At 62.6% G+C, this 56,634-nt stretch carries 56 protein-coding genes (1 of these 56 only partly in view); 32 read left to right on the top strand and 24 right to left on the bottom strand.

Annotated elements, in window-relative coordinates:
• Positions 1-317 precede the first annotated feature (317 nt).
• From NKG95_RS25955 to NKG95_RS25995, 9 genes are all read right to left on the bottom strand, one after another.
• Positions 318-1,409 (bottom strand): 3-deoxy-7-phosphoheptulonate synthase, encoded by a 1,092-nt coding sequence (locus NKG95_RS25955; RefSeq protein WP_353042894.1) that lies wholly within the window; start codon positions 1,407-1,409, stop codon positions 318-320.
• A 267-nt stretch (positions 1,410-1,676) separates the two neighbouring features.
• Positions 1,677-2,099, bottom strand: coding sequence for a type II toxin-antitoxin system VapC family toxin (locus tag NKG95_RS25960; protein WP_353042895.1), 423 nt, complete (start codon positions 2,097-2,099; stop codon positions 1,677-1,679).
• Entirely contained in the window at positions 2,096-2,362 is a 267-nt protein-coding gene (locus NKG95_RS25965) for a type II toxin-antitoxin system Phd/YefM family antitoxin (protein WP_023718242.1), read from the bottom strand. Before NKG95_RS25965 ends, NKG95_RS25960 begins: the two co-directional genes overlap by 4 nt.
• Positions 2,363-2,557: 195 nt before the next feature.
• Positions 2,558-3,352 (bottom strand): SDR family oxidoreductase, encoded by a 795-nt coding sequence (locus NKG95_RS25970; protein WP_353042896.1) that lies wholly within the window; start codon positions 3,350-3,352, stop codon positions 2,558-2,560.
• A 23-nt stretch (positions 3,353-3,375) separates the two neighbouring features.
• Positions 3,376-4,377, bottom strand: a complete 1,002-nt coding sequence (gene iolG, locus NKG95_RS25975) for an inositol 2-dehydrogenase (RefSeq protein ID WP_353042897.1) — start codon at positions 4,375-4,377, stop codon at positions 3,376-3,378.
• Positions 4,378-4,445: 68 nt separating this feature from the next.
• Positions 4,446-5,213: an ATP-binding cassette domain-containing protein gene (locus NKG95_RS25980; protein ID WP_353042898.1), complete on the bottom strand. Its 768-nt coding sequence runs from the start codon at positions 5,211-5,213 to the stop codon at positions 4,446-4,448.
• A 2-nt stretch (positions 5,214-5,215) separates the two neighbouring features.
• Positions 5,216-6,292, bottom strand: coding sequence for an ABC transporter permease (locus NKG95_RS25985; protein ID WP_352495260.1), 1,077 nt, complete (start codon positions 6,290-6,292; stop codon positions 5,216-5,218).
• A 114-nt stretch (positions 6,293-6,406) separates the two neighbouring features.
• Positions 6,407-7,348, bottom strand: a complete 942-nt coding sequence (locus NKG95_RS25990) for a sugar ABC transporter substrate-binding protein (RefSeq protein WP_353042899.1) — start codon at positions 7,346-7,348, stop codon at positions 6,407-6,409.
• Positions 7,349-7,657: 309 nt separating this feature from the next.
• Positions 7,658-8,689, bottom strand: a complete 1,032-nt coding sequence (locus NKG95_RS25995) for a LacI family DNA-binding transcriptional regulator (RefSeq protein WP_353042900.1) — start codon at positions 8,687-8,689, stop codon at positions 7,658-7,660.
• Positions 8,690-8,824: 135 nt separating this feature from the next.
• Between NKG95_RS25995 and NKG95_RS26000 the strand changes: the two genes are divergently transcribed.
• The 4 genes from NKG95_RS26000 (at position 8,825) to NKG95_RS26015 (ending at position 12,153) form a co-directional block, all read left to right on the top strand.
• On the top strand, positions 8,825-9,955 hold the full coding sequence (locus NKG95_RS26000) for a fatty acid desaturase family protein (RefSeq protein ID WP_353042938.1): 1,131 nt from the start codon (positions 8,825-8,827) through the stop codon (positions 9,953-9,955).
• A gap of 40 nt (positions 9,956-9,995) precedes the next feature.
• A complete protein-coding gene (locus tag NKG95_RS26005; RefSeq protein WP_023718250.1) occupies positions 9,996-10,310 on the top strand; it encodes a MocE family 2Fe-2S type ferredoxin in 315 nt (104 codons plus the stop codon).
• A 2-nt stretch (positions 10,311-10,312) separates the two neighbouring features.
• On the top strand, positions 10,313-11,542 hold the full coding sequence (locus NKG95_RS26010) for an NAD(P)/FAD-dependent oxidoreductase (RefSeq protein WP_023718251.1): 1,230 nt from the start codon (positions 10,313-10,315) through the stop codon (positions 11,540-11,542).
• 434 nt (positions 11,543-11,976) lie between these two features.
• Entirely contained in the window at positions 11,977-12,153 is a 177-nt protein-coding gene (locus tag NKG95_RS26015) for a YjiS-like domain-containing protein (protein ID WP_353042939.1), read from the top strand.
• Positions 12,154-12,465: 312 nt separating this feature from the next.
• Here the strand turns inward: NKG95_RS26015 and NKG95_RS26020 are convergent, their stop codons facing one another.
• From NKG95_RS26020 to hslV, 9 genes are all read right to left on the bottom strand, one after another.
• The gene (locus tag NKG95_RS26020) at positions 12,466-13,113 is read right to left on the bottom strand and encodes a DUF1579 family protein (protein ID WP_353042901.1); all 648 of its coding nucleotides are present in this window, start codon (positions 13,111-13,113) and stop codon (positions 12,466-12,468) included.
• A 110-nt stretch (positions 13,114-13,223) separates the two neighbouring features.
• Positions 13,224-13,967, bottom strand: coding sequence for an SDR family oxidoreductase (locus NKG95_RS26025; RefSeq protein WP_352484494.1), 744 nt, complete (start codon positions 13,965-13,967; stop codon positions 13,224-13,226).
• Positions 13,964-14,329: a putative quinol monooxygenase gene (locus tag NKG95_RS26030; protein ID WP_353042902.1), complete on the bottom strand. Its 366-nt coding sequence runs from the start codon at positions 14,327-14,329 to the stop codon at positions 13,964-13,966. Before NKG95_RS26030 ends, NKG95_RS26025 begins: the two co-directional genes overlap by 4 nt.
• A 187-nt stretch (positions 14,330-14,516) precedes the next feature.
• On the bottom strand, positions 14,517-15,476 hold the full coding sequence (locus tag NKG95_RS26035) for an AraC family transcriptional regulator (RefSeq protein WP_352547999.1): 960 nt from the start codon (positions 15,474-15,476) through the stop codon (positions 14,517-14,519).
• A 375-nt stretch (positions 15,477-15,851) separates the two neighbouring features.
• A complete protein-coding gene (locus tag NKG95_RS26040; protein WP_353042903.1) occupies positions 15,852-16,811 on the bottom strand; it encodes a DUF1402 family protein in 960 nt (319 codons plus the stop codon).
• Between the two features lie 184 nt (positions 16,812-16,995).
• Complete coding sequence (gene hslU, locus NKG95_RS26045) at positions 16,996-18,309, bottom strand: ATP-dependent protease ATPase subunit HslU (RefSeq protein ID WP_023718257.1); 1,314 nt, start codon at positions 18,307-18,309, stop codon at positions 16,996-16,998.
• A 4-nt stretch (positions 18,310-18,313) separates the two neighbouring features.
• Positions 18,314-18,910 carry a DUF2585 domain-containing protein gene (locus NKG95_RS26050; RefSeq protein ID WP_254815925.1) on the bottom strand — a complete coding sequence of 199 codons (597 nt, stop codon included), beginning with the start codon at positions 18,908-18,910 and terminating at the stop codon, positions 18,314-18,316.
• Between the two features lie 4 nt (positions 18,911-18,914).
• Positions 18,915-19,457, bottom strand: a complete 543-nt coding sequence (locus NKG95_RS26055; protein ID WP_353042904.1) for a GNAT family N-acetyltransferase — start codon at positions 19,455-19,457, stop codon at positions 18,915-18,917.
• Entirely contained in the window at positions 19,447-19,998 is a 552-nt protein-coding gene (hslV, locus tag NKG95_RS26060) for an ATP-dependent protease subunit HslV (protein ID WP_353042905.1), read from the bottom strand. The genes NKG95_RS26055 and hslV overlap by 11 nt, the downstream gene beginning before the upstream one ends.
• A gap of 225 nt (positions 19,999-20,223) precedes the next feature.
• Between hslV and hisB the strand changes: the two genes are divergently transcribed.
• The 15 genes from hisB to NKG95_RS26135 all read left to right on the top strand — a co-directional run bounded on the left by hisB (position 20,224) and on the right by NKG95_RS26135 (position 33,167).
• A complete protein-coding gene (gene hisB / locus NKG95_RS26065) occupies positions 20,224-20,823 on the top strand; it encodes an imidazoleglycerol-phosphate dehydratase HisB (protein ID WP_352717183.1) in 600 nt (199 codons plus the stop codon).
• Positions 20,824-20,827: 4 nt separating this feature from the next.
• Complete coding sequence (locus tag NKG95_RS26070; RefSeq protein ID WP_353042906.1) at positions 20,828-21,301, top strand: DUF2628 domain-containing protein; 474 nt, start codon at positions 20,828-20,830, stop codon at positions 21,299-21,301.
• A gap of 1 nt (position 21,302) precedes the next feature.
• Complete coding sequence (hisH, locus tag NKG95_RS26075) at positions 21,303-21,953, top strand: imidazole glycerol phosphate synthase subunit HisH (protein WP_352484488.1); 651 nt, start codon at positions 21,303-21,305, stop codon at positions 21,951-21,953.
• 3 nt (positions 21,954-21,956) lie between these two features.
• A complete protein-coding gene (locus NKG95_RS26080) occupies positions 21,957-22,247 on the top strand; it encodes a DUF1330 domain-containing protein (RefSeq protein ID WP_352484487.1) in 291 nt (96 codons plus the stop codon).
• Between the two features lie 2 nt (positions 22,248-22,249).
• Positions 22,250-22,999, top strand: coding sequence for a 1-(5-phosphoribosyl)-5-[(5-phosphoribosylamino)methylideneamino]imidazole-4-carboxamide isomerase (gene hisA / locus NKG95_RS26085; protein ID WP_353042907.1), 750 nt, complete (start codon positions 22,250-22,252; stop codon positions 22,997-22,999).
• On the top strand, positions 22,996-23,832 hold the full coding sequence (locus NKG95_RS26090) for an arginase family protein (protein WP_353042908.1): 837 nt from the start codon (positions 22,996-22,998) through the stop codon (positions 23,830-23,832). The genes hisA and NKG95_RS26090 overlap by 4 nt, the downstream gene beginning before the upstream one ends.
• On the top strand, positions 23,829-24,623 hold the full coding sequence (gene hisF, locus NKG95_RS26095) for an imidazole glycerol phosphate synthase subunit HisF (protein ID WP_353042940.1): 795 nt from the start codon (positions 23,829-23,831) through the stop codon (positions 24,621-24,623). Before NKG95_RS26090 ends, hisF begins: the two co-directional genes overlap by 4 nt.
• Positions 24,624-24,659: 36 nt before the next feature.
• Entirely contained in the window at positions 24,660-24,986 is a 327-nt protein-coding gene (locus NKG95_RS26100) for a phosphoribosyl-ATP diphosphatase (RefSeq protein ID WP_254815934.1), read from the top strand.
• An 18-nt stretch (positions 24,987-25,004) separates the two neighbouring features.
• A complete protein-coding gene (gene coaA / locus NKG95_RS26105) occupies positions 25,005-25,964 on the top strand; it encodes a type I pantothenate kinase (protein WP_023718269.1) in 960 nt (319 codons plus the stop codon).
• Positions 25,965-26,040: 76 nt separating this feature from the next.
• Entirely contained in the window at positions 26,041-27,048 is a 1,008-nt protein-coding gene (locus NKG95_RS26110; protein ID WP_031193759.1) for a glycosyltransferase family 2 protein, read from the top strand.
• Entirely contained in the window at positions 27,048-27,818 is a 771-nt protein-coding gene (locus NKG95_RS26115; protein ID WP_353042909.1) for a class I SAM-dependent methyltransferase, read from the top strand. The genes NKG95_RS26110 and NKG95_RS26115 overlap by 1 nt, the downstream gene beginning before the upstream one ends.
• A gap of 7 nt (positions 27,819-27,825) precedes the next feature.
• Positions 27,826-28,221: a GtrA family protein gene (locus NKG95_RS26120; protein WP_023718272.1), complete on the top strand. Its 396-nt coding sequence runs from the start codon at positions 27,826-27,828 to the stop codon at positions 28,219-28,221.
• Entirely contained in the window at positions 28,211-29,785 is a 1,575-nt protein-coding gene (locus NKG95_RS26125; RefSeq protein ID WP_353042910.1) for a hypothetical protein, read from the top strand. Before NKG95_RS26120 ends, NKG95_RS26125 begins: the two co-directional genes overlap by 11 nt.
• 91 nt (positions 29,786-29,876) lie before the next feature.
• Positions 29,877-31,451 (top strand): hypothetical protein, encoded by a 1,575-nt coding sequence (locus NKG95_RS26130; protein ID WP_353042911.1) that lies wholly within the window; start codon positions 29,877-29,879, stop codon positions 31,449-31,451.
• A gap of 90 nt (positions 31,452-31,541) precedes the next feature.
• On the top strand, positions 31,542-33,167 hold the full coding sequence (locus NKG95_RS26135; RefSeq protein WP_353042912.1) for a hypothetical protein: 1,626 nt from the start codon (positions 31,542-31,544) through the stop codon (positions 33,165-33,167).
• On the opposite strand, the gene NKG95_RS26140 is transcribed toward NKG95_RS26135, so the two are convergent.
• The 3 genes from NKG95_RS26140 to NKG95_RS26150 form a co-directional block, all read right to left on the bottom strand.
• The gene (locus NKG95_RS26140) at positions 33,130-33,747 is read right to left on the bottom strand and encodes an alpha-ketoglutarate-dependent dioxygenase AlkB family protein (RefSeq protein WP_353042913.1); all 618 of its coding nucleotides are present in this window, start codon (positions 33,745-33,747) and stop codon (positions 33,130-33,132) included. The genes NKG95_RS26135 and NKG95_RS26140 overlap by 38 nt on opposite strands.
• Positions 33,748-33,891: 144 nt before the next feature.
• Positions 33,892-34,329, bottom strand: a complete 438-nt coding sequence (gene arfB, locus NKG95_RS26145) for an alternative ribosome rescue aminoacyl-tRNA hydrolase ArfB (RefSeq protein ID WP_353042914.1) — start codon at positions 34,327-34,329, stop codon at positions 33,892-33,894.
• Positions 34,330-34,409: 80 nt separating this feature from the next.
• Positions 34,410-36,020: a phosphoenolpyruvate carboxykinase gene (locus NKG95_RS26150; protein ID WP_353042915.1), complete on the bottom strand. Its 1,611-nt coding sequence runs from the start codon at positions 36,018-36,020 to the stop codon at positions 34,410-34,412.
• Positions 36,021-36,363: 343 nt separating this feature from the next.
• Between NKG95_RS26150 and NKG95_RS26155 the strand changes: the two genes are divergently transcribed.
• From NKG95_RS26155 to NKG95_RS26215, 13 genes are all read left to right on the top strand, one after another.
• Positions 36,364-37,065, top strand: a complete 702-nt coding sequence (locus NKG95_RS26155) for a response regulator transcription factor (RefSeq protein WP_023677547.1) — start codon at positions 36,364-36,366, stop codon at positions 37,063-37,065.
• A 22-nt stretch (positions 37,066-37,087) separates the two neighbouring features.
• A complete protein-coding gene (locus NKG95_RS26160; RefSeq protein ID WP_352484482.1) occupies positions 37,088-38,872 on the top strand; it encodes a sensor histidine kinase in 1,785 nt (594 codons plus the stop codon).
• A gap of 31 nt (positions 38,873-38,903) precedes the next feature.
• A complete protein-coding gene (locus NKG95_RS26165) occupies positions 38,904-39,350 on the top strand; it encodes an HPr kinase/phosphorylase (RefSeq protein WP_023718279.1) in 447 nt (148 codons plus the stop codon).
• A gap of 164 nt (positions 39,351-39,514) precedes the next feature.
• Positions 39,515-39,916, top strand: a complete 402-nt coding sequence (locus tag NKG95_RS26170) for a PTS sugar transporter subunit IIA (RefSeq protein ID WP_023718280.1) — start codon at positions 39,515-39,517, stop codon at positions 39,914-39,916.
• Positions 39,913-40,209, top strand: coding sequence for an HPr family phosphocarrier protein (locus tag NKG95_RS26175; RefSeq protein ID WP_023718281.1), 297 nt, complete (start codon positions 39,913-39,915; stop codon positions 40,207-40,209). The genes NKG95_RS26170 and NKG95_RS26175 overlap by 4 nt, the downstream gene beginning before the upstream one ends.
• Positions 40,210-40,377: 168 nt before the next feature.
• Positions 40,378-41,778 (top strand): adenosylhomocysteinase, encoded by a 1,401-nt coding sequence (gene ahcY, locus NKG95_RS26180; RefSeq protein ID WP_352495247.1) that lies wholly within the window; start codon positions 40,378-40,380, stop codon positions 41,776-41,778.
• 188 nt (positions 41,779-41,966) lie between these two features.
• Positions 41,967-44,528 carry a sensor histidine kinase gene (locus tag NKG95_RS26185; RefSeq protein ID WP_353042916.1) on the top strand — a complete coding sequence of 854 codons (2,562 nt, stop codon included), beginning with the start codon at positions 41,967-41,969 and terminating at the stop codon, positions 44,526-44,528.
• Between the two features lie 8 nt (positions 44,529-44,536).
• Positions 44,537-46,048, top strand: coding sequence for a tRNA (adenosine(37)-N6)-threonylcarbamoyltransferase complex ATPase subunit type 1 TsaE (tsaE, locus tag NKG95_RS26190; protein WP_353042917.1), 1,512 nt, complete (start codon positions 44,537-44,539; stop codon positions 46,046-46,048).
• Between the two features lie 35 nt (positions 46,049-46,083).
• Positions 46,084-46,842 carry a nucleotidyltransferase family protein gene (locus NKG95_RS26195; protein WP_353042918.1) on the top strand — a complete coding sequence of 253 codons (759 nt, stop codon included), beginning with the start codon at positions 46,084-46,086 and terminating at the stop codon, positions 46,840-46,842.
• Positions 46,839-49,976: a double-strand break repair protein AddB gene (addB, locus tag NKG95_RS26200; RefSeq protein ID WP_353042919.1), complete on the top strand. Its 3,138-nt coding sequence runs from the start codon at positions 46,839-46,841 to the stop codon at positions 49,974-49,976. Before NKG95_RS26195 ends, addB begins: the two co-directional genes overlap by 4 nt.
• The gene (gene addA / locus NKG95_RS26205) at positions 49,973-53,485 is read left to right on the top strand and encodes a double-strand break repair helicase AddA (protein WP_353042920.1); all 3,513 of its coding nucleotides are present in this window, start codon (positions 49,973-49,975) and stop codon (positions 53,483-53,485) included. Before addB ends, addA begins: the two co-directional genes overlap by 4 nt.
• Before the next feature lie 73 nt (positions 53,486-53,558).
• Positions 53,559-53,882, top strand: a complete 324-nt coding sequence (gene trxA / locus NKG95_RS26210) for a thioredoxin (protein WP_023677558.1) — start codon at positions 53,559-53,561, stop codon at positions 53,880-53,882.
• Positions 53,883-54,014: 132 nt separating this feature from the next.
• On the top strand, positions 54,015-54,296 hold the full coding sequence (locus tag NKG95_RS26215; protein WP_023718287.1) for a cupin domain-containing protein: 282 nt from the start codon (positions 54,015-54,017) through the stop codon (positions 54,294-54,296).
• A 46-nt stretch (positions 54,297-54,342) separates the two neighbouring features.
• Here the strand turns inward: NKG95_RS26215 and NKG95_RS26220 are convergent, their stop codons facing one another.
• The 3 genes from NKG95_RS26220 to accD form a co-directional block, all read right to left on the bottom strand.
• Entirely contained in the window at positions 54,343-54,762 is a 420-nt protein-coding gene (locus tag NKG95_RS26220) for a VOC family protein (RefSeq protein WP_353005974.1), read from the bottom strand.
• A gap of 62 nt (positions 54,763-54,824) precedes the next feature.
• Positions 54,825-56,150 carry a bifunctional folylpolyglutamate synthase/dihydrofolate synthase gene (locus NKG95_RS26225; protein WP_352847680.1) on the bottom strand — a complete coding sequence of 442 codons (1,326 nt, stop codon included), beginning with the start codon at positions 56,148-56,150 and terminating at the stop codon, positions 54,825-54,827.
• Between the two features lie 62 nt (positions 56,151-56,212).
• Positions 56,213-56,634, bottom strand: partial view of an acetyl-CoA carboxylase, carboxyltransferase subunit beta gene (gene accD, locus NKG95_RS26230; protein ID WP_023718290.1) — the 3' end only. Its footprint extends 505 nt past the window's final position; 422 of the gene's 927 nt are visible here — the last part of the coding sequence; the start codon falls outside the window, past its right edge; the stop codon is at positions 56,213-56,215.

The following is a 56,634-nucleotide window of genomic DNA, read 5'->3' on the forward strand; positions in this document are numbered from 1 at the left end:
TCGAAGATCGTCTCATCCGACACCGCAAGGCCGTCCGCCAAGCTCAATTGACCAAGCACACGATCAACCATCCGCGAATCTCCCGTAGCGACCACGCCACAGAATCACCAATCCGATTCTGTGCAAAGGCCTCCTTGAGGGAGAAGGTGGCCGAGCGAAGCTCGGTCGGATGAGGGTGTTGGACGGATCGCTACAGCGAAGAAATAAACGCTTGAAATGCCTAAATATTTTTACGCCGAGTTTCTTCCAGCGCCCCTCATCCGGCTCGGCGCTGCGCGCCGATCCACCTTCTCCCACAAGGGGAGAAGGAGAAGTGCTCAGGCGGCGCCTGAACGGCTTGATATCATGCTTCGGCGCGCCGACCGGCGCCGCTCGACCGCGTCGGCAAGGCCGTAAAGCACCGTCTCGGTGGCTGCCCAGTCGATGCAGCCATCGGTGATGCTCTGGCCATAGACGAGCGGCTTGCCCGGCATGACGTCCTGCCGGCCGGCGACAAGGTTGCTCTCGATCATGACGCCGATGATGCGCTCGTCGCCTGCCGCGACCTGGCCAGCCACGTCGGCCGCCACCCCTGGCTGGTTTTCCGGCTTCTTGCTGCTGTTGGCGTGGCTGACATCGATCATCAGCCGCGGCGCCACGCCGATCCGGCCGAGTTCCGCGCAGGCAGCCGCGACGCTTGTTGCGTCATAATTGGGCTGAATGCCGCCGCGCAGGATGACGTGGCAGTCCTCGTTGCCGGTGGTCGTCGCGATGGCGCTGCGTCCGCCCTTCGTCACCGCCATGAAATGATGCGGTTGGGCGGCCGATTTCACCGCCTCGGCGGCGATCCGCAGATTGCCGTCAGTGCCGTTCTTGAAGCCGACCGGGCAGGACAGGCCCGATGCCAGTTCGCGATGGATCTGGCTCTCGGTCGTGCGCGCGCCGATCGCGCCCCAGGCGACGAGGTCGGCGATATATTGCGGGGTGGCCATGTCGAGGAATTCGGTCGCCGCCGGCAGGCCGAGATTGTTGACGGCGGCGAGCACGTTGCGGGCCATCCGCAGCCCCTTGTCGATGTTGAAGCTGCCGTCCAGGTCGGGATCGTTGATCAGGCCCTTCCAGCCGACCGTCGTGCGCGGCTTCTCGAAATACACCCGCATCACGATCTCCAGCCGGTCCGACAGGCTCTCTCGCAGCGATGCCAAGCGGCTGGCATAGTCTACGGCAGCGGCCGGGTCGTGGATCGAACAGGGGCCGACGACGACCACCAGCCGGTCGTCGGTGCCGGTCAGCACGGCATGGATAGCATTGCGTGACGCGGCAACGGTCCGCGTCGCCGTCAGTGTGCGCGGTATCTCCCGCATCACCTCGTCCGGCGTACTCAATTCCCTTATTTCCTTGACCCGAAGATCGTCTGTGGTGGTCAACACGGCTTTCTGCTCCTGATTGGGAGACCTGCCGGCTGAAACAAAAAAGCCGCCAGGTCTGGCGGCTGTTCGGATCTTGCTGCTGCAATCTTCAGATCGAGCGCAATCCTCCCGCCGCCAGCGAGCTGCTAAAATACCAAAACGAGGCGGTCGGGTTGATCATGCACGCCCTATAGCCGAAGCCGAGGCGCTTGTCACGTGTCTGATGATGCTACTGACGTAGTGTAGGGGCAGCTGCGTGTAGTGGCCCACCATGCAGCGCCGAGCGGTTCATGCAGTCCAGGGATCGACGAGTTCAATTCCGAAGTCTTCGAAATCCTTCGCGTTACGCGTTGCCAAGGTGAGTTCCTGCGCAATCGCCGTGGCTGCAATCAGGCCGTCCATCGATGACAGACCGCGACCGCGGCGCTTCGCAAGGCCCATCAGGTCGCCCCACGCCAAGGCAACCGGTTCGTCCACCGGAAGAACTCTCTGCTCGAAGCGCTGCGGCAGGTCCCGCGCGAGCCATTCGGCCAGTGCCTCGCGCTTCCGGCCCTCGTCCATGAGGGCGACGCCGCGCCGGATCTCCGCGATCGACACGACGCTAATGAATGAGCGGTCCTCATCAAGCCTGTCCAGCCAGTCCAGAACGCGCGCATCCGGCGCCGGCCTTGTCACCTCGGACAGGACATTCGTATCGAGCAGAAGCCTCACAGCGGCAGATCACGCGGTTCGTCGCGCTGGCGCTCAAGGTTGAGATCGGCGCCGCGCAGCGGCGACTCCAGCAGGAACTCCGCAAGCGTACCCTTGCGCGCGGTCTTCCGCTGCCATTCCTCGGCCGAGACGACAACCACGCTTGGTTTGCCGTTTCTGGTGATCGTCTGCGGCGAAGACTGCGCGCGCTCGATAACCTCCGAGAGCCGGGCCTTTGCCCCGGCGACCGTCCAGTTAGTATCCTCTCTGGGCGCAGACGGCATTTCGGCCTCCCATGACCATTCTGACTATCTTGACTATATGGGAATGGCGACACGGCGGCAACAGGGAAGGAGAGGGTTTCAGAGCCCGGGTGCCTGGGCGAGTTCGATCGGAACCGATCATGCCGGCTTTGATATTTTGGGGCATCTCGGCCACTCATGGCAAACTGCTTCTGACGCAAGGCTACACGGCTGATCCTACTCCGGTGACGCCCCCGCGATGCTCTGGTCGTAGTCGACAAGCGACCCGGTCATGACGCCGGACTGCGGGCTGATCATATAGCTGATCAATCGGGCAAGTTGCGCCGGCTTCACCAATTGGCCCATCGGCTGCGCGGCCTCGGCCTTCTCCAGCCAGTCGTCCGGCGCGTCATGCCATTTCTTCTGCACGATCGCCTCGCCCTCGGTGTCCATCCAGCCGGGCAGCACCGCGTTGCAGCGGATGCGATTGCCGCGATAGGCATTGGCGACATTCTTGGTCAGTGTCGCCAGCGCGCCCTTGCTCGATGAATAGGGCGCCAGGAACGACTGGCCGCAATGCGCCGACATCGACAGCACGTTGACGATCGAGCCCGGTGCCTGGCGCGCCAGCAAATGCGCCACCACTCCCTGCATCAAGAAAAACGGACCGCGCACATTGGTCTGGAATATCTGGTCGAATAGATCCTCTGAGGTCTCGACCAGTGAGCCGCGAGCCGAGGTGGCGGCGGCGTTGACCAGCGCGTTGACGGTGCCGAAATGGCCAATCGCCGTTTCGACCGCACGCTTGCAGTCGGCCACTTTTGAGACGTCGGCGCTGATGAAGATGGCATCGACGCCTGCCCGCTTGAGAGCGGCGACAGCCTTGTCGCCTTTCTCCTGCGAGCGGCCGATCAGCGCAAGCGCCCGGCAGCCCTCATCGGCCAGCGCCTCGGCGACGGCGAAGCCGATGCCTTGCGCGCCGCCGGTGACGATGGCGCGTGTTTCGGAATTGCGACCGGCTGAACCGTTCATCGCCTTGCTCCTGTGCTTGATAGTCAGATTGTTTTATCGAGGCGGACGGTCTTGCCTTCCTTGGCCGATTTCAGCGCCGCATCTGCCAGCCTGAGCGCCACCAGCCCGTCCTTGCCGCTCGGCGCCGCCTTCTTGCCTGACGTCGCTGCCGCGATGAAGGCAGCGATCTCGTTGGCATAGGCGTCGAGATAACGGGTCATGAAGAAATCGTGCAGCGGCGGCCGCGTATATCCTTTCTCATTTGCCAGTTCGATCGACACCGGCCGCTGGTTCTCGGCCGCAATCATGCCTTTCGAGCCATGCACCTCGATGCGCTGGTCGTAGCCATAGGTGGCGCGGCGCGAGTTGGAGATGACGCATTGCTTGCCGGAGGCGGTTTCGAGGATGACGCTGACGCTGTCGAAGTCGCCGGCCTCGCCGATCTTTTTGTCGACCAGGACCGAAGCGTGCGCGCTGACCGCCACCGGCTCCTCGCCGAGCAGGAAGCGCGCCATGTCGAAATCATGGATGGTCATGTCGCGGAAGATGCCGCCCGAGCGGCCGATATAGTCGAGCGGCGGCGGACCGGGATCGCGCGAGGTGATGGTCACCATTTCGACCGTGCCAATCGCACCGTCGTCGATCGCCTTGCGCACGGCGGCAAAATGCGGATCGAAGCGGCGGTTGAAGCCGACCATCAGGGTCGCGCCGGCCTTGTCGACGACGGCCAGGCATTGTTCCACCCTGCCGGCGTCGAGGTCGATCGGCTTCTCGCAGAAGATCGCCTTGCCCGCTTTGGCGAAGCGTTCGATCAGATCGGCATGGGTGTCGGTCGGCGTGCAGATGACGACCGCATCGATATCCCTGGCAGTTTCAATGGCATCGATGCTGCGCACTTCGGCGCCATAGGCAGAGGCCAGATCGGTCGCCGCCTTTTCGAAGGCGTCGGCTACCGCGACCAGCCTGGCCTGCGGATTGGAGCCGACCGCGCGGGCGTGGACCTTGCCGATACGGCCGGCACCGAGAAGAGCAAAGCGAAGAGGCATGAAGAATTTTCCTTTGAGGATGGTTCGGAAGGGAAGGCGTGTCAGCGCCTGTGACGCGGCGTTGGCCCTTAGGCCGCAAGTTCCGCCTGCCCGGTCTTGGCGCCGGTGATATAGGAGACGATATCGTTGCCGTCGGTGTCCTGCTTGCGCAGATTGGCGACGATGCGGCCGCGCCGGAAAACGACGATACGGTCGACCAGGTCGAACACCTGGCGCATATTGTGAGAGATCAGGATCAGCGGTTCTCCGTTTTCCTTCAGCGTGCGGATGATGTTTTCGACCTGCATCGTCTCCTGCACGCCGAGTGCTGCCGTCGGCTCGTCCATGATGATGAGCTTGGAAGCAAAGGTCGCGGTTCTGGCGATCGCCACGCACTGGCGCTGGCCGCCCGACATGTGCCGGATGGTGTTGGAAAGGTTGGGGATCTTGACGGCGGTGCGGACCAACGCCGCCTCGGTCGCCTTGCGCATGAACTTGCGATCGAGGATCGAGAAGGGCCCGAGATTGAAAAGCACCCTCTCGCGGCCGAGGAACAGGTTCGACGGCACGTCGAGATCGTCGGCGAGCGCCAGATTCTGGAACACCGTCTCGATGCCCGCCTCGCGCGCTTCGATAGGGCCGGCAAAATTCACTTCCTTGCCGTCGAACCACATCTTGCCGTTGGTTCGCTGCTCGACCCCGGTGATCTGTCGTACGAAAGTCGATTTGCCGGCGCCATTGTCGCCCATGATGGCGACATGCTCGCCCTTGCGCAGTTCGAAGTTGGCGCTCTCCAGCGCATGGACGCCGCCATAATACTTGGTCAGGTTTTCGGTTTTCAGGACGATGTCCGACATGATCAAGCCCTCATTGCCCGCAGGCGTTGGCGCCATTGGTCGAGAACGACTGCGCCGACGATGATCACGCCCTTGACCATCTCTTGATAATAGGCGTCGAGGCGCAGAAAGGTGAAGCCGGAGATGATGACGCCAAAAATCAGCGAGCCGATCACCGTCCCGATGATCGAGCCGCGGCCTCCCGACAGCGACACGCCACCGATGACCGCCATGGCGATCGCATCGAGCTCATACATCACACCCATGCCGGCCTGGGCGGTGAGATTCTTGGAACTCAACACCACGGCGGCGAGCGCGGCAAGGATGCCGGCAATGACGTAGACGAGGATCTTGTGGTTGGCGATATTGATGCCGGACATGCGCGCGGCATCCTCATTGGAGCCGATTGCATAACAGTGCTTGCCATATTTGGTGTAGCTCAGGATCAGCTGGAACAGCACCGCCAGCGAAATGAAAATGATGACCGGCATCAGCCCCTTGCCGATGGCGGCGAAACTCTCGGTTGGAAACGAGATCGGCTGCCCCTTCGACCACCATTTGGCGATGCCGCGCGCGGTGACCATCATGCCGAGCGTGGCGATGAACGGCGGGATGCGCGTGTAGGCGATCAAGGCACCGTTGACCAGGCCGGCCAGCAGGCCGCAGCCGATTGCGACGAGCACCGGCACGATCACCGGCAGGTCGGTCCAGCCTTGGGCAATGAACATCGCCTTGGGGTTCGGGTTGCCGTTGACCGTCGCCACCTGGGCGAAGCTCATGGCTATCATCGCCGTGGCGCCGACGATCGAACCCGAGGACAGGTCGATGCCGCCGGTAATGATCACCTGCGTGACGCCGATGGCAATGATGCCGACGATCGACACCTGCAGGATAATGATCTGCAGGCGCGCCTCGTTGAAGATCGCGTCGATATTGTCGCGGGTATTGAACAGGAAGCTGTCGCCAAGGAAAACCCGGCCGATCAGTTCGAAAGCGCCGACCAGGATGACGAGCGCCAGGAAGACGTTGAATTCGGCCGGCCATGCGCGCCGCTTCGCATCATAGCTGAGCCCGCCGACGCCGTGAGATGTCTGTGCCAATCGTGCTTCCTCCGTCAGCCACGGTCTCCACTCGGCGCTGTTCAGGCCGAGAGGGAAAAAGCGGAGCGGCGCTGTTTTACTTTGGCGCGCCGCTCCGTATCGGACAGGTCCGCCTCAGTTCTTCTTCAGGAACTTGTCGATATTTGCCGGCGTGACCAGCTGGAACGGGATGTAGACCTTGTGCTCGACCTTCTCGCCCTTCGCCAGCTTGAGCGCAGCATCAAGCGCGCCAGCGCCCTGGCCGGCTGCGTCCTGGAACACCGTCGCATCGAGGTCGCCCGCCTGCATCGCCGCTAGCGCGTCCTGGGTAGCGTCGACGCCGCCGACGACAACCGACTTCATGTCGATATTGGCGGCCTTCATCGCCTGGATAGCGCCGATGGCGCTCTCGTCATTGTTGGCGATGACGCCGTCGAACGACTTGCCGGTCGACAGCCAGTTGGTCATCAGGTTCTGCGCTTCTTCGCGCTTCCAGTTCGACGTCTGCTTGTCGATGATCTTGATGAAGCTGCAATCCGGCGTGGCAATCACATCATCGATGTCCTTGGTGCGCTGCACCGCGGCCTGGTTCGACAGCTCGCCCATGATCACATAGACATTGGCCTCTTTCTTGCCGGCTTCCTTGAACAGGCGGCAGACCTCCTTGGTCTCGAGCGTGCCAGAATCGGCTTCGTTCGAGGCGACGAAAGCCTGGTTTTCCGGCAGCGTGTCGACGTTGACCGGCTCGCGATTGACATAGACCAGCGGAATTTTGGCAGCGGCGGCTGCGTCCGACATCGCCTGGGTGGCCGAGGTGTCGACCGGGTTGACGATGATTGCGTCGACGCCCGAGGCGGCGAAGTTCTTGATCTGGTCGAGCTGCTTGGCAACGTCGTTCTGCGCGTCCTCCACCTGCAGCTCGACGCCGTCCATGCCCTTGGCCTGCTCGATCATGCCGTTGCGCAGCACGGTGAGAAAATTGTCGTCGAACAACGCCATCGACACGCCGATCTTGGCAGCAAAGGCGGACGAACTCATTAGCGCCGCGAACGCGACGCCCAAAAGCAGTTTTTTCATTTTATTTCTCCTCCACATTGGTGTCCGGCTGCACCGATCTACCCGGAATCCCCGATCTCGCAGGGAATTCTCTCCCGATTGCCATTTTAGTTCCGGAAGGCATTTGCCTGAAACAGATCTTCCGGAACGAAAGAACCAAAATGCTCAGTTGGTGAAATATTTATTCCATTTCGCGTGGGCGTCAAGCGAGATTTCGCCATGAGGAATGGATTTTCGGCATTTCGAGCTCTTTTAGACGAACGCTCAGGCAAGCCAGGCCTGAAAGCGTTCTGATAGATTACATCATGTCTGCCGCCAATGACCGCGACGTCAGATGTTTTCCGGCAGATAAACGTCGAAGGGCAGAAAGGTCTGACCCGGCGCATTCGCGGCGCCGGTCTCGATGGCATGCGCCATCAGCCCGACAAGCTCGCGGCAAAGCGCTGCCAGAGGCGTCGAGATCACCATCGTCAGGAAATTATCCGCCAGCGCCGCGCGGGAGTCAGGCGTGATCTCGTTGCAGACGACCGCTGGCATCTCTGCCGGCTTTGCCTCCCTCAGCGCCGAGATCGCGCCTTCCATGCCGCCACCGGCGACATAGCAGCCGGCAAGATCGGGGTGGCGGGCCAGAAGCTCGATCATTGCATCATGCGTGATCTGGTTCGCTTCCAGATTGACCAACGTCTCAAGGAGAGTGAATTCCGGCGCTTGCTCGCGAAAAAAGGAGCGAAAACCGATCTCGCGAAGCTCGTGGCCGTGGAAGCGATGGCTGCCGACGAAGAGGGCGACCTTGCCAGGTCTCTTCGCGGCCTTCGAGATCATCCAGGCAGCGGTGCGGCCAACCTTGCGATTGTCGAGGCCGACATAGCCCTCGCGAATGCCGGACGCAAAGTCGGAAAGCAGGGAGAACACCGGTACGCCGTTGGCTTTGAGCGCCTCGACGGCCACCGTCAGCGTCGGGTGATCAGGCCCGACCAAGGCGACGGCCCTGGATTTGGCGGCCAGCTTGCGCATCCGCTCGACGATCTCATCCGGCGCCAGCGAATCGGCGAAGTCGATGGTCGCCACGCCTCGAAAGCGCGGCGACTGCGATACTGCCAGTTCAAGTTCGCGGGCAAATTCGCTGTAGAAGACGTCTTCCCGCCGCAACAGCAGAAATCCGAGGCGATACTCCGGCAATTCATGGCGCATCCGCTGCTTGATCAATCCGGCCGCGTGATAGCCGATGCTGGTCGCGGCGTCATAGACGCGGCGCGCGGTTTCCTCGCGCACCGGCAAGCGGTTGTTCAGCACCCGGTCGACGGTGGCAACGCTGACCCCCGAAATGCGTGCCAGGTCGGTGATCGTCGGCCGTTTCGCCATCGCTGCCTCGCTCCAACTATCCGACTCTTTTAAACCATTCTGATGGAAAATGATAGAAACTATCTTTGTGATATTGAGTCTATCAGCGCTCGGCGTTATTTTGAACACTGACCGAATATGATCGAGGCCTCCGCCATGGTGGATATTGGACTCCAAACCGGGAACACAACCTCAGCAGCAGCGTCCCAACGCGACTACAGCCTGGTCGGCCGCGACGCGAAGCTTGCCGTCGAGAGCGGGCTGGCGGCGGCCGAGTGGTATCACACCGACGTGCCGCGCAAGCAGATGAAGGAGCTGATGCAGCGCTCCGACGGCCCGGCGATCCGCGATACCATCATCTGGCTCGGCGCCATGATCCTCAGCGGCGCGGGCGCCGCCTTGTTCTGGGGCAGCTGGTGGTGCGTGCCGTTCTTCTTCGTCTACGGCGTCCTCTACGGTTCCTCCACCGATTCACGCTGGCACGAATGTGGCCACGGCACCGCCTTCCGGACGCAGTGGATGAACGACGTGGTCTATCAGATCGCCTGCTTCATGATCATGCGCAACCCGGTGACCTGGCGCTGGAGCCATACGCGCCACCATACCGATACCATCATCGTCGGCCGCGATCCGGAGATCTCGGTCATGCGCCCGCCCGATCTGCTGCGCGTCGTGCTCAATTTCGTCGGCATTCTCGATGCCTGGCATGCGATGAGCGACATGCTGCGCAATGCGGCCGGCATCATCAGTCCGGCCGAAAGAACCTTCATTCCCGACCAGGAGCAGCCGAAGGCAATCCGCATTGCTCGCATCTGGACGGCGATCTATGCCGCGACGGTCGCGCTGGCGCTTCTTACCGGCTCGTTCCTGCCGCTGATGATGGTCGGGCTGCCCAGGCTTTACGGTGCCTGGCATCATGTCATGGTCGGCCTGCTGCAGCATGGCGGCCTGGCTGAAAACGTCACCGATCACCGGCTGAACAGCCGCACCGTCTACATGAACCCGATAAGCCGCTTCATCTACTGGAACATGAACTACCACGTCGAGCATCACATGTTCCCCATGGTGCCCTACCATGCGCTGCCCAGGCTGCATGAGCTGATCAAGCACGATCTGCCGGCGCCGACGCCGTCCATCCTGGCCGGCTATCGCGAGATGATACCGGCTTTCCTGCGCCAGCTGCGCAATGAGGATTATTTCATCAAGCGCGAACTGCCGCCGACGGCGAGGCCCTATCGCGAGGATTTCCACAACGATAACGCTGCTGTTGCGGTGGCTGCTGAATGACAAGCCTACGCCGGGGCACCAAGAATCGGGGAAGGCGCAAATGAGCGACTGGGTCGAGGCTTGTGACGCCGAGGACATCGACGAGGAGGATGTGATGCGGTTCGACCATGGCGGTCGCACCTTCGCCATCTACCGCAGCCCCGAGGACGGGTATTTCGCCACCGACGGGCTTTGCACGCATGAGAAGGTGCATCTGGCCGACGGGCTGGTGATGGACGATATCATCGAATGCCCGAAGCATAATGGCCGCTTCAATTACAAGACTGGGGCTGCCAGGGGCGCGCCGGTCTGCGTCGATCTCAGGACCTATCCGGTCAAAGTCGACGCCGGCAAAGTCCTTGTCCGGATCGGTTGATGATGACGAAGGGAATGGTCATCATTGGCGCCGGCGAATGCGGCGGGCGCGCCGCCCTTGCGCTGCGCGAGCTCGGCTATGATGGCCCGGTGACGTTGGTCGGCGACGAGCCGCATCTGCCCTATGAGCGGCCACCGCTGTCGAAAGACGCGATGGTCGCCGACGCGCCCCTGATCAAGGCGATCGCCAGTGAGGCGGTCCTGGCCGAAAGATCGATCAGGCATATCCATTCGGTTCAGGCGATGGCGATCGACCGCGTGGCGCATGTCGTGCGCCTGTCGGACGGCTCGGTCCTGGCCTACGACAAGCTCCTGCTGGCGACAGGGTCGCTGCCGCGCAAGCTGCCGATTCCGGGCCTTGGCGGGCGCTGCGTCTATCTGCGGACCTTCAACGACGCACTGGCCATTCGCGCTCATCTCAGCGCCGGAAATCGCGTCGCCATCATCGGCGGCGGCTTCATCGGGCTCGAGCTCGCCACGGCGGCACGCAGGCTCGGCGCCACTGTTGCCGTTATCGAGGCGCAGCCGCGCATTCTGATGCGCGGCGTGCCGGCCGAGATCGCGCAGGTTATCCATCAGGCGCATGAAGCCGAAGGCGTAAAAATCCTGTGCGGCGAGGGCATCGACGCCATTGCCGATGACGGCGCCGAAGTGCGCATCGTGCTTGCCGGTGGACACGACATTGTCGCCGATCTTGCCGTGATCGGCATCGGCGCCGTGCCGGTGACCGGACTTGCCGCGGAGGCAGGGCTGACGATTGACAATGGTATCGCCGTCGACGCCGAGCTTCGCACCAGCGACCCCGACATCTTTGCCGCCGGCGATTGCTGCTCGTTTCCGCTCGCCATCTATGGCGGCCGGCGAGTGCGGCTGGAAGCCTGGCGCAATGCGCAGGAGCAGGGCGCGCTTGCGGCCAGGAACATGCTTGGCGCCGGCGAGGCCCACGCGGCGGTGCCATGGTTCTGGTCGGATCAGTACGGCCTGACCTTGCAGATCGCCGGCCTGTCGGACGAAGGCCGCAGCATTGTGCGTCGCGAGCTCGGCGACGGCGCCTTCATCCTGTTCCATCTCGCCGAGGACGGCAGGCTGGTTGCGGCAAGTGGCATCGGCCCCGGCAACGCGGTCGCCCGCGACATAAGGCTGGCCGAGATGCTGATCGCGAAAAGGGCAAAGCCGGCGCCGGAAGCGCTAGGCTCGCAAACGATCAAGCTGAAGTCGCTGCTGGCGACATGAGCCAGCGCGGGTTCCAGAGCCATTTGAAAGAACTTGCGGAGCGCTTGCCGTTCTGGTGGTGACAATCCTGCACCTGATGGCGGGAGACGACCCTGAGCGGTCGTTCCTGCCCGCGATGGAAACGTCTCATGAGGGTTGGAACGGGGTCGTTCGCGCGACTTTGCGCCGAAAGGTTGCCATGAGGCGAATGATCCGATCTCGATCCCAGATGTCAGCTAAGCGCTTGCCGTCACGGCCGAGACGACCCCTTCCAGCCAACCGAGTTTCAGATGTAACCGAATTTCCTCCTTCTGAAATCTTTGCGCAACCGCGCAGCGCGACCCTCTCTCCTCAGTAGACGGGCTGACCACAGCCCGCCGCCCTGCCCGTATACGGCCGGGGCTCTGTGAAAAGAGGCTATCATGACGCCTCCAGTCCAGTGTGTTCTCCGTGTTATGCACCTGGTCATCGCCCGATCCCTTAGGGCCGCAGCCCAACGGCGTGAGCTGGCTCAACTTAGCGACCGCCAGCTACGCGATGCCGGAATCGATCCCGCATTGGCAGGCCGTGGCAAGGCGGCCGCCGTCGATAGAACCAGCCTGCTTCGACTGCCGAGCCTGTCGTCCGGCTGAGCGAGTTGATAGAGGAGCTAGCGATGGCCGGTCTCTCCACCGCGATCGGCGCAGAAGTCGGAGAGGTGTGCCTGCTCGGGGCAATGTTCGCTGGACTGATCCTCATCTCAGCTCCGAGAACGCGCTCCGTTCAGGTCCGATCTCTGACTTGTCGGGCGCTCAGCGTCCGGTCGTCTTTCAAAGCAGTTCCAGGCGCCGAACTGGACGCTTTGAGATCGTCGGAGCTGAACTCGACCTTCCCGGCATATCCCGGCCGAGCGATGGAACCCGCGCAAGCTGCTTACAACGTCCGAGCCACCCTTGAGCGATCGCTCACGCCTTCAGTCGCGTATAGACGGCGCGCGTTGCCAGTGTTTCTTGCTGTCCGGGACGCGTGAAATAGAGCTCAATGATGTGGCGATCGTTGTTCTCGATTTTGATTACAGTGCGCATGCCGACCTGCTTGCCGACTGTTTCTTCGCCCGCCACGCCCTGGTCGGTAAAGGTGCCGGACATGCCGATCGGCCTTTGATCCCCCGAATTAGGGACGCCTTTAAAATACATCATGGTTGTGTTGACAGGATCGATCGTGACCCACTCGTAACGTCCGTCCATGATGCTGTAGCCGAGCCATCCTTTGCGCCAGACCGGCGCTCCATCCAGCGTTCCCTCCATTATGTCTTCGATGTAACGGCCGCCCGCCAACCACTGACGATGGCTAATGAGATCGTCCGTCACGAGCGGCGGCTGATCGGGGCTACGGCCGAGCGTGCCGTAGAAGCTCATCTGGACGCGCCAGGTGCCGATCATTGGCGCCAGGACCTCATGCCCCGGGCCCGGCAATCCACGGCGAAGCCAATTCGGCAACTCCGACTGGGTCGGGGGCTCGGCTGCAGCCGAGCTGCCTTGAGCCAATGCGCCGAAAGGAATGGGGAGGGCGAACGCAACGACGAATAGGGCAACGTGTAGTGTCTTGATCATACTTTATCTCCAGCTCATCGCTCGCCCAGGAATTGCTATGACGCTCAGTTGGGGCAATCGTTGCGAATTTTGTCGGGTGAACTCGTGGATACTCATCTCATACCTCTCCGTCATTCGATGCTGACCAGCGTTTCACCACCGGAAACTTCGATAACGGCGCCGGTCACAAAGTCATTGGTCATCAGGAAAAGTGCGGCCTTGCCGATATCGTCGACTTTTCCGACGCGTCCTGCCGGGAAGCGCTGACGCACCAGCGCGAAAAACGCCGCGCGCTTCGCCTGCGGCATGCCGGCCCACATTTCGCTGTCTATGACGCCCGGTCGGATTGTGTTGACGCGGATCGGACCGAGTTCGAGCGCAAGGGCTCGCGTCAGCGCCTCCAGACCAGCAAAGGCGACCATCATCATCGATGCGCCCATGCGAGGCTTGGTCACCAAGCCACCGGTCGTGAATGTGATCGAACCACCTTTCGGCATCCTAGGCGCTGCGTGCCGCGCGCAAGACCAACTGCCCAAGAGCTTGCCGTGCAGAACGGCCCGCGCGTCGGCCATCGTCTGGGAGAGGAAGGGACCTCCCGGACTCGGCGGGGTCGCGGTGATAAGAAGGTGGTCGAGCGTCCCTAGTGTTTCGAACATTTGCTCGACCGCTGTATCATCGGTCATGTCCAGCGACTGGAACGTGATCGAACCGTGGACGCTTTCCTCTACAGCCATTCTCGCTGAAGGGCGCCGCCCGAGCGCAATGACCTCGGCGCCTGCTTGAGAGGCTGCGCGGGCCGCGCCCATGCCCATGCCGCTTGTCCCGCCGACGATCACGACACGCTGATTCGAAAGAGGCTGCTCGTCACCGTTCATCCTGGATCTCTGCCGCTGGCATACGGACTCAGCATCTCCAGCCACTGCGTCTCCATGTCGCCCGGTTCGAGCTCACCAGCATCTACGACGAAGCTCTGGACATAGGCTTTGCCGAAGTGGCTCTTGAGTGCATCGATACTGCGCCAGACCTCGTAGATAACGATGAGATCGGGGTCGGTCCGATCTCGATGGATGTGGAATTGAAGACAGCTGGCTTCCGATCTCGTCGCTTGGAGATCTTTAAGCATACGTGCGACAAGCGCGGAGCCTTGGCCGGGAGTGGCGCGATGCTTAGCGATAACGCAATAGGGCGTGTCTTCGCCAGCGGTTGGTCGAGGAAGATCAGGCGACGTCAGCGCCATGTGGTACTCCTGCCGGAACGGCCGACCGAAGTGGTTGCGGCCATTGAAATTGGCAGATGCTGGTATGGCGTTGCTATGGCAGAAACGACTGAATATTTGACCGTTTGTCGCGCGTATTTTCCGTATTACACGCGGTCGCAACAGGAGCGTATCTGCGGCTGGTCGAAACAGCCTCGCATGAACCCGATCAGGACTCTGTTCCGCTCACACGCAGCCCTGAATCTCGGATAGCGCCGGGTGAGACACCCATGAAGCGTTTGAACGCCCTGCTGAAGGACGCATCGGAGTCATATCCCAACTCCGATGCGATCTGTGACTGCGACATATATCCGTTACGCAACCAGGATGCCGCCAGCCGAAGCCTCCATTGCAGGAGATAGCGGGCGGGGGATACCGACAACAGGCTCTTGAACCGCTGCGAGAACCTCGATCGCGACAGCCCGGACAATGCAGCCAGGCGATCGACTGGCCAGTCTTCCCCAGGGGAGCGATGGATTCTTGCAAGCGCCGACCCGATTTGTGGATCCTGCACGGCCGCCAGCCAACCAGTCAGGTCGTCCGAACATGTCTCGACCCAGGTTCTGATTACTTGCGTCATGACAATATCGGCGAGGCGCGCCATTATCGTTGCAGAGCCGATTCTTTGCGCTTCAGCCTCGCGCGCCATCATCGCAATGAGGCTTGGTAGGTCAGTATCGCCATGCTCGGCATGCCGGATGTGCATCACAGAAGGTAGCAGTTCCAGCAGCGGATTTGCTGTCGGGCCCTCAAAGCCGATCGTACAGCATGCGATCAACGATCGCGCGCCGCCGCCGCCAGACTTCAACTCGTAAGTTCCGTTCCCGATCAACGCGGGTTTGACATCGGCGAGCGGCAAGGTTCGCCGTTTTGGCCGATCGGACATAGTGTGCTCTGTTCCGTGGGGAAGAAGAAGCACATCGCCGTTTTCGAGCAGCAGCGGCGGCAAGCCCTTGGCTTGTATCCAGCAATGACCCTCGAGCATCGCATGAAAACGTACGCCCTCCCTGAACGGCACGGCGATGCCCCAGGGCGCCGTCAACTCGCTGCGGCCATATCTCGCATGGGCAAGGCGTAGATCGCGCAGCACCTCGCTCAACAAATCATTCTCGGCCGGCTGGTAGCTCATCGTTGCACGCCCTAGACCGGGCCGATCAATGGACCTAAGCGGATCACTCATCTGCACTCCTTTGCCCCAACTTCGCATACGCTTATGCATCCCGTTACCTCTCTTAGTGGGCAACCGAAGGGAGACCTATTGCGGATCCAGATTCCGCAAGAGATCTGACAAAGGAAATGGGATTCTGCTGGCGGCGTTCGCTTAGGGATGCGCCGGACTTTTTTCAACAATATCCGCCCCTTGCTGCCCATCAGATCGCGCGCGCGACCCAAAAGCTGTTCCCCAGCCGGGGGCGATCCCTTGAAAAGATCGACGGGTTCGAAGCCACAGAGTTCAAGCAGATAGGCGATTTCCTGGCGCAGGCTCCACCGCAGACCTTCACTGCTAAAACAGCGCCTTCAGCTCCGGCAATTTGTCGTTGACCAGCCAGCCATAGTAATTTTCCTCAGGCAGCTTTTCCGGCTCGCCCGCAGCGCGGCGCTTGTCGTTCTCCGCCTTCAGCGCATAGGCACGCTGTTCCGGATTGCCGACATTGTAGAGGGTCGACGTGATGCCGGGATTGCCTGAGATGTCGAAGCCGGCAATGCTTTTATAGGCGTCGATCGACTTCCGGATCGTTGCCGCGACATAAGGCAGTGTCAGGTCAGGATCCATGATGGTCTTGTAGACCGCGTTCGGGTCGCCGACGTCGAGCTCCGGCAGGCCGGAAACCTTGTGCACGAGATCGCTCATTTGCAGGGCCGTCAGCGGATTGAGCTGGCCAAGACCAAAAGTCTGGCCGGCATAATAGGGCTGGAAGAAAGTCGCGCCGAAGCGGTCGTTGGGAAAGCTCTCGCCGTTGACGGTCTTGCCGCGGAACGACCGGTTCCACACCTGCTCGCGGCATTCCCAGAGTTCGTAACTGTCCGATTTGCCCGCGCACTTGGCAAATTGCGGCCGCTGCACGAAATCGGTGATGTCTTCGCCTTCATAGGCGAAGGTGAGCTTGCTCGACAGATACGAGATCGCCTTGACGTAGTAGGTCTGCAGCCGGTCGTAGGCATCGACATTATAGGTGTGCTCGCCGACGATGGCGCCGACGATATGCATCGGGTCGATGCCATAGGCCGCGGCTGCCTGCATGATCTTGCCACGCAGCTCGGCATCGTTCTGGAGCAGCGCAAAGACTTTGCGGTATTTCGCCTGGAAGGTGGTGTTGGTCGCCTGGGTGCGCCGGCTGGATGCGCCCGGTATGTCGGGCTGCTCGGTGTTGCGGTTGCCGGGCGGCACCATCGTCGCCGCTTGCGCGGCGAACATGGCTGCCGCCAGCGTCAGCCCGAGAATGACGAGGATCAGTTTTTTCATGCGCCGCCGCCCAAATAGTCGCCGGGCAAACTAGGTAATGCTCCAACGGGAGTCGAGAGACGCCTGCACCCGACGGGACGAAAGCTCGCCGGATGCTTCCATTTGGCCACACATCGGAAATGCCGGGCTGAATTTGGCGGAGACCGGGAGCAATTCCCCGGCCTCTTTGAGGATGAAGCGTCTCCTACAGGATGAAACGCGACAAATCCGTGTTTCTGGAGAGGTCGCCGACATGCTTCTCCACATAGGCGGCATCGACGGTCACGGAGGTGCCGTTGCGGTCCGGTGCGTCATAGGAGATCTCGTCCAGCACCCGTTCCATCACCGTCTGCAGCCGCCTGGCGCCGATGTTCTCGACGCTGGCGTTGAGGTCAACAGCGATGCCGGCCAACGAGTCGATCGCGTCATCGGTGAAGACCAGGTCGACTCCCTCGGTCTTCATCAGTGCGATATACTGCTTGATCAGGCTGGCTTCGGTCTCGGTGAGGATGCGGACGAAATCGTCCTTCTCCAGCGCCCGCAGCTCGACACGGATCGGCAGGCGGCCCTGCAATTCCGGCAGCAAGTCGGATGGCTTGGCGACGTGGAACGCACCTGAAGCGATGAACAGGATGTGGTCGGTCTTCACCGGTCCGTATTTGGTCGCAACCGTGGTGCCTTCGACCAGCGGCAGCAGGTCGCGCTGCACGCCCTCGCGCGAAACACCGGCACCGATGCCGCCTTCGCGCGAGGCGATCTTGTCGATCTCGTCGAGGAAGACGATGCCGTCATTCTCCGTCGATTCGAGTGCCCTGCGCACCACCTCGTCCTGGTCGAGCAACTTGTCGGACTCGTCGCTGATCAACAGCCCGTAGGACTCTTTAACGGTCGTCTTGCGCATCTTGGTTTTCTTGCCGCCCATCGCTTTCGACAGCATGTCGTTGATGTTGAGCACGCCGATATTGGCGCCCGGCATGCCGGGGATCTCGAAGCCGGGCATGCCGCCATTGCCGGTATCGGCCACTTCGATCTCGATCTCCTTGTCGTCAAGCTCGCCGTCGCGCAGCTTCTTGCGGAAACTGTCACGGGTGGCCGGACTCGCCGTCTTGCCGACGAGCGCTTCAAGCACCCTTTCCTCTGCGTTGATGTGGGCACGCGCCTCGACGTCCTCGCGCATCTTCTCGCGCACCAGCCCGATGGCGATCTCGACCAGATCGCGGATGATCTGCTCGACATCGCGGCCGACATAGCCGACCTCCGTAAACTTGGTGGCTTCGACCTTGACGAAAGGCGCACCGGCAAGGCGCGCCAGGCGGCGAGAAATCTCGGTCTTGCCGACACCGGTCGGGCCGATCATTAGGATGTTCTTCGGCATCACCTCTTCGCGCATCTGGCCCTCGAGCTGCTGGCGGCGCCAGCGGTTGCGCAAGGCAATCGCCACGGCACGCTTGGCGTCTTTCTGGCCGATGATGAAGCGGTCGAGTTCCGAAACGATTTCGCGGGGAGAGAAGGTGCTCATGTCACTAAATTCCACTTTGCCACTGCCGAATGGACTCGAACGGATGCAGCAGCATGATCACGTTGAGTGTCAGATTGTCCCGGATGAGATAGCCGACACCGAATTCGAAGATGAGGGCGAGGGTTACGATCACCCATATAGGTAGCCTTCGCGCCATGACAAACCCCAGCACCATGGCCAGCGTGTCCGACACCGAATTGATAATGCTGTCGCCATAATAGTCGAGCGAGATCGTGCCGGCGCGATAGCGATCGATGATGAAAGGGCTGTTCTCGAGCAGCTCCCAGCCGCCCTCTATCACCACCGCAAAGGCCAGCCTGAGCCCGATCGGCGAGCGCGGGAAAAGGAACCACGCCAGCGCATAGAACAGGAAGCCGTGAATGATATGCGAGAAGCTGTACCAATCGGAGATATGCTGGGAATTCTCGGAGCTCTGCACGATGCCGTGCCACAGCTTGACGTAGCCGCAGGTGCAAATCGGTGTCCGCCCCATGCCGTAGAGGACCCCTGCCTGGAAGATGACCAGGCCAAGAACCAACAGAAGCCCCATTCGCCAACTGTCTTCGTAGGCCGAGACGGTTTTGTCGCTGGATACGCTCATGCTGCTATTGCCCCTCTTCTGCGTCACCCTGTTCGGCATCACCCTCAGGGGCATCAATCGCCATCAGCACGGCATCGCCATATTCCGACTTCCTGCGATCGATAGCCCTGAAACCGGCCTTTTCATAGGCACGGATAGCCCGTGCATTGGCCGGGTCCGGGTCGATGATGACGCGCGGCGCACCTTCCTCGAAAAGCCGCTCGACGAACTGCCGGACGATCGCCGAGCCGTGGCCGACCCCGACAAGCTCCGGCACGCCGATCGACAGATCGATGCCGAGCGTGCCGAACGGCTGGTCGCTATAGGGATGGCCGTCCTCCAGATGCGGATCGTAGCTCTGCAAATAGCCGATGGGTTTGCCGTCGAGCTCGATGATCAGCGGCTCGACCGAAATGCTGTCGATATGCTCGCGGATCTCCGCGATCTCGGTCTCTGGGTCGTTCCACCATTCGGCGACATGCGGCTCGGCAAGCCAGCCGGCGATCACCGGCAGGTCCCTCTCGGTCACCGGCCGAAAACCGTAGCGGAGGCTCCGCTCAGGCGGCATCGAGGGTTTCGACGACGAAGCTGTTGTTGGTGTAGACGCAAATGTCGGACGCGATCTGCATCGCCTTGCGGGCGATCGCCTCGGCGTCTTTATCGGTATCCATCAGGGCGCGGGCCGCGGCCAGCGCGTAGTTGCCGCCGGAGCCGATGGCCATGACGCCAAATTCGGGCTCCAGCACGTCGCCGGTGCCGGTCAGCGCCAGCGACACCGACCTGTCGGCCACCAGCATCATTGCTTCCAGCCGGCGCAAATAGCGGTCGGTGCGCCAGTCCTTGGCGAGCTCGACGCAGGCGCGTGTCAGCTGGTCGGGATATTGTTCGAGCTTGGCTTCGAGCCGCTCCAGCAGCGTGAAGGCATCGGCGGTGGCGCCGGCGAAGCCGGCAATGACGTTGCCGCCCTTGCCGATGCGGCGCACCTTCTTGGCGTTGCCCTTCATGATGGTCTGGCCGAGGCTGACCTGGCCGTCGCCGGCGATCACCACTTTGCCGCCCTTGCGCACGGTTAGGATGGTCGTGGCATGCATGGTCAGTTCATTCGACATTTTCTGCTCCGATCAGCACCGATCCCATCAAGGCGATTGGCGCGTTACGAGTGACTTGATCGGCCATATGTATGCATAGGCCAGACGATTGCAAACCGGCCATCCACCGGGCCGGATAGTGCTCCGCAGCGGTAACTGGCAATCGCCGGATCATGCTGCTAGAAGGCTTTCGTTTTCAGGCATGTGAACGCCTGAATCGTGCAAATCTGAGACAAGGATGAGGTCATGGCGCCCCGTTCCGCCGAGATAAGCCGCAAGACCAAGGAAACCGACATCTCCGTGTCGGTTCAGGTCGACGGCTCGGGCAAATCCGACATTTCGACGGGCGTCGGCTTCTTCGACCATATGCTGGACCAGTTATCGCGCCATTCGCTGATCGACATGACGGTGAAGGCCAAGGGCGACCTGCACATAGACGACCACCACACGGTCGAGGATACTGGTATCGCGCTTGGGCAGGCGCTGGCCAAGGCATTGGGCGAGCGGCGCGGCATCATGCGCTATGCTTCGATCGATCTCGCCATGGACGAGACGCTGACGCGGGCGGCGATCGACGTCTCCGGCCGGCCTTTTCTGGTCTGGAATGTTTCGTTCTCATCGCCGAAGATCGGTACGTTCGACACCGAGCTGGTGCGCGAATTCTTCCACGCGCTGGCGCAGAATGCCGGCATCACGCTGCATGTCACCAATCATTACGGCGCCAACAACCACCACATTGCCGAGACCTGCTTCAAGGCCGTGGCGCGTGCGCTGCGTTCGGCGCTCGAGCGCGACCCGCGCCAGCCGGACGCGGTTCCCTCCACCAAGGGATCCCTGAAAGGGTAGCGCCATGGCCATCTATGTCGTGATGGAGCCGCCAGGCCGCAGCGAAAGGGTGGACACCACCTTTGTCCGTGACGGCTTTGCCTGGCTCGGCTTCCTGGTGCCGCCGCTGTGGCTGGCCTGGCACCGGCTGTGGGTTGAGGCGGCATTGGCCTTTGTCGCCATGGGCCTGCTCTCGATGCTGGGCGAAAGGCTGGACCTGGAAACAGCCGGCTCGCTTTTATCTCTGCTTGTCATGCTCTTTGTCGGACTGGAAGGGCAGGGCTTGCGGATCGCAGCCCTGCGCCGTCGCGGCTGGCATGAATGGGGCGTGGTCGAGGCCAACCGGCTCGACGATGCCGACATTCGCTATGCGTTGGAAACCGATGCGGATTCGAATGCACGGTCCCCCGCACAGCGCATCGTCCCGGACGCAGCACTTGCCCGGCCGACGCCGATGGGCATGGCACTGGGGCTGACCCATATTCCGGGAAAGCGCTGAGATGCGGGTCGCGATCATCGATTACGGGTCGGGCAATCTGCGCTCGGCCACCAAGGCCTTCGAGCGTGCCGCTCATGAAGCCGGCATTGCCGCCGCGATTGAACTCACAGCCGATGCCGAGCGGGTCAGGACCGCCGACCGCATCGTCCTGCCCGGCGTTGGCGCCTATGCCGATTGCGCCGCTGGACTGCGCGCTGTGGCCGGCATGTGGGAAGCGGTCGAGGAGGTCGCGATCGTCAAGGGACGGCCGTTCCTAGGCATCTGCGTCGGCATGCAGCTGATGTCGGAGCGAGGCTTGGAGAAAACGGTTACGAAAGGGTTTGGCTGGATCGCCGGCGACGTCAAGGAGATCACGCCGGCCGATCCGACACTGAAGATCCCGCAGATCGGCTGGAACACGATTGACCTGAAGCGCAAGCATCCGCTGTTTTCCGGCATTGCGACGGGCGGGAAGGGGCTGCACGCCTACTTCGTCCACTCCTACCATCTCGATGCACGGAAGGAGGACGAGGTGCTGGCGGTCGCCGACTACGGTGGCCCGGTGACGGCCGCTGTCGCCCGCGGCAATCTCGCCGGAACGCAATTCCACCCCGAGAAGAGCCAGGCGCTCGGCCTCGCTTTGATCACCAACTTCCTGCAATGGAGGCCCTAGGTCATGAGCAAGAAGGGCTATTGGATGGCGATGGTCGATGTCCGCGACCCCGAGGTCTACAAGCAGTACATCGAGGCCAATGCCGCGGCTTTTGCGAAATACGGCGCGAAGTTTCCCGTGCGCGCCGGACGGTATACCAGCCCGGAAGGGCCGACAGGCAATCGCCACGTGCTGGTGGAATTCGAATCCTACGAGACGGCGATCGCCTGCTACGGCTCGCCCGAATACCAGGAGGCCTTGAAGTACAGGCTCGCCGGCTCGACCGGCCACTTTGTCATCGTCGAAGGCGCCTGAAGGTGATCCTGTTTCCGGCGATAGACCTCAAGGACGGCAAATGCGTGCGCCTCAAGCATGGCGACATGGCGACCGCGACGGTCTACAATGAAGATCCCGCCGCTCAGGCGCGCGCCTTCGAAGAGCAGGGCTTCGAATGGCTGCACGTCGTCGACCTCAACGGCGCCTTCAAGGGCCAGAGCGTCAACAGCGCGGCAGTCGGCGCCATCCTCAAGGCGACGAACAACCCGGTGCAGCTCGGCGGCGGCATCCGCACCCTGGCGCAGATCGAGGACTGGCTCGACCGTGGGCTGGCCCGCGTCATTCTTGGCACCGTGGCGGTGCGCGATCCGGATCTGGTCAGGCAGGCTTGCAAGGCGTTCCCGGGCAAGATCGCCGTCGGGATCGACGCCAAGGGCGGCAAGGTCGCGGTCGAAGGCTGGTCCGAGGCCTCGAGCCTCGGCGTCATCGAACTGGCGAGGAAATTCGAGGGCGCCGGCGTCGCTGCCATCATCTACACCGACATTGATCGAGACGGGGTGCTGACCGGCATCAACTGGGACGCCACCATCGATCTTGCCGAGGCGGTTTCGATCCCGGTCATCGCCTCGGGCGGGCTCGCCTCGATCGCCGACATTGTGCGCATGACCATGCCCGATGCGCGGAAGCTCGAAGGCGCGATCTCCGGCCGCGCGCTCTACGACGGCCGCATCGACCCGGCCGAGGCACTGGCGATCCTGCGTGGCAAACCGATGGCAGGGGCGTCATCATGAAAGTCTCGATTATCCTCGCCCCCTATAACAGCGGGCACTATCATGAAGGGTGCGGCCAGGGGCCGGACGCCATCATCGGCGGTGGGCTCGTCGAAGCTCTGACCGTGGCCGGCCATGACGTCGCCGTCGAAGATATCGGCAAGGTGGGAGACGAGCAGGGGCGCGAAATCGCAACCGGCTTCGCCGTCTGCAACGCCGTCGCGGCCAAGGTCGGCCTCGCCCGCGACGGAGGAGGCTTCCCCATTGTCCTTGCTGGAAATTGCCTGACCGCCGCCGGTGCGGTTGCCGGTGAAGACGCGGATTCGATTATCTGGGTCGATCAGCATGGCGATCTCAACACGCCAGAGACGTCCGCCTACGGCTTTCTCGACGGCATGGCGCTGGCGGCGACGCTCGGGCTCTGCTGGCGTCCGATGACGGCAGCAATTCCGGGATTCCGGCCGATGGACCCGGCGCACTGCATGCTGGTCGATGCCCGCGACCTCGATCCCGACGAAAAGCGCCTGCTGGAAACGTTGCCGATCGTGCGCGCCGAATGTGCCGGTGCGCTCGAAAGAGTCGGAAAGCTCACAGCGGCAGGGGCTGTTCGGGGACATCTGCATCTGGACCTGGATGTCCTCGATCCGGATGTGCTGCAGGTGAACCGCTACACGCATCCGGGCGGTCCTAGCCCGGAACAGCTACGGCAGCTTGCCTACGGGCTGGCCAGGTCCATCCCGATCGTGGGCGTGACGCTCTCGGCCTACGATCCGGCCTTTGATTCCCAGTCCGAGGTTCCGTCCGTCGTCGGCCAGCTGCTTGTCGACTTTCTTGCGGCGATCGAGAGGATCTGATGCTGAAAGCCCGCGTCATCCCCTGTCTCGACGTCAAGAACGGTCGCGTCGTCAAGGGCGTCAATTTCGTCGACCTGGTCGATGCCGGCGATCCCGTCGAAGCGGCAAAAGCCTATGACGCGGCCGGCGCCGACGAGCTCTGCTTTCTCGACATCACCGCCTCGTCGGAAAACCGCGAGACCATCTTCGATGTCATCACCCGAACGGCCGAACAATGTTTCATGCCGCTGACTGTCGGTGGTGGCGTCCGCCAGGTCGCCGACATCAGGAAGCTGCTTCTGGCCGGCGCCGACAAGGTGTCGATCAATACGGCGGTGGTGAAAACCCCAAATTTTGTCGCCGAGGCTGCCGACAAGTTTGGCAACCAGTGCATCGTCGTCGCCATCGACGCCAAGAAAGTGTCCGCTGCGGGCGAGGCTGATCGCTGGGAGATCTTCACCCATGGCGGCCGCGAGAAGACCGGCATCGATGCCGTCGAGTTCGCTCGGCGGATCGTCGATCTCGGCGCCGGCGAGATCCTGTTGACGTCGATGGACCGCGACGGCACCAAGGCCGGCTACGACATAGCGCTTACCCGCGCGGTCGCCGACGCCGTACGCGTGCCGGTCATCGCTTCCGGTGGCGTCGGCACGCTCGATCACATGGTCGAAGGCATTCGCGACGGCCATGCGGGCGCGGTGCTGGCAGCCTCGATCTTCCATTTCGGCACCTACAGCATCGCCGAAGCCAAGATGCATATGGCTCAGGCCGGACTGCCGATGCGGCTGGACTCGCCGGGTAATCGGTCCTAGAGCCTTTCCGGCTAAGAAGAGGCTGTAAACGCCGTTATGACCGAGTTCTCACTCTCCGATCTGGAGAAGATCATTGGCGAACGCGCACGTTCCGGCGATCCGGATTCGTGGACGGCCAAGCTCTTTCAGCGCGGCATGAGCAAGGCAGCGCAGAAACTCGGCGAAGAGGCGGTCGAAACGGTGATCGCAGCCGTCAGCGCCGACCGGGACGCGCTTGTTTCGGAAAGCGCCGATCTCATCTATCATTGGCTTGTCGTTCTCGGCATAGCGGACATTCCGCTGAGCGATGTGCTCAACGAGCTTGAACGCCGCACCGGTCGTTCGGGCATCGCCGAAAAGGCGTCTCGGCTGGACCGGGGCTGATCGCTGCGGAGGAACTCGATGGACCAGCTCGCTCCTACCGAGAAGTATTCACCCTATCGGTTCTTCTCGGCGGAGCAATGGTCGCGGTTCCGCGCCGATACGCCGATGACGCTCACCGAGGACGAGGTCCGTCGTCTGCGGTCGCTGAACGATCCGGTCGATCTCCACGAGGTCGAGCGCATCTACCTTTCGATGTCGCGGCTGTTGTCGGCCCATGTCGAAGCCAGTCAACTCCTGTTCAGGCAACGCCAGGTTTTTTTCAACGCGCTGGACGTGGCCAAGACACCGTTCATCATCGGCATTGCCGGTTCCGTGGCGGTTGGCAAATCGACCACGGCGCGCGTGCTAAAGGAGCTGCTGGCGCGCTGGCCGTCGAGTCCCAAGGTCGATCTGGTCACCACCGACGGTTTCCTGCTGCCGAACGAAGTCCTGCGCCGCAACAATCTGATGGAGCGCAAGGGCTTTCCCGACAGCTACGACGTCGGCGCGCTGCTGCGTTTCCTGTCCGGCATCAAATCGGCGCAGCGCAACGTCCGCGCGCCGGTCTATTCGCACCTGACCTATGACGTTATCCCGGGCGAGTTCCAGACCATCGACAGGCCGGACATCCTGATCTTCGAGGGCATCAATGTCCTGCAACCTGGCAAGCTGCCGAAGGACGGCAAGATCGTGCCTTTCCTGTCAGATTTCTTCGACTTCGCCATCTATATCGATGCCGAGGAGGCGCTTATCCATCACTGGTATATCGCCCGCTTCATGCGGCTGCGCGAAACCGCCTTCCGCGACCCAGCCTCCTTCTTCCACCGCTATTCGCAACTTTCCGAGGATGCGGCCCGCGCCATCGCCGAGGGCCTGTGGACCAACATCAACCTGAAGAACTTGCGCGAGAATATATTGCCGACCCGCGCCCGCGCCGATCTCATCCTGCGCAAGGGCGCCAATCATCTGGTCGAGGAAGTGGCGCTCCGAAAACTGTGAAATCCCGATTCATTCCTTAAAGTCATCTTAACCCCGTCTTCCTATTGTCAGGCCTGATCTGCGGGCTCGGCAAACAATGAATGCGCCATTCCTAAATATTGATCGGCCGGCAGCGGACCGCGTCGCACATCCGGGCAGCGGCGCCGCCACGATTGCCCTGATCGTGCCGGTCCACAATGAGGAAGGCGCGATTGCCCCGTTCCTGAAGGCGGTGTGCGAAAGCACCGCTCCGCTGAAGGACAATGGCGTTGCCCTCGAGTTCATCTTCGTCAACGACGGCAGCAGCGATACGACGCTCGAAAAGCTGATCGAAGCCCAACAAGCAGACCCTCGCATCCACATAATCGACCTTTCACGCAATTTCGGCAAGGAAGCCGCGATGACCGCGGGCCTCGACAGCTGCGATGCCGATGCCGCGATCCCGATGGACGTCGATATGCAGGATCCGCCGCATGTCATCCCGTTGCTTGTGGAAAAGTGGCGCGAGGGGTTCGAGGTTGTTCTTGCCAAGCGAGCCAACCGGTCGAGCGACAGCTTTCTCAAGCAGCGCTCCGCCTCGATGTTCTACCGCGTTCACAACTGGATCGCGCAGCAGAAGATCCCGCACGATGTCGGCGACTTCCGTTTGATCGACCGTCAGGTCATCCAGGCGCTGCGGTCTTTGCCCGAACGCCGTCGTTTCATGAAGGGCCTGTTCGCCTGGGTCGGGTTCCGCACCGCAAGCGTCGAATATGTCCGCGATCAGCGGATCGCCGGCCAGTCGAAATTCTCCGGCTGGAAGCTGTGGAACTTCGCGCTCGAAGGCATCACCAGCTTCTCCACCGCTCCGCTTGAAATCTGGACCTATGTCGGCGCGACGATTTCCGCGCTGTCGTTCCTCTACGGCCTGCTGATCGTCGCCAAGACAATGATCTTTGGCGTTGATGTGCCCGGCTACGCCTCGCTGCTGGTCAGCGTTCTTTTTCTTGGCGGCATCCAGTTGCTCGGCATCGGCATCATCGGACAATACCTCGGCAGGGTCTACGCCGAGATCAAGCAGCGTCCGATCTACATTGTGCGCCGCAAATATGAGGGAATGAGCTAATGGAGCTCGACGCCTACCGACAGATGGCCGCCACCGAAGACGAGCATTGGTGGTTCTGCGGGCGTCGCGCCATCGCAGAGGCGGTCATTCGCAGCATCGACCTGCCCGAAAAGGCGCGCATCGTCGAGATCGGCGCCGGCACCGGCGGCAACATCCGGATGCTGGAGCAGTTCGGCACCGTGACGGCAGTCGAGATGAGCGATCTCGCACGCAGGATTGCCTGGGAAAAGACCGGCCGCGACTTCCTTGCCGGACATCTGCCGGACAACATTCCTGTCACGCCGCAAAGCTGCGACCTGGTTTGCCTGTTCGACGTGCTGGAACATGTCGCCGAAGACGAGGCATCGCTTTCCGCGATCCGCCAGATGCTGAAACCAGCCGGCAGCGTCATCCTTACGGTGCCCGCACACCAATGGTTGTGGAGCACGCATGATGTGGGGCTGCATCATATGCGGCGCTATTCACGCAATCTGCTGCGTGAACGAATTGAAAGGGCTGGTTTCAGGATCGACCGGCTGAGCTACACAAATGCCGCACTCTTTCCTGTAGCGGCACTGGCACGGCTGGTGGATAGGTTGCGCAAGCCCGCCTTGCCAGCCGGCCATGCAACGCCGTCGAAACCACTGAATGCGGCGATGAAGGCAGTGTTTTCGGCGGAAGGCCGCATCATACCAAATGCAAGCCTGCCCTTCGGTGTTTCGCTGCTGGCGGTATTCCGCAAGGACGACGCCGTCGAAACCGGTCGCCTCGACGAGAAATTGGCAGCTTGACCGCGCAATGGGCACCGGCTCGTATCGTCGACTATCGCGCTTTGCGCTAATTGGCATTGCGTCGACGCTGATCTATGCCGTTTGTGCTCTCCTGCTGTCGCGTGGGCAGGCGACGGCGGCCCTGCCGGCGGCGCTCACATCGTTTGCGGCCTACGCCGTTGCCGCGCTGTTTTCTTACACCGGGCATAAATATTTCACCTTCACCTCGGGCGGCAGCCACGCGATGGAACTGCCCCGCTTTCTCCTGCTCACCGCTTCCGGCCTCGCTGTCGCAATCGCCCTGCCGGGGCTTTTGACCCAGATGCTCGGCGTCCCTGCCGCAGTCCCGATCCTGCTTACCTGCATTGCCGTGCCGGTCATCAACTATGTCGTCCTCGGACGCTGGGTGTTTCGTGGTCTCTAGCGCGCGATCCCTCAGTGAACTGCTGCCCGGTGCCAACCGTTTCTCGCCGTTTGCGGGCGTGGCGGGCGCCCCGTTGCTGCTGGCCTGCCTGGTCGTCATATACGCCGTCTGGCTGACAACAATTGCGATACCGACCAATGTCGACGTGTCATGGCTTCTGGTCGTCTGTGATCGGCTGCTTGGCGGAGAGCGGCTCAACACCGACATCATGGAGACCAACCCACCTTTCTCGATCTGGCTCTACATGCCGTTCATGCTCCTGGAAAAGCTCACCGGCATACGTGCGGAATTCTGGCTGACGCTTGGTGTCGTTTGCCTGAGCCTGGCCAGTCTTTTCGTTTCTGTCCGCATTCTCGCGCGCGATGAACCGGTTTACCGGCAGCCCCATGCGTTCTGGGCAGCAGCGGCGGCCCTGGGCTGGGTTCTCTGTTTCATGCCGGATCAATTCGGCCAACGCGAGCACTTCGCGTTGATTGCCATTCTGCCTTGGGTGGCGTTGCAATGCACACGTCAGCGGAACCCGGATTTCAGCGCCGGCTCGCGCCTGGAGCACATGGTCGCGGGCTTCGGCGCGGCGATCGTGGTCATGGTCAAGCCGCCCTATTTTGCGCTGGCCTTCATGTTGCCGTCACTCTGTCTTGCGGTTGAAAGGCGGTCGCTGAAACCGCTCTTCGTCGTGGAGAACCTGCTTGGCGCTACGATCGTGGCCGCCTATGTCGCGTCCATCGCGCTCTTCGACCGTGCTTATTTAAGCGAAGTCCTGCCCTTGGTCAGCGAGGTCTATCTTCCGTTGAGGGCCTCTACCGCCGATATGCTGGCGAACTGGCCGAAAGTGGTGCTGCTTCTGGCCGCCGCTACCGTGCTTGCGGCCGGCGGCCTGAGGCAGACGAACTGGGACGTCAGGATTCCGCTTCTGACCGCACTGGGGTTCATTCCGGCCTTCATCGTCATGGGCAAGGGTTGGCCCAATCACGCCCTGGCGATGGTCGTTGTTGCAACACTTGCATTTGGCATCCAGCTTCTGCGGTTCGGCACATTCCGCAGTGCAGGCTTCATTCGCAAGGCCGCCCTGATCTTCGGCTGCGTGCTGGTGCTGCAACTAGCGGTCAGGGCACAGTACGCGGCGCTGACGACGGACAACGGCCCGATCGGGCGCTCTGTCGCCGCGATCCACGCAACGGTCGAAACCCCGACCATCATGTCGATCGCCGACCGGATGCAGGTTGCCCATCCCCTCGCCAGGCTGGTCGACGGCAGGTTCATATCACGCCATCCGAGCGCCTGGGCGGTCTCCAACGCTGACACGCTCGCCCGCGCCACCGGCGATCTCGAACGGAGACGGGAACTTGAAAGCATCCGCGATCGGGTGATCGGCGAATACGCCGCCGAGATATCAGCGAAGAAGCCCGATGTCGTGCTGTCAGGCTCGCCCGCGCGGACAGCTCTGATGCTGCAGGACAAGCGGATCGGAGCCGCCTTGGCCGACTATCGTCTGCTGCACCACGAGCCGGAAATCACTGTCTATCTGCGTTACACGGCGCCTGCGCCGCTCCAAACCAATTGAGCAGAGGCTCCCGGAAGACCATGGCACGGCTGGATCCAATCGCTCCGCTGGACGACGTATGGCTCGAGCTCGAGAGCCTCGGTGCAACATCATGAGCGTCTCGAACGACATTGACGGCTTGAGCCGGTGGCGCGGCCGGAATATCGCGGCGGCGCTGCTTCCTAGCCGCAATGTCCTGGCCATTGCCGCAGCCACCGTGTTCTCCATCGTCTGGCAGCGGCGTTGGGGGACTGTTCCCGATACTAGCTGGCTGATCACGGTATGCGAGCGGATGCTCTCCGGTGAGCGGCTTTACTCGCAGATCCACGAGACCAACCCTCCATTCAGCGTATGGCTCTATCTGCCGCCAGTGGCTGTGGCCAGATTGCTGGGCGCCGCCCCGGAAATCCTGGTTGAGGCCTGGACATACCTTGCCGTGCTTATCGGACTTTCGCTCTCGGGCGTGATCGTCAAGCGCGCGGGTTTCACCGAAACTGCATCACTGTTTGCACTGGGGCCAGCGTTTTGCGCAATGCTGGTGATCTTCCCCGGCAACGCCTTCAGCGAGCGGGAGCATATCGGCATGGCGCTTTTCATGCCGCTGCTTGCGCTTCACGCCTGGCGTGCGCGCAGAGATGCAGCCGCCCAACCAGGCCCGGGGATCGCCGTACTCGCCGGCCTGTCGGGCAGCATTTTGCTGCTGGTCAAGCCCTACTATGCGATCATGGTGTTGGCGCCAGCGCTGGTCGTTGCAGTGCGCCGGCGCAGCCTGAAATCGATCTTCGCCCTGGAACACTGGGTCATTGGCGGCATCTGCATTGTCTATCTCGGCGCGGTCACGCTGATCCATCCGGAATTCCTGCGCGACATCTATCCCCTCTTGGCGGATGTTTATGGAAAGCTCGGCATCTTTTGGCCCATCGTGATCGGCCACGGTTTCGCGTGGTGTTTCCTCGTCTTCCTGATTTGGTGGCTGTGGCCGGCCGGGCGGTTTCCAGAGCTGGCGGCGGTAGCGCTGGCTGCATCGATCGCCGGCATGTTTCCCCTGTTCTACCAAGCGAAAGGCTGGTCTTATCATGCCTATCCCGCGATCTTTTGCGCCGTGGCAGCCATTTTGTGCCTGCTGGCAGTGCCCAGGATCGTGCGGCAGCCGTCGAAGCTGTTGGCGTTCGTGACGGCGCCTTCGCGAGCTTGGGCACTGGCGGGGGTGGCAATCGCTTTCTTGCCATACTGGAGCACCCAGAAACCGGGGCCGGCGCTGGTTGCCGCCATTCGCGCCGCGACCGATCGGCCTACTATTGCGTTGATCAGTTCGGATATGTCCTCGGGACATCCGTTGACCCGCATGATCGATGGGCAGTTCGTTTCGACCCATGTCAGCGATTGGCTCGGAGTGTTCGCGCTTTCCCTGTCCCGGCAGGCAGCCCTTTCCGGTGATACCGCTGAAGCCACGCGTTACCAGGCCATCATGGCGCGTTACGTCGAAAGCAAACGCAAAGAATTCGCGCGTCTGCGCCCGGATATCATTGTCTTCAAGAAAAACAACGCGATGTGGACAAGCCAACTGACAGAGCGTTTTGGCTTTGACGCCATCCTGGCGCACTACCGCATCTCGTCGAGGACGAGACCGAGCGCATCTATCTGCGCGACGATTATGTCCGGTCGGGCGACCGGCCACCCGAATTGAGCAAGGCCTCGGAAAAACCATGACGCGGCTGGATCCAATCGCTCCGCTGGACGACGTATGGCTCGAGCTCGAGAGCCTCGGTGCAACATCATGAGCGTCTCGAACGACATTGATAGCTTGAGCCGGTGGCGCGGCCAGGATGTTGCGGCGTCGCTGCTTCCTAGCCGCAATGTTCTTGTGATTGCTGTGCTCACCGTCGTTTCGGTTGTCTTCCAGCAACGTTGGGGCACCATTCCGGATACGAGTTGGCTGACCACTGTCTGCGAGCGTATGCTCTCCGGTGAGCGGCTTTACTCGCAAATCCATGAGACCAATCCCCCGTTCAGCGTATGGCTCTATTTACCGCCAGTGGCTGCGGCCAAGTTGCTGGGAATCGCCCCGGAAGTCCTGGTTCAGGCTTGGACATACCTGGCCGCATTGATCGGGCTTTTATTCTCCGGCGCCATCATCAAACGCGCCGGGTTCACGGAAACGCCCTTGCTGTTTGCGCTGGGCCCGGCCTTCTACGCGATGCTGGTCATCTTCCCGGGCAACGTCTTCAGTGAGCGCGAGCACATCGGCATCGCGCTGTTCATGCCGCTGCTGGCGCTGCATGCCTGGCGGGCGCGAAAAGAGGCAAGCACGCAACCAAGCTCAGGTCTCGCCGGGCTGGCCGGCCTTTCTGGCGGGGTGCTCCTGCTGATCAAGCCTTATTATGCGATCATGGTGCTGGCGCCGGCGCTGCTCGTTGCAGCGCATCGGCGCAGCCTAAGACCGGTGTTCGCCCTGGAACACTGGGTGATCGGCGGCGTTTGCATCGCCTACCTGGCAGCGGTCACCCTGATCTATCCGGAATTTCTGCGCGACGTCTATCCGCAGCTGGCGGACGTTTATGCGAAGGGCAGTGCCTCCGTGCCTAGAATGGTGTACTACGGGTCTATCTGGCTTCTCCTTGTGTTCCTGGTTTGGTGGTCGTGGCCGGTCGGCCATTTCCCAGAACTGGCTGCTGTAGCGCTGGCAGCATCGATTGCCGGCTTGTTCCCGCTGTTCTACCAGACCAAAGGCTGGACCTATCACGCCTATCCGACGATTTTTTACGCCGTAGCGGCCATTCTTTGCTTGCTGGCTTTGCCGAGAAGCGAGCGGCAATCGGCAGGGCTGCTCTCCCGCCTGGCGGTTCCCCCGCGAGCCTTGGTGTCGCTGGCGATTGTGGCCGCCTTCGTACCGAACTGGGGCACTCAGAAGCCAGACGCGGTGCTGGTTGCCGCGATACGCGCCGCGACCGATCGACCAAACGTCGCCTTGATCAGTCCAGATATAGACACTGGACATCCGCTAAGCCGCATGATCGGCGGCCAGTTCGTTTCGGCCGATCCCAATGATTGGCTTGGAGCGTTTGCAATGGCTCTGTCCCGGCAAGCCGCGCTTTCGGGTGATGTCGCCCAGGCGACGCATTACCAGACGATCATGGAGCGTTACGCTGAAAGCAAACGCCAAGAATTTGAGCGTCTGCGCCCTGACGTTATTATCTTTAAGAAAATCTCTAGGAAAAATGATGGCCTTTGGACACGCCAGTTGATGGGGCGTTTTGGCTTTGACGCCATCCTGGCTCGTTACCGCGTGCTCGTAGAAGACGATGCCCTGCGCATCTATCTACGCGACGACTATGTCCGCCCCCATCCGTTGGCGGACGAGCGCTTTACGTCGGTGTCGTCACCCGCCGCAGCGTCAGATTGATGCGGCCGCCGTTCCGGAGCAGCGCCGACGTCGACGGGTAGATGCGGTCGACGCCGTGAAAGCAGAGCCGCCCTTCGCCGCCGAGCACGACGACGTCGCCGCTCTTCAGCCTGAACGATTTGGTGGTGCCGTCGCGCGTGGTCTGGCCGACCCGGAACAGGCAATCGTCGCCGAGTGAGACCGAGACGACAGGTGCGGAGAGATCGATCTCGTCACGGTCCTGGTGAAGACCCATCTTGGCGTCCTGCGAATAGAAATTGACCAGGCAGGCCTGCGGCGGGTGCGCATAGGCAGACACGTCCCGCCACAGTTCCAGCAGCATCTCCGGGATCGGCGGCCAAGGCCTTCCGGTCACCGGGTGGGTCGGCTGGTAGCGATAGCCTTGCTCCTTGTCGGTGACCCAGCCCAGCGGGCCGCAATTGGTCATGCGCACGCTCATCTCCTTGCCGGTGCGCGGCATCGCCGGCACGAACAGCGGGGCTTCCTGCACGACTTTCCTGACATCTTCCACCAGCGCTTCCTGCGAGGCACGCGACAGGTAGCCGAGCATATGGCGGACGCCTTTGGGCAGCACGAGCATCAGCTTGATCGTTTCATTGGGTCTTTTGAGAAAATGATGCCACCAGCTCATGAAGACGGCGACCCGAAATCCGCCTCCGACAGTGGCTGCGAACCTTACACCGGCGATCTGGAATCCGAAGCCGCTTCGGCAGCGCCGCGGCCGTCAATCATCCTCGACCCGGCCGCGCAGCTTCTTGATCGAGCCGCGCCCGGCTTTGCCCTTTAGCCGTCTTTCGACCGCGCCCTTGGATGGCCTCGTCTTCTTGCGTGGCGGTGGCGGTGGTTCGGCGGCCTTGGCGACCAGTGCCGTCAGCCGCGCGCGGGCGTCGGCCCGGTTCTGCTCCTGCGTGCGGAAGCGTCCGGCTTCGATGACAATGACGCCGTCCTTGGTGGCGCGCTGGCCGGCGAGCTTGATGGTCCGATCGCGCACGCGCTCCGACAGGCCCGGTGCATTGGCGGCATCGAAGCGCAATTGCACCGCCGTCGCCACCTTGTTGACGTTCTGGCCGCCCGGGCCGGACGAACGGATGAAGTCCTCGTGCAGGTCGCCCGGATTAATCACCGCATCGTCGGTAATGATGATCTTGTCGTCGGCGTTCATGCCGCAGTCATGGCGTGGCAGGCGAAAAAAGAAAAGGCCCGATCGAAACCGGGCCTTGAAGCGTCGCCATGTGGCGGGGGCTATTCCGCTGCGACCTGCATGCGTGGTGCAGAGCCGAGTACGGTGGCGTCGACATGGGCTTCGAACTTTTCGAAATTGTCGACGAACATACCGACCAGCCTCGCCGCTTGCCGGTCATAGGCGGGCTTGTCGATCCAGGTCGATCTCGGGTCGAGAATGGTGCGGTCGACGCCGGCAACCGTCACCGGTACGTCAAACCCGAAATTGGCGTCGGTCCTGAAGTCGGCCGCTTTCAGCGAGCCGTCGAGCGCTGCCGCAAGCAGCGCCCGCGTTGCCTTGATCGGCATCCGTTTGCCGGTGCCGTAGGCGCCGCCGGTCCAGCCGGTGTTGACCAGCCAGCAATCGACACCGTGGCATGCGATAAGCTCGCGCAGCAGATTGCCGTATTCCGATGGATGCCGCGGCATGAACGGTGCGCCGAAGCAGGTCGAAAATGTCGCTTCGGGTTCGGTAACGCCCTTCTCGGTCCCCGCCACCTTGGCGGTATAGCCGGAGAGGAAATGGTACATCGCCTGCGCCGGGGTCAGCCGCGCGATCGGCGGCATCACGCCGAATGCGTCGGCGGTCAGCATGATGATGTTCTTCGGGTGGTTGGCGCGCCCCGTCTTGCTGGCGTTTGGAATGAAGTCGAGCGGGTAGGCGCAGCGCGTGTTTTCGGTCAGCCCGCCATCGTCGAAATCCGGCACACGGCCGGCGTCGAGCGCTACATTTTCCAGCACCGTGCCGAAGCGCTGGGTGGTGGCGAAGATCTCCGGCTCGGCTTCGGCGGAAAGCTTGATCGTCTTGGCATAGCAGCCGCCTTCGAAATTGAAGATGCCATGCGGTCCCCAGCCATGCTCGTCATCACCGATCAGCGTCCGCGACGGGTCGGCCGACAACGTCGTCTTGCCGGTCCCGGAAAGGCCGAAGAAAACGGCCGCGTCGCCGGCCGGCCCTTCATTGGCCGAGCAATGCATCGGCATCACGCCTTTTGCCGGCAGCAGATAGTTAAGCACGGTGAACACCGACTTCTTCATTTCGCCGGCATAGGAGGTGCCCCCGATCAACACGATCATGCGCGAAAGATCGACGGCAATCACCGTTTCGTCGCGCGTGCCGTGGCGGGCGGGATCGGCGCGGAACGACGGCAGGTCGATGATCGTCAAATCGGGCACGAAATGCTCGAGTTCGGCGGCTGCCGGCCGGATGAGCAGATTGCGGATGAACAAGGAGTGCCAGGCAAGCTCCGTGATCACCCTGGTCGGCAGCTTCAGTTCCTCGTCGGCACCGCCGACCAGGTCCTGTACATAAAGGTCCTTTTCGGCTGCATGGAGGCGAAAATCTCCAAGCAGCGCATCGAACTGGATCGGCGAAATCGCCTTGTTGTTGTCCCACCACACATGCGGTGCGGTGCTTTCGTCGCGCACCACGAATTTGTCCCTGGGCGAGCGGCCGGTGTGCTGCCCGGTTTCGGCGGCAAGCGCGCCATGGGCGGTGAGTCGGGCCTCGCCGCGGCGGATTGCCTCCTCGTACAGCGAAGCCGCGCCGAAATTATAGCGCACCACGCCCGTGGTTCTCAGGCCGATCCGATCGATTGCGCATGCAGGATTGCGTTTGCCGGCTTCCGACATGGGTGTCCCTTCTTCGATTTACCGCGTCTTTACCGGCGAATTTCCGGAACCCCAATTGCAGGAGCTAAAAACGTCAAAATCAGAAAAGGCGAATGATATCAAATCATTAATCGATTTAAATATTTTGAAAGTTGTTTAAATCGTTTATATGTGCGAAAACATTGGTGGTTGCCCAAAGGATTGGCGATGTTCATTCGTCCAATCCATATCGAGGTACAATTGTGGCCGCCGGCATGCCGCGCGTGACAGCGGATAGAGTCTATGCCACATTTTGTACCTAATTTGTCCTGCAAAAGCCCCTTCTCGACGAAAGAAGGGACAGCTCATGAGGGAGCCGCTTGAAATGGCAACAATCGCGCTTGTCGACGACGATCGCAACATTCTGACTTCGGTTTCGATCGCCCTCGAATCCGAGGGTTATCGGGTCGAAACCTACACGGATGGGGCGTCGGCGCTGGAGGGGCTGGCGGCGCGCCCGCCGAACCTCGCCATCCTCGACATCAAGATGCCGCGCATGGACGGCATGGAGCTGCTGCGCCGGATGCGTCAGAAATCCGACCTGCCGGTGATCTTCCTGACCTCCAAGGACGACGAGATCGATGAACTGTTCGGCCTCAAGATGGGCGCCGACGACTTCATCCGCAAACCCTTCTCGCAGCGTCTTCTGGTCGAACGCGTCCGCGCCGTGCTGCGCCGCGCCAGCACCCGCGAGGCGGCTGCCAAGGCGCCCAACCAGCAGGCTCGATCGCTTGAGCGCGGCCAGCTTGTCATGGACCAGGAGCGCCACACCTGCACCTGGAAGGGCGAGCCGGTGACGCTTACTGTCACCGAGTTCCTCATCCTGCATTCGCTGGCCCAGCGTCCGGGCGTCGTAAAAAGCCGTGATGCGCTGATGGATTCGGCTTATGATGAGCAGGTCTATGTCGATGACCGCACCATCGACAGTCACATCAAGCGGCTGCGCAAAAAGTTCAAGGCCGTCGATGATGACTTCGAAATGATCGAAACCCTTTACGGAGTCGGATATCGGTTCCGCGAAGCTTGAGTCGAGCGGGAGCTGCTATTCGATGGCAGTGGAAGTAGAGCGAGTGAGACGGTCGGGCGCCGCCAGGCGCCCGCCGCGGATTCTGCCCGCCTTCGTGTCGAAAATCACGGTGCCGATGCGCCGATTTCTCGGCCATCACATCTTTTCCAGCCTGACGCGGCGCATCCTCTTTCTCAACCTTGCCGGCCTTGCCGTCCTGGTCACCGGCATTCTCTACCTCAACACCTTTCGAGACGGGCTGATCGACGCCCGTGTCGAGAGCCTGATGACCCAGGGCGAGATCATTGCCGGCGCGATTGCCGCATCGGCGACGGTCGAGACCGATTCGATCAGCATCGATCCGGAAAAGCTGCTTGAGTTGCAGGCTGGCGAAAGCCTCGGCCCGGGCTCCGATCAGCTCGACAATCTCGATTTCCCGATCAATCCGGAGCGCGTGGCGCCGGTGCTCAGGCGGTTGATCTCGCCGACGCGCACGCGCGCCCGCATTTACGACCGCGACGCCAACCTGCTGCTCGATTCCCGCCATCTCTATTCGCGCGGTCAGATCCTTCGCTACGATCTGCCGCCGGTCGAAGAGGAGCAGCCGGATCTTCTGGAGCGCATCCAGAAATTCGTCTTCGATTTCTTCCGCAATAAGCAGCTGCCCGTCTATCGCGAGCAGCCGGGCGGCAACGGTGCTGCGTTTCCCGAAGTGGTCAAGGCGCTTACCGGCAGTCCGTCGACGATCGTGCGGATCTCGGAGCAGGGCGAGCAGATCGTTTCCGTGGCGGTGCCGATCCAGCGCTTCCGTGCCGTTCTCGGCGTACTGATGCTGTCGACCGAAGGTGGCGACATCGACAAGATCGTCGCGGCCGAGCGCAAGGCGATCCTGCGCGTGTTCGGCATCGCCGCGCTGGTTACCGCTATCCTGTCGATGCTGCTGGCCTCCACCATCGCCAACCCGCTGCGCCGGCTTTCCGCGGCGGCGGTCAGGGTTCGCCGCGGTGTCAAGAACCGCGAGGAAATTCCCGACTTCTCCGACCGCCAGGACGAGATCGGCAATTTGTCGATCGCCGTGCGCGACATGACCAATGCGCTCTACGCCCGCATTGAGGCGATCGAAAGTTTTGCCGCGGATGTCTCGCATGAATTGAAGAACCCACTCACCTCGCTGCGCAGCGCGGTGGAGACATTGCCGCTGGCCAAGAACGACAATTCGCGCAGCCGGCTGATGGATATCATCCAGCACGATGTGAGGCGCCTGGACCGCCTGATCACCGATATTTCCGATGCCTCCCGTCTCGATGCCGAACTGGCGCGGGAAGACGCGGGAACTGTCGACCTGAAGAAGTTCATCACCGATCTGGTCGCCGTCTCGCGCGAGGCCACACGCAACAAGAAGGCGGTCGAGATCGAATTCAAGGTCGCCAAACTGCCGCAGGGCGTGAAAGGCTACTTCGTCGTCGGCCATGATCTGAGGATCGGCCAGGTGATCACCAACCTGATCGAGAATGCCCGCTCGTTCGTTCCCGAAGAACGTGGCCACATCACCATATCGCTGGCGCGCGCCGGCAAGTTCAACATCGTCACCGTCGACGACAATGGCCCCGGCATCCGGGCCGACAACATCGATCGCATTTTCGAGCGGTTCTATACCGACCGGCCGGCCGGCGAGGCGTTCGGCCAGAACTCGGGCCTTGGCCTGTCGATATCCCGGCAGATCGTCGAAGCCCATGGCGGCACGTTGAGCGCCGAGAACATCCCGGGCACCAAGCCTGGCGAGATCAAGGGCGCCCGCTTCGTGGTGACGCTGCCGGCCGAAGGCTGACGGATGAATTCCAATCACGCCTGGTCCTATTGTGCAGCCTGAAAACATTCACGGCACCGCCATCCTGATAGGTGATTGCGGCATTCTCATCACCGGACCGTCCGGCTTGGGCAAAACGACGCTGGCGCTCGCCTTGATCGATCATTGCAGCCAGCGCGGGCTGTTTTCGCGGCTGATCGGCGATGACCAGCTCTATGCTGCCGATTGCGAGGGGCGGCTGGTCTGCCGCGCACCAGTCAGCATAGCCGGCCTCGTCGAGGTGCCGGGATTCGGCCCCAAGCCGATACCATTCGAGCCAAGCTGCGTGATCGACCTCATTATCCGGCTGGTGCCAGCCGGCAAAATGGCCCGCTTCCAGGAAGACTGCAGCGAACTCGTTTTCGGCGTACCAGTGCCGCGCATCGATCTTGCCGGGCGCAATGTCGCGGCGGCCTTGCCGGCAGTGATGTCGCGCCTGTCGATTGCGCCTTTCCTTTGATCCGATTTGGATTTTTTGCTGCAATGCGTCAAATTGGTCTGGGCCGGCGCAATTTTGGGCTTGTCAACGGGCCTTGCGTCGACAAGATAGCGCTCCCGCCACCTGGAACGGTCGGCGAGCATAAAATGCGCCTGTGAAGCGGCGATGACGGGAGCCACCAAAGAATGATCGGACTCGTGCTTGTAACGCACGGTCAACTGGCCGCCGAGTTCCGCAATGCCGTGGAACATGTCGTTGGGCCACAAGACAATTTCGAGACCGTGGCGATCGGTGCCGACGACGATATGGAACAACGCCGCCGCGACATTATCGACGCAGTCGGCCGCGTCGATACCGGATCAGGCGTCATCGTTTTGACCGACATGTTCGGCGGCACGCCCTCCAACCTCGCCATTTCCGTGATGGAATCCGGCCGCATCGAGGTCATTGCCGGCATGAACCTGCCGATGCTGATCAAGCTGTCCAGCGTTCGCAAAGGCGACAACATGGCGGCCGCGCTGGATGAGGCGCAGGCTGCCGGCCGCAAATACATCAACGTCGCCAGTCAGCTCCTGAGCAGCAAATGAGCGCGCTGTTGCCGGAAAAGGACAAGATCGTTCGCGACTTTCCGATCGTCAACCAGCGCGGCCTGCACGCGCGCGCCTCGGCCAAGTTCGTTCAAATTGCCAGCGGCTTCAATGCCACGGTCCAGGTCGAGAAGGACGGCGTCAAGGTCGGCGGCACCTCGATCATGGGCCTGATGATGCTGGCGGCGAGCCCCGGCTATTCGATCCGCGTCACCGCCAGCGGCCCGCAGGCCGAAGAGGTCATCGATGCGCTGGAGCAACTGGTTGCTTCCCGTTTTGGCGAGGAATGCTGACGGCGCTCTCTCGTGTTGGTTGCCGCTGAAGACATGCACGGATAAAGATTTCTTTATATCCCATTGTCGTCCGACTCCCGATCTGCTAGTCAGGCCGGCAACTCGCGCCCTCCCACACGCCTTCGGGGCGGGGCGCGTCCCGCAATCAATTCGCATCGGAGCACTGCCATGACGGGTAGCAAGGATTATGTGGTCGCCGACATCGCGCTTGCCGGCTGGGGCCGCAAGGAGATCGAGATCGCCGAAACCGAAATGCCGGGCCTGATGGCCTGCCGCGAGGAATTCGGCGACAAGAAGCCGCTCAGGGGCGCGCGCATCACCGGCTCGCTGCACATGACCATCCAGACCGCGGTGCTGATCGAAACGCTTAAGGCGCTCGGCGCCGATATCCGCTGGGCTTCCTGCAACATCTTCTCGACCCAGGACCACGCTGCCGCGGCCATTGCCGAGGCCGGAATTCCGGTGTTTGCCGTCAAGGGCGAGACGCTGGAGGATTATTGGGTCTACACCGACAAGATCTTCCAGTGGGCCGATGGCGGCACCTCCAACATGATCCTCGACGACGGTGGCGATGCCACCATGTACATCCTGATCGGCGCCCGCGCCGAGGCCGGCGAGGATGTGCTGTCCAATCCGGGCAGCGAAGAGGAAGAGATTCTGTTTGCCCAGATCAAGAAACGCATGCAGGCATCGCCCGGCTTCTTCACCAAGCAGAAGGAAGCGATCCGCGGCGTCACCGAAGAGACGACGACCGGCGTCAACCGGCTCTATCAGTTGCAGAAAAAAGGCCTGCTGCCGTTCCCGGCGATCAACGTCAATGATTCCGTCACCAAGTCGAAATTCGACAACAAATATGGCTGCAAGGAATCGCTTGTCGACGGCATTCGCCGCGGCACCGACACGATGATGGCCGGCAAGGTCGCGGTCGTCTGCGGCTATGGCGACGTCGGCAAGGGCTCGTCGGCTTCGCTCAAGGGTGCCGGTGCCCGCGTCAAGGTCACCGAGGTCGATCCGATCTGCGCGCTGCAGGCAGCGATGGACGGTTTCGAGGTGGTCACGCTCGAAGACGCGGCACCGACGGCAGACATCGTCATCACCACCACCGGCAACAAGGACGTCGTTACCCTCGACCACATGCGCCTGATGAAGGACATGGTGATCGTCGGCAACATCGGTCACTTCGACAACGAGATCCAGGTGGCGTCGCTGCGCAACCTGAAATGGACCAACATCAAGCCGCAGGTCGATATGATCACCTTCCCGGACGGCAAGCGGATGATCCTTTTGTCGGAAGGCCGTCTGCTCAACCTCGGCAACGCCACCGGCCACCCGAGCTTCGTCATGTCGGCGTCCTTCACCAACCAGGTGTTGGCCCAGATCGAGCTGTACACCAAGCCCGGTCAGTACGAGAACCAGGTCTATGTCCTGCCGAAGCATCTCGACGAAAAGGTCGCGCGCCTGCATCTCGATAAGCTCGGTGCCCGCCTGACCGAACTGTCCGGCGAACAGGCCGCCTATATCGGCGTCACCCCGCAGGGACCGTTCAAGCCGGAACACTACCGCTATTAACCACGGCGAAACTTGCCACTAGATATTGAAGCCGGGCGATTGACTTTTCGCCCGGCTTTATTTTTGCGCTGATTGATTCTTCACGCCGATTCGCGCAAGCGCTATGGTGCTGATTCGCGGTCCGGGGACGAGGCCCGGGCGCACGCATCAGGGCGGTCTTGCATTCAGGCGGCGAAGAGGACCAAGACATGCCGGGGGATAACCCGCCTTGCGCGGGACAGGCCGTTTCCGGCGGCCATAACGATTCGATCACGGGCTCCGCTGCCAGAGGCGGCAGCCTTTTATGCCGTGCCGGCAGCCGTGTCGGGGTGCTGCTTGCTTCTTCCTCGCTGGTTGGTCCGCTGCTTGGCTTTGCCGCACATGCCCAAACCCGCGTGGCGCAAAAGGCCGGGCTGTCGGTCAGCACGGTCGAGGTCATGCAACTCGCCATGTTTGTCGGCGTCATGGGGGCGGCATTGCTGTCGGCCATCTTTCTGATCCGCGAAAGGGCGCGCACCGCGGCGGAAAATGCCGAGCTCAGGACCCGCATCGCCGACGTCAATGCCGCGCTGCAGCGCTCCGAGGCGCTGCTCCATTCCCGCGACCAGCGCGTGGTCGTATGGGCCGCCGAAAACAAGAAACCCGAGCTTGTCGGAACATTGCCGATCGAGAGCGGCGCGCCGGAGGACCGGGCGGCCTTCCTGGCTTTCGGCCGCTGGCTGATGCCGCGTTCGGCGGCCGCGTTGGAACATGCCGTGGCGGCGCTGCGGGACAAGGCAAAGCCCTTCGATCTGGTCATCGAATCGCAGGCCGGCCAGCCGCTCGAGGTTCACGGCCGCAAGAGTGCGGCGCATGTATTGGTTCGCTTCGTCTCGCTTTCGGAGACACAGCGAAGCCAGGCCAGGCTGAAGATCGAGAACCAGCGCTTGGCCGCCGACCATGAGACGCTGATCGGACTTCTCGATGCGCTCAAGATGCCGTCATGGCTACGCACCGTCGACGGGCGGCTGAAATGGGTCAACCGGGCCTATGCCGAAGCGGTCGAGGCCGAGAATGCCGAATCGGCGGTTCGTGACAGCAAGGAATTCCTCGGCGGCCAGGCGCGCGACACGATTGCTGCGCAGCACAAGTCGCACCCCGTCTTCGAACAGACGCTCTCCACTGTGATCGAAGGCGACCGCCGTATGTTTGCCGTGACCGACTTTGCCGGGGCGGATGGTTCGGCTGGTCTTGCCTGCGACATCAGCGCCATCGAGGCCATTCGCGCCGAGTATGAGCGGACCGTGCAGAGCCACGCCGATACGCTCGATCAGCTCAACACTGCCGTGGCGATTTTCGATACCGACGAGAAATTGCGGTTTTTCAATCAGGCGTTCCAGAAACTATGGGGCCTCGACAGCGGCTTCCTGCACAGCGCGCCGGACAACGCCTTGCTGCTCGACCGCCTGCGCAGCGAAGGCAAGATTGCCGAGCAGCCCGAATGGCGGCGCTGGAAAGAGAGCTTGCTCGGCGCTTATCGCGCGGTTGAATCGCAGGAGCATTGGTGGCATCTGCCGGACGGCAAGACCATTCGCGTCGTCGCCAACCCGCAGCCCAAGGGCGGCGTCACCTGGGTGTTCGAGAACCTGACCGAGAAGATGGACCTTGAAAGCCGCTACCAGACCGCCGTCCGGGTTCAGGGCGAGACGCTCGACAACCTTGCCGAAGGCGTCGCTGTATTCGGTCCCGACGGCAGGCTGAGATTGTCCAACCCGGCCTTCGCAGCACTGTGGGGGCTGGATGCCGATGCCTCAAAACCCAACGTCCATGTCTCGACGATCCGCGACCTTTGCGACCGCCGTGCCGTCGACAGTCCGTGGGGCGGGTTCGTTGCCGCCATCACCGGCTTCGACGACGAGCGCCGCGACCGCCACGGCCAGACCGAATTGAACAACGGCACCGTTTTGCGCTACGCCGTCATCCCCTTGCCCAACGGCCAGGTGATGATGACCTTCGTCGACGTTACCGACAGCGTCAATGTCGAGCGGGCGCTGAAGGACAAGAATGAGGCGCTGCAAAAGTCCGACCAGATCAAGAACGAATTCGTGCAGCACGTCTCGTATGAGCTGCGCTCGCCACTCACCAACATCATCGGCTTTACCGAGCTTCTTTCACTGCCGTCGACTGGTCCGTTGAACCAGAAGCAACGCGAATATATCGGGCATGTCGGCTCGTCCTCCTCGGTCCTGCTCACCATCGTCAACGACATCCTCGATCTGGCGACGGTGGATGCCGGCATCATGGAACTCGACATTTCCGAAGTTCACATCGATCGAACCATTACAGCCGCCGCCGAACTGGTCGCCGACCGACTGGAGGAACATGCGATCAAGCTTAGGATCGACGCAGCGGCCGCGCCGAAAACCTTCCACGGCGACGAAATCCGGGTCCGCCAGATCCTCTACAATCTGCTCAGCAATGCCGCCAATTACGCGCCGGAGGCGAGCACCATAACGCTCGCCTGCCGCCAACTTGCCGACGGCGTGGAATTTTCCGTTCACGATGACGGCCCTGGCATGCCGCCGGACCTGCTTGACTCGGTGTTCCGGCGCTTCGAGCCGCGCACCAATGGCGGCCGCCGCCGCGGCGCCGGGCTCGGCCTGTCGATCGTCAAGAGCTTTGTCGAACTGCATGGCGGCAGCGTCCGCATCGAGACCGGCAGGGACAAGGGCACTACGGTTGTTTGCGCCTTTCCCGACACGCCGTCCGGCATCCGCGCGGCGGCCGAGTAGCGCGTTCGATGGCGGTATTGGTGCTGGAGCGTTTTCTCGCCGACGAGGCTGCGACGGCAAGGCTTGGTGAGGACCTCGCCATGTCGCTGCGCATTGGCGACGTGCTCGCTCTCAAGGGCGATCTCGGCGCCGGCAAGTCGACCTTGGCGCGGGCGCTGGTCAAGGCACTGGCCGACGATGCCGGCCTCGACGTGCCGAGCCCGACCTTTACGCTGGTCCAGAGTTACGACACGCGTGTGCCGGTCCATCATTTCGATCTCTACCGCTTGGGCGCGGCATCCGAGTTGGACGAGCTGGGTTTCGACGAGGCGCTGACGCAAGGGGCCGCACTGGTCGAATGGCCGGAACGGGCAGAGGCATATTTGCCGAAAACCTCGGTGCTGGTCGAACTTCTCCAGCAGGGCGACGGCCGATTGGCGAGACTATCGGGAGGGGGCGCCGCCTTCGAGCGCGCGGCGCGATCGCTGGCCATGCGCGATTTTCTCGGCCAGGCCGGTTGGGGCGAAGCGCAGCGGCGATATTTCATCGGTGATGCCTCGGCTCGCTCCTACGAGATCGTCACGCTCGCCGGATTTCCGCCGCGCGTGCTGATGAACTCGCCAAGGCTGGTGCTCGGACCGCCAGTCCGCGACGGCAAACCCTATGCCGAGATCGCCCACACCGCGCAATCCGTTTCGGCGTTCGTCGCCATTGACTGTGCCTTGCGGGCCGGCGGCGTCAGCGTCCCGGAAATCCATGCCCAGGATCTCGACCAGGGTTTTCTGCTGCTGGAGCATCTCGGGTCCCAAGGGTTCCTGGACAAGCGCGGCCAGCCGGTGGCCGAGCGCTACGCGGCGGCGGCCGAACTGCTTGCCATGATGCACGGCAAAACATGGCCGGCCAGCATGCAGGCCGGCCCCGGCGTCTTCCACGAGGTGCCGCCTTTCGATCGCGACGCCATGATGATCGAGGCCGAATTGCTGGTCGACTGGTATGTCCCTGCGATATCAGGCGCTCCGCCAAGCGAGGCGTTGCGCGCCGGTTATCGCAGCGAATGGAATGCGGTGCTCGATCGGCTCGAGGGGCGCGAATACACGCTAATGCTGCGCGACTTCCATTCGCCCAACCTGATCTGGCGCGGTGACCGTTCCGGTCACGATCGTCTCGGCGTCGTCGATGTCCAGGATGCGCTCATCGGTCCGTCAGCCTACGACGTCGCCTCGCTCGCCATGGACGCGCGCGTCACCATTTCACCTGAAATCGAAAAGCACACGCTCGCCGCCTATATCGCCGCGCGACGCGACGCCGGCGTCTTCGACGAAGACGAATTCCGCGAAACCTATGCAATCATGGCCGCACAGCGCAATTCCAAGATCCTCGGCATTTTCGTGCGGCTCGAAAAACGCGACAGCAAGCCTTATTATCTGAAGCATCTGCCGCGCATCCGCGATTATCTTCGCCGGGCGCTGGCGCATCCGGCGCTGGCCGGGCTGCAGGATTTCTACATCGCCCACGGCTTGCTGGAGGAACGCTCGATTTGAAGGCTAAGGATTTGGGCCTGAAAGCGTCGGGACCGATGCCGACGACCGCCATGGTGCTTGCCGCCGGGCTCGGCAAGCGCATGCGGCCGATCACCGAGACGATGCCGAAGCCGCTGGTCAAGGTCGCCGGCAAGGCATTGCTCGACTGGGGGCTGGACAGCCTAGCCGAAGCCGGTGTCGCAAAGGCCGTCGTCAACGTCCATTACCTGCCACAACAGATCGTGGACCATGTAGCCCGCCGCAGTGCGCCGAGAATCGTCATCTCGGATGAGAGCAGCGGCCTGCTCGACTCCGCCGGCGGCATCGTCAAGGCATTGCCCAGGTTAGGGGCACCCTTCTATGTGCTCAACGCCGACACCTTCTGGATCGACAGCGGCGTTTCCAATCTCAGGCGACTTGCCCTTGCATGGGAGGGCGCGACAATGGACATTCTGCTGATGCTTGCGGATCTCCAGTCGGCAACCGGACATAGCGGCGGCACCGATTTCCTGATGGCGCCGGACGGCGCGTTGCGGCGTGCGAACAACGATACGGCCGGCCTGATCTATGCCGGCGCCGCAATCGTCCATCCGCGCATCTTCAAGGACGCGCCGGCCGGCCCGCTGTCGCTCAACGCCTATTTCGATGCGGCAATCGCCGCCGGCCGCCTGTTCGGCATGACGATGCGTGGCCATTGGATCACTGTCGGCACACCCGACGCGATCCCGCGGGCGGAAGCAGTGGTTGCTGCCGCGCTTGCCGGCACGCCTGATGCTCTTGCTCAGGCACCCGGCGCTCTTACCGAGTCGAAATGAGCGGCTCCCGCCGCGTTTTCTCGATCCCGCCCGGAGCGCCGTTCCTGCCGACGCTGGCCGAGGCGCTGCTTGCAGGGCGCCTGGTTCCCGGCTTTGCCTATGATGGCGATCCGCTGGTGCTGGCCGATCTCACCATCTACGTGCCGACGCGCCGTGCAGCGCGGGCGCTTCGCGGCGTCTTCGTCGATGCTCTCTCGCGCTCGGGAAGCCGTTCGGCGATCCTGCCGGTCATCCGCCCACTTGGTGAGTTTGATGAAGATGAAGCCGCCTTCGAGACGGAAGCTTCGGCCGCCATCGACTTTGCGCCGCCGATCGCCGCGGTCGAGCGTCTTCTGCTGCTTGCGCCGCTGGTGCGGGCGTGGAAACGCCGCCTGCCGGCACATGTCGCGGCATTGTTCGACGAGGAGATCGTCATCCCGGCCTCCGCCGCCGACGCCATCTGGCTGGCGCGCGACCTTGCACGGCTGATGGATGAGATCGAGACGGAAGGCACGGATTGGGCGAGGCTCGCCGACCTTGTAACCGGCAACCTTGCAGGCTGGTGGCAGGTGACGCTCGATTTCCTGACCATCGTGACTGAGAACTGGCCGAAGCTGCTCGAGGAACGCCGTCGCTCCAATCCGGCAGCGCATCGCAATGCCCTGATAAGGCTGGAAGCGGCGCGGCTGAAGCGCAATCCACCCGCCGGGCCGGTGATCGCCGCCGGCTCTACTGGCTCCATCCCCGCCACGGCCGAGCTGCTTGCCGTAATCGCCGGTCTGCCCAATGGCGCTGTTGTGCTGCCCGGCCTCGACCGGACGCTGGACGAGCCGTCCTTTGCCGCCGTCAGTGCACCTGGTGCGCGGCCGGCTTTGCTTGGCCATCCGCAATACGGCCTGGCAAAGTTGATCGGCAAGATCGGGGTGCTTCGGGCCGATGTCGGGGAGCTTGCTGTTGCGCCGCGGCCACTTGCGCTGCGCGCCGCACTTGTCGGCGAGGCGCTGCGGCCGGCGGAGACCACCGAGCTCTGGGCCGAGACGCGCGCGCGCTTCACCGCTGGCGATAGTGCCGAGGCCTTCGCTGGTGTGACGCTTCTCGAGGCCGCCAGCGAACGCGACGAAGCCGTGGCGATCGCCGTTGCGCTCAAACAGGCCGTCGAACGGCCCGGCCAGCGCGCCGCACTGGTCACCGGCGACCGCGCGCTGGCGCGACGCGTCTCGGTCGAGCTGTTGCGCTTCGGCGTCGCCGCCGACGATTCCGGCGGCACGCCGCTCATCAACACGCCAGCCGCCAGCCTGCTCCGGCTGGCGCTTCAGGCGGCGTTCCGCCCGGGCGATCCGGTCGCCCTGCTGTCACTGCTCAAGCATCCCTTGCTTGGCCTCGGCCTGGAGCGGGCAAGCGTCCGCCATGCGGCCGAAATCGTCGAACTCGTGGCGCTGCGCGGCGGCACCGGTCGCCCGGACGTCGCGTCGCTGCCGCAACTCTTCGGTGCCCGGCTTGCCGAATTCGACGACGGCGGCAATCGCCGCCCGCCTTTCTGGCGATCGCGCCTCTCGGTCAGGCGCATCGAACAGGCGCGCGATCTGCTGATCCGGCTAACGGCTGCGCTGGCGCCGCTGGTTGCCTTTCGCGGCGAGGAGAATGCCGATCTTGCCACACTTGTGCGCGCCAGTGTCGGCGTGCTCGAAAGCCTCGGCCGCGCTGCTGACGGAAGCCTCAGCGAACTCTATGCCGGCGATGCCGGTGAAAAGCTTGCCGAGCTCTTGCGCGGTCTGGTCGCGGCCTCGGTGTCGTTCTCCTTCGCCGCGGACGAATGGCCCGATGTGATGGAGGCGCTGATTGCGCCCGAAATGGTCAAGCCGGCGCAGGGCACCGACAGGAGCATCGCCATCTGGGGCGTGCTGGAAGCGCGGCTTCAGGATATCGACACGCTGGTCGTCGGCGGACTCAACGAAGGCGTGTGGCCGCGCAAGCCGGAGAGTGACCGCTTTATGTCGCGGCTGATGAAGACCGGCATCGATCTTGAACCGCCGGAGCGGCGCATCGGCCTTGCCGCCCATGATTTCCAGATGGCCATGGGCGCCAAAAAAGTGGTGCTGGCTCGCTCCGCCCGTTCCGGCGACGCTCCGTCGGTGCCGTCGCGCTGGCTGCAGCGTATCCTTACCTTCGTCGGCGAGGACCATGCTGTGGCACTTCGCCGGCGCGGCGATGAACTGCTTGCCTCGGCGCGTGCGCTTGATGCCGGCGAAAAGCAGGACTTTGCGCCGAGGCCGCAGCCGAAACCGCCGCTCGCCCTGCGGCCGCACCACTTCTCGGTCACCGAGATCGAGACGCTACGTCGCGACCCATATGCGGTCTATGCCAGAAGGATACTCGGCCTGATGCCACTCGATCCGGTCGTTCGTGATCCGGGCGCTGCCGAGCGCGGCACGCTGTTTCACGCCATTCTGCACCTCTTCTCAGCGAGGGTGGCCGACCCGCGCGCGCCGGAGGCGCTGGACGGGCTCATCGCCGCCGGCCGGTCCTGCTTTGCCGAGGCTGCCCTGCCCGCCGATGTCGAGGCGGTGTGGTGGCCGCGCTTCGAAAAGCTTGCCGCCGGCATTATCGAATGGGAGCGCGGCCGGGCCGCCGCCGTGGTACGGCGGCACGCCGAGGAACGCGCCGAAAAGACCGGCGTCGGCCGATCCGGCGTGACCCTGTCCGGCTATGCCGATCGCATCGATCTGCTGGCCGGCGGCATGGCCGACATCCTCGATTACAAGACCGGCTCCTCGCCATCCAAAGCGCAGGCGCACACGCTGCTCGCGCCGCAACTGGCGCTGGAGGGCGCGCTGCTGCGTCGCGGCGCCTTCAAGGAGCTTGGCGCATGCGAGCCGTCGCAATTGGCCTTCGTGCGGCTGAAGCCGAACGGAGAGGTGTTCGAGGAATCGATCCTCGAATACAACCGCAAGCCGCGAACCGCCGCCGATCTCGCCGAAGAGGCTTGGGCGCGGCTGGAAAAACTGCTGATCCACTACGCCGACCCGGCGACCGGCTATCTGTCGCGGGCGCTGCCGTTCCGCGAAGGTGAGACCGACGGCGACTACGACCATCTCGCCCGCGTGCTGGAATGGTCCGCCGGCGGCGACGCCGACGAGGAGGGAGGGGAGGCGTGAAGAAGGCCTATCCCATCCCGAGCGACACCGCCGCCAGCCAAGCGAGCGCCTCCGACCCGCATAACTCCGCATGGGTGTCGGCAAACGCCGGATCGGGCAAGACCCATGTGCTCGCCCAGCGCGTCATCCGGCTTTTGCTGCGCGGCACCGATCCGTCCAAGATCCTGTGCTTGACCTATACGCGCGCCGCCGCCGCCAACATGTCGAACCGGGTGTTTTCGACCCTGTCGCAATGGACGGCGCTTGGTGATGCCGAGCTCTCGACACGGATAGAGGCGCTGGACAGCCGCCAGCCCGACCGCGAAACCATGCGCCAGGCGCGGCGGCTGTTTGCCGAGGCGCTGGAAACACCGGGCGGGCTGAAGATCCAGACCATTCACGCCTTCTGCGAATCGGTGCTGCATCAGTTCCCGCTGGAAGCCAACATCCCGGCGCATTTCGAAATGCTTGATCCGCAAATGGAGGCTTCGCTGTTCGCCGCCGCCCGCCGCGACATGATCTCCGGCGGCGTTGCAGGCGATGCGGCACTGGCCGAGGCTTTCGCCACCGTGCTGGAGCGCGGCGGCGAACATGGGCTCGACGCGTTGCTAGGCGAGATCGTGCGCAAGCGCGACGGTTTGCGCACCTTCATCGCCGCGGCCGGCGGCGATGGTTTTCAGGCGCTGTTCGACGAGTTCCATTTCCGCGCCGGCCAGACCGCCGAAGGCATCGCCGCCTCGGTCTGGCCGCTGCCCGGCTTCCTGCCGGATTATCTCGTCACCTTTTCACGGGCGGCCGAGGCCGCCGATGCGCGCATCGTGCTGAACAATCTGCTGCCATACGCCCGTCTTGCCTTTGCCGAGGACGATCCGGTCCGACGCCTGAATTTGCTCTCCAAGGCTTTCTTGAGGGCCGATGGCGAGCCTTATGATCCGGCAAAGACGTTCAAGAAGGCGCTGCTCGACCGGCTGCCCGATCTTGCCGAACGTTATCTCGTGGCGGTCGACGCCATTCTCGAAATCTCCGACCGCCTGGCCTTGTTCAGGATGTTGGAAGCCACGCGTGCCGCGCTGACCATCGCCGACTGGCTGATCGCCCGCTACGAGCAATTGAAGCGCGCCCGCGGCTTCCTCGACTTCAACGACCTGATCACCCGCACTGTCAATCTGCTGGCGCGGCCCGACGCCGGCCCATGGGTGCAATACAAGCTCGACCAGGGCATCGACCACATCCTCCTCGACGAGGCGCAGGACACCAGTCCCGACCAGTGGGACGTGGTCAAGCGGCTGGCGGAGGAGTTCTTTGCCGGGCTCGGCGCCCGCGACGCCGTCCACCGCACCATCTTTGCGGTCGGTGACGAAAAGCAGTCGATCTATTCCTTTCAGGGGGCCGCCCCGGATTCCTTTGCTGACAGCCGGCTTTTGTTTGCCGGCAAAGTTAGAAGCGCCGCCGCCGCCTTCGCCGATCTCAAGCTGACCTGGTCGTTCCGCTCGACCGACGACGTGCTTGCGGCGGTGGATCGTGTCTTTGCCGACCCGAACGTGCGGCGCGGCATCAGCCACGATCCCGATCCGCTCGACCACAAGGCGATCCGCACCGATGCGCCGGGTTATGTCGAGGTCTGGCCGTCGATCGGCGCCGATGTCGTCGACGAACCAGACGATTGGACGCAAGCGGTCGACCATGCCCATGCGCCGGCAGTACGCGTCGCTGAAAACGTCGCGGCAACCATTGCCGGCTGGATCGGCGGCGGCGAGACTATCGAAGGCCGCGGCAAGAAACTGCGGCCCGGCGACGTGCTGGTGCTGGTGCGCAAGCGCGATCGCTTCGTCCATGCGCTGACGCGGGCGCTGAAGCGCCGCGACATTCCGGTGGCCGGCGCCGACCGGCTCAGCCTGCCCGGCCACATCGCGGTGAAGGACCTGATCGCACTCGGCCATTTTCTCATCCAGCCGCAGGACGATCTGTCGCTGGCCGCCGTGCTGCGCAGCCCGATCTTCGATGTCTCGGAAGAGCAGCTTTTCGCGCTTGCTGCCGAGAGGCCGTCGGGCGTCTCGCTGTTCGCCTCGCTGCGCCGGCATGCCGGCGAAAGCGAGGCGTTGGCCGCCGTCGTCAGCCGGCTCGACACATGGTCGAACGAAGTCGCATTCAAGCCGGTGTTCGAATTTTACGCCGGAGCTCTCGCCCGCGACGGCCTGCGCAAGAAGATGATCGCGCGGCTCGGTCCGGAGGCCGGCGACATCCTCGACGAATTCCTGAATTTCTGCCTGGCCGAGGAGCGGACCGGCCTGCCGGGACTGGAATCCTTCCTGTCGACATTGGAAAACGCCGGCCCCGAGATCAAGCGCGAAATGGACCAGACCCGCGACGAGGTTCGCGTCATGACCGTGCATGCCGCCAAGGGCCTGGAAGCGCCGGTGGTATTCCTGGTCGATGGCGGCTCCGCGCCGTTCAGCGACCAGCACCTGCCGAGATTGATGCCGTTCGAAGGGTCGGGCGACTGCTGGGAGGGCAAGGGCTATCTCTGGCGGTCGGCCAGCGATGTCGCCAATGGATTTTCACGCGCCGCATCGGCCCGCGCCCGCGAGCTCGCCGACGACGAATACCGCCGGCTGCTCTATGTCGGCATGACTCGCGCCGAGGATCGGCTGATCGTCTGCGGCTACCATGGCAAGCGGGCGCAGAATACCGGCACGTGGCATTCGGTCGTCAGCCGCGCGCTGGTCGGCGCCGCTGAAAGCGCGGAACGCCGGCATCCCGCCACTGGCGAGACCGTGCATCGTTTCCAGGTGACGAAGCTGCCGCCCATGCCACTGGCGGCAGTGGATGAGGCACGGCAGGCGGAACGCTTTGCGCCACTGCCGGAAACCCTGTTCCAGCCTTTGCCGCCTTTCGAGGAACTGCCGCGGCCGCTCTCGCCGTCCGGCGCCTCGGTGCTGATCGACGAGGCGCGGCAAGCGGTGGCCGACACGCGTTCGCCGGTATTGGATGCCGACGCCGAGCCCGGCTTTGCCGTGATTCGCGGGTTGGCGCTGCACAAATTGCTGCAGATGCTGCCCGGCATCGCCGAGGGAAAACGCCAGGATGCCGCCGAGCGCTATTTGGCGCGCGCCGGAGCTCAATGGCCTGAAGACGAGCGCGACAAAGCCTTGGCTGGCGTTTCCAGAATTCTTGCCGACAGCCGCTTCGCGCCGCTGTTTGCACCAAACTCGCGCGCTGAAGTCGCCATCATGGGCAGCCTGGAGGTGAGGGGCAAACTGCGCTCGATCTCCGGCAAGATCGACCGGCTGGCGGTAGCGCCGGACAAGGTGTCGATCGTCGACTACAAGACCAACCGGCCTGCGCCGGCGACGCTCGCCGAAGTGCCCCCCGCCTATGTCTTGCAGCTTGCATTGTATCGCGCGCTGCTTCAGCCGCTCTATCGGGGACGCGAGGTCTCGGCGGCGCTGCTGTTCACCGAAGCCCCGCGGCTGATCGAGCTGCCGGCGGCGGCGATGGACGACGCCCTTGCTCGACTCACGGGAGCGTGACACAACACCTGCTTGAAGACGGACGCGATCACCACCACATTTGGTGCGACGAACAAATCGAAAGGATCTCAGCATGGCCACCGTCAAGGTCGACAAGAGCAATTTCCAGGCCGACGTGCTCAACGCCAAGGAGCCGGTCGTGGTCGATTTCTGGGCGGAATGGTGCGGCCCGTGCAAGATGATCGCCCCGGCGCTCGAGGATATCGCCATCGAACTCGGTAGCAAGATAAAGATCGCCAAGCTCAACATCGACGAGAATCCTGAGCTGGCTGCGCAGTTCGGCGTACGCTCGATCCCGACACTGATGATCTTCAAGGGCGGCGAAGTCGCCGACATGAAGGTTGGTGCTGCGCCGAAGACGGCATTGTCGCACTGGATCAACGGCAGTCTCGCCTGATCCGACCAAGATTTTGCAGAAAAGCCCGGCCTCGCGCCGGGCTTTCTTTTTGCTGGCGTCATTGGTGGGCCGCTCTGGCACTCGCGGCTTGCCGCCCGTATTCTTCTCTTCTGAATACAAAGGAGAAGCGATATGACCGGATCCGCCAAGGCCACCGTCTTCATCGACAATGAGCGCGTCATCGTCACCGAATACCGCTTCGCCCCGGGCGACAACACCGGCTGGCACCGCCATGGCCACGACTATGTGATCGTGCCGTTGACCGACGGCAAGGTGAAGCTCCTGACCAAGGATGGCGAATCCTTCGCCGAAATGAAGAAGGGCGCGCCGTATTTCCGCAACGAGGGCGTCGAACATGACGTCATCAGCGCGAACGACGGCGAATTCGCCTTTATCGAGGTCGAGCTGAAGTAATCCACCAAGCATCGGCTGCGCCGCCACATTGTCCGGCGACGCGCGATCACCAATCCGCGATACGATCGCCGCCGACGAATTGTGCGCTTTTCTCAGTGTATTCGAACAGTTCGATCTTCACGCCGTTGGGGTCGCGGATCCAAGCCTGGTAGGTGTCATCGCACGCGCGTTTCTTTGAGGTGACATCAACCCCCTTTGACCTCAGGTGGGCGATCGCGGCGTCGATGTTTTCCACTTCGAGGCAGAAGTGGTTGATCTGGTTCAAGTCGCTATAGCTCGCGCCGTCTTTCTGGAACACCTCGACATGGCTACGGCTGCCGCAATTGAGATAGAAGCCGAAAATCTTGCCGTCGCGCAGGAAATTGAACTGCGTATCCATGCCGAGGACGTCCCGATAGAAGCTTCGCGTCTTCTCTAGGTCATTCGCGAAAATGCAAACGTGAGCGAGCTGCTTTACCTTGATCATGATTGGCTCCTCGCGGTGATCTGATAAGTGTGGCGTCATCATGGCCCGGGTGGAGGCACGCCTCAAACCGGCGGTGTGCCGTTTTCGGCCAATACCGCACCGGCCAGGTAAAGCGATCCGCCGATCAGGATTCGCGGCGACGGTCCGTCCCACGTGTCGCGCAGCAGCATCAGCGCATTGGCGACGGAACTGACGGGTTCGGCCGACAGGCCGGCCTCGATGGCGCGCGTCGCCAGTTCGTCGTTCGGCACGCCCGCGTCGCTCGTGCTCACCGGCACGGTGTAAACGTGCCGCACCAGCCCTTTGAAGGCACGGAAATAGCCGCTTTGGTCCTTGGTGTTGATCATGCCCGAGATCAGGAACAGCGGCCGCGGGTTCTTGTCCTCTTGCTCGGCCAGCGCCTCGGCGACGACCACGCCAGCGCCGGGATTGTGGCCGCCGTCGAGCCAGATGTCGGCGCCCTTCGGCGCCAGTTCGCTCAGCCGGCCCTGAGGCAGCTTTTGCATGCGGCCCGGCCAGGCGACATTCGTCATCGCCTTCTCGGCGGCGCGGTGGCTGATCTCGAAGCCCGCCGCCTTGACCGCTGCGATCGCCGCTGCCGCATTGGCGAATTGATGGCGCCCCGGCAGGCGCGGCGGCGGCAGGTCCATCAATCCGTCTTCGTCCTGATAGACCATGCGCCCGTTTTCCTCATAGGCAAGGAAATCCTGGCCATAGACGAAGGCGGGGCAGTCGAGCCGTTCGGCGGTTTCGATGAGCACCTGCTGCGCCGTCTCGCTTTCCTGCGCGCCGATGACGACCGGGCATCCACGCTTGATGATGCCGGCCTTTTCGGCGGCGATCAGTTCAACGCGGTCGCCGAGATAGGCTTCGTGGTCGAGCGAGACCGGCATGATCACCGACACGGCCGGCTCGGCGATGACATTGGTGGCGTCGAATCGGCCGCCAAGGCCGACCTCGAGGATGACGGCATCGGCCGGATATTCGGAAAACAGCACGAAGGTGACTGCGGTGAGGATTTCGAACACGGTGATCTTCTGGCCTTGATTGGCCTTGGCGACGCGGGCGATGGCTTCGGCGAAGACCTTGTCGTCCACCAGCCTGCCGCCGCCATCGGCGGCCAGTCGGTAGCGCTCATGCCAGTTCACCAGATGTGGCGATGTGTGGACATGGACGCGGTAGCCGGCGGCTTCGAGCAGCGCCCGTGAAAAGGCGGCACAGGAGCCCTTGCCGTTGGTGCCGGCGATGTGGATGACCGGCGGCAGCTGGTCCTGCGGGTTGCCGAGGCGCTCGAGTAGCCGCGAAATGCGGTCAAGCGAAAGGTCGAAGCCCTTCGGGTGAAGCGCCATCAGGCTTTCGATTTCGCGGTCGGCGGCAAGCGTGGTCATGAAGGAATCCTAAGCGTGCGCACAACGGCACACAACAGCCGCCCGCGCCGCATGATGTCGTGTCAGGCTTGCGGCCTGGCCTCGACCGGGATCACCGACGGCGGCAGGATTTCCGGCTCCTGCGATTTTTGCTCTTCCGGCAGCTTGAGCAGCATTCTCAGCAGCCGCGCAATCGTCTGGCGCATCTCCAGCCGTGACACCACCATGTCGACCATGCCGTGTTCCATCAGATATTCGGCGCGCTGGAAGCCGTCGGGCAGCTTTTCCCTGATGGTCTGCTCGATGACGCGCGGGCCGGCAAAGCCGATCAGGGCGCCGGGCTCCGCAATGTGCACGTCACCCAGCATGGCGTAGGAGGCGGTGACGCCGCCGGTCGTCGGGTTGGTCAGGACGACGATGTAGGGAAGGCCGGCCTCCTTCAGTCTGTCGACGCCGACCGTGGTCCGCGGCAACTGCATCAGCGACAGGATGCCTTCCTGCATAC

The sequence above is a fragment of the Mesorhizobium sp. M1423 genome (assembly GCF_040317575.1).
Taxonomy (GTDB): Bacteria; Pseudomonadota; Alphaproteobacteria; order Rhizobiales; family Rhizobiaceae; genus Mesorhizobium.

What these genes read in the sequence shown, in the direction of transcription:
- NKG95_RS25965 (WP_023718242.1), bottom strand. Translation starts at nt 2,362, where the DNA reads ATGCCGTCTGCGCCCAGAGAGGATACTAACTGGACGGTCGCCGGGGCA.
- NKG95_RS25970 (WP_353042896.1), bottom strand. Translation starts at nt 3,352, where the DNA reads ATGAACGGTTCAGCCGGTCGCAATTCCGAAACACGCGCCATCGTCACC.
- iolG (WP_353042897.1), bottom strand. Translation starts at nt 4,377, where the DNA reads ATGCCTCTTCGCTTTGCTCTTCTCGGTGCCGGCCGTATCGGCAAGGTC.
- NKG95_RS25980 (WP_353042898.1), bottom strand. Translation starts at nt 5,213, where the DNA reads ATGTCGGACATCGTCCTGAAAACCGAAAACCTGACCAAGTATTATGGC.
- NKG95_RS25990 (WP_353042899.1), bottom strand. Translation starts at nt 7,348, where the DNA reads ATGAAAAAACTGCTTTTGGGCGTCGCGTTCGCGGCGCTAATGAGTTCG.
- NKG95_RS25995 (WP_353042900.1), bottom strand. Translation starts at nt 8,689, where the DNA reads ATGGCGAAACGGCCGACGATCACCGACCTGGCACGCATTTCGGGGGTC.
- NKG95_RS26000 (WP_353042938.1), top strand. Translation starts at nt 8,825, where the DNA reads ATGGTGGATATTGGACTCCAAACCGGGAACACAACCTCAGCAGCAGCG.
- NKG95_RS26005 (WP_023718250.1), top strand. Translation starts at nt 9,996, where the DNA reads ATGAGCGACTGGGTCGAGGCTTGTGACGCCGAGGACATCGACGAGGAG.
- NKG95_RS26010 (WP_023718251.1), top strand. Translation starts at nt 10,313, where the DNA reads ATGACGAAGGGAATGGTCATCATTGGCGCCGGCGAATGCGGCGGGCGC.
- NKG95_RS26015 (WP_353042939.1), top strand. Translation starts at nt 11,977, where the DNA reads ATGCACCTGGTCATCGCCCGATCCCTTAGGGCCGCAGCCCAACGGCGT.
- NKG95_RS26020 (WP_353042901.1), bottom strand. Translation starts at nt 13,113, where the DNA reads ATGATCAAGACACTACACGTTGCCCTATTCGTCGTTGCGTTCGCCCTC.
- NKG95_RS26025 (WP_352484494.1), bottom strand. Translation starts at nt 13,967, where the DNA reads ATGAACGGTGACGAGCAGCCTCTTTCGAATCAGCGTGTCGTGATCGTC.
- NKG95_RS26030 (WP_353042902.1), bottom strand. Translation starts at nt 14,329, where the DNA reads ATGGCGCTGACGTCGCCTGATCTTCCTCGACCAACCGCTGGCGAAGAC.
- NKG95_RS26035 (WP_352547999.1), bottom strand. Translation starts at nt 15,476, where the DNA reads ATGAGCTACCAGCCGGCCGAGAATGATTTGTTGAGCGAGGTGCTGCGC.
- NKG95_RS26040 (WP_353042903.1), bottom strand. Translation starts at nt 16,811, where the DNA reads ATGAAAAAACTGATCCTCGTCATTCTCGGGCTGACGCTGGCGGCAGCC.
- hslU (WP_023718257.1), bottom strand. Translation starts at nt 18,309, where the DNA reads ATGAGCACCTTCTCTCCCCGCGAAATCGTTTCGGAACTCGACCGCTTC.
- NKG95_RS26050 (WP_254815925.1), bottom strand. Translation starts at nt 18,910, where the DNA reads ATGAGCGTATCCAGCGACAAAACCGTCTCGGCCTACGAAGACAGTTGG.
- NKG95_RS26055 (WP_353042904.1), bottom strand. Translation starts at nt 19,457, where the DNA reads ATGCCGCCTGAGCGGAGCCTCCGCTACGGTTTTCGGCCGGTGACCGAG.
- hslV (WP_353042905.1), bottom strand. Translation starts at nt 19,998, where the DNA reads ATGTCGAATGAACTGACCATGCATGCCACGACCATCCTAACCGTGCGC.
- hisB (WP_352717183.1), top strand. Translation starts at nt 20,224, where the DNA reads ATGGCGCCCCGTTCCGCCGAGATAAGCCGCAAGACCAAGGAAACCGAC.
- NKG95_RS26070 (WP_353042906.1), top strand. Translation starts at nt 20,828, where the DNA reads ATGGCCATCTATGTCGTGATGGAGCCGCCAGGCCGCAGCGAAAGGGTG.
- hisH (WP_352484488.1), top strand. Translation starts at nt 21,303, where the DNA reads ATGCGGGTCGCGATCATCGATTACGGGTCGGGCAATCTGCGCTCGGCC.
- NKG95_RS26080 (WP_352484487.1), top strand. Translation starts at nt 21,957, where the DNA reads ATGAGCAAGAAGGGCTATTGGATGGCGATGGTCGATGTCCGCGACCCC.
- NKG95_RS26090 (WP_353042908.1), top strand. Translation starts at nt 22,996, where the DNA reads ATGAAAGTCTCGATTATCCTCGCCCCCTATAACAGCGGGCACTATCAT.
- NKG95_RS26100 (WP_254815934.1), top strand. Translation starts at nt 24,660, where the DNA reads ATGACCGAGTTCTCACTCTCCGATCTGGAGAAGATCATTGGCGAACGC.
- coaA (WP_023718269.1), top strand. Translation starts at nt 25,005, where the DNA reads ATGGACCAGCTCGCTCCTACCGAGAAGTATTCACCCTATCGGTTCTTC.
- NKG95_RS26110 (WP_031193759.1), top strand. Translation starts at nt 26,041, where the DNA reads ATGAATGCGCCATTCCTAAATATTGATCGGCCGGCAGCGGACCGCGTC.
- NKG95_RS26115 (WP_353042909.1), top strand. Translation starts at nt 27,048, where the DNA reads ATGGAGCTCGACGCCTACCGACAGATGGCCGCCACCGAAGACGAGCAT.
- NKG95_RS26120 (WP_023718272.1), top strand. Translation starts at nt 27,826, where the DNA reads ATGGGCACCGGCTCGTATCGTCGACTATCGCGCTTTGCGCTAATTGGC.
- NKG95_RS26130 (WP_353042911.1), top strand. Translation starts at nt 29,877, where the DNA reads ATGAGCGTCTCGAACGACATTGACGGCTTGAGCCGGTGGCGCGGCCGG.
- NKG95_RS26135 (WP_353042912.1), top strand. Translation starts at nt 31,542, where the DNA reads ATGAGCGTCTCGAACGACATTGATAGCTTGAGCCGGTGGCGCGGCCAG.
- NKG95_RS26140 (WP_353042913.1), bottom strand. Translation starts at nt 33,747, where the DNA reads ATGCTCGTGCTGCCCAAAGGCGTCCGCCATATGCTCGGCTACCTGTCG.
- arfB (WP_353042914.1), bottom strand. Translation starts at nt 34,329, where the DNA reads ATGAACGCCGACGACAAGATCATCATTACCGACGATGCGGTGATTAAT.
- NKG95_RS26150 (WP_353042915.1), bottom strand. Translation starts at nt 36,020, where the DNA reads ATGTCGGAAGCCGGCAAACGCAATCCTGCATGCGCAATCGATCGGATC.
- NKG95_RS26155 (WP_023677547.1), top strand. Translation starts at nt 36,364, where the DNA reads ATGGCAACAATCGCGCTTGTCGACGACGATCGCAACATTCTGACTTCG.
- NKG95_RS26160 (WP_352484482.1), top strand. Translation starts at nt 37,088, where the DNA reads ATGGCAGTGGAAGTAGAGCGAGTGAGACGGTCGGGCGCCGCCAGGCGC.
- NKG95_RS26170 (WP_023718280.1), top strand. Translation starts at nt 39,515, where the DNA reads ATGATCGGACTCGTGCTTGTAACGCACGGTCAACTGGCCGCCGAGTTC.
- NKG95_RS26175 (WP_023718281.1), top strand. Translation starts at nt 39,913, where the DNA reads ATGAGCGCGCTGTTGCCGGAAAAGGACAAGATCGTTCGCGACTTTCCG.
- ahcY (WP_352495247.1), top strand. Translation starts at nt 40,378, where the DNA reads ATGACGGGTAGCAAGGATTATGTGGTCGCCGACATCGCGCTTGCCGGC.
- NKG95_RS26185 (WP_353042916.1), top strand. Translation starts at nt 41,967, where the DNA reads ATGCCGGGGGATAACCCGCCTTGCGCGGGACAGGCCGTTTCCGGCGGC.
- tsaE (WP_353042917.1), top strand. Translation starts at nt 44,537, where the DNA reads ATGGCGGTATTGGTGCTGGAGCGTTTTCTCGCCGACGAGGCTGCGACG.
- NKG95_RS26195 (WP_353042918.1), top strand. Translation starts at nt 46,084, where the DNA reads ATGCCGACGACCGCCATGGTGCTTGCCGCCGGGCTCGGCAAGCGCATG.
- addB (WP_353042919.1), top strand. Translation starts at nt 46,839, where the DNA reads ATGAGCGGCTCCCGCCGCGTTTTCTCGATCCCGCCCGGAGCGCCGTTC.
- trxA (WP_023677558.1), top strand. Translation starts at nt 53,559, where the DNA reads ATGGCCACCGTCAAGGTCGACAAGAGCAATTTCCAGGCCGACGTGCTC.
- NKG95_RS26215 (WP_023718287.1), top strand. Translation starts at nt 54,015, where the DNA reads ATGACCGGATCCGCCAAGGCCACCGTCTTCATCGACAATGAGCGCGTC.
- NKG95_RS26220 (WP_353005974.1), bottom strand. Translation starts at nt 54,762, where the DNA reads ATGATCAAGGTAAAGCAGCTCGCTCACGTTTGCATTTTCGCGAATGAC.
- NKG95_RS26225 (WP_352847680.1), bottom strand. Translation starts at nt 56,150, where the DNA reads ATGACCACGCTTGCCGCCGACCGCGAAATCGAAAGCCTGATGGCGCTT.